At 47.3% G+C, this 57,671-nt stretch carries 51 protein-coding genes and 1 tRNA gene (1 of these 52 running past the window's edge); 23 read left to right on the top strand and 29 right to left on the bottom strand.

The genetic code is table 11. The annotated features are described in order from the left end of the window. The 4 genes from K6V26_RS25830 to K6V26_RS25815 form a co-directional block, all read left to right on the top strand. A protein-coding gene (locus tag K6V26_RS25830) for an ABC transporter ATP-binding protein (protein ID WP_009859868.1) crosses the window boundary here: on the top strand, positions 1–451 show its 3' portion. Its footprint begins 290 nt before the window's first position; 451 of the gene's 741 nt are visible here — the last part of the coding sequence; the start codon falls outside the window, past its left edge; it ends in the stop codon at positions 449–451. A gap of 103 nt (positions 452–554) precedes the next feature. Further along, the gene (locus K6V26_RS25825) at positions 555–1,775 is read left to right on the top strand and encodes an ABC transporter permease (protein ID WP_009859869.1); all 1,221 of its coding nucleotides are present in this window, start codon (positions 555–557) and stop codon (positions 1,773–1,775) included. A gap of 19 nt (positions 1,776–1,794) precedes the next feature. Beyond that, a complete protein-coding gene (locus K6V26_RS25820) occupies positions 1,795–2,892 on the top strand; it encodes a sensor histidine kinase (protein ID WP_224264222.1) in 1,098 nt (365 codons plus the stop codon). A gap of 9 nt (positions 2,893–2,901) precedes the next feature. Next, positions 2,902–3,654: a LytR/AlgR family response regulator transcription factor gene (locus K6V26_RS25815; protein WP_129696808.1), complete on the top strand. Its 753-nt coding sequence runs from the start codon at positions 2,902–2,904 to the stop codon at positions 3,652–3,654. Here the strand turns inward: K6V26_RS25815 and dacB are convergent. Beyond that, a complete protein-coding gene (gene dacB, locus K6V26_RS25810) occupies positions 3,651–5,126 on the bottom strand; it encodes a D-alanyl-D-alanine carboxypeptidase/D-alanyl-D-alanine endopeptidase (RefSeq protein WP_048317937.1) in 1,476 nt (491 codons plus the stop codon). The two genes, K6V26_RS25815 and dacB, sit on opposite strands and share 4 nt — an antisense overlap. 57 nt (positions 5,127–5,183) lie before the next feature. Here dacB and K6V26_RS25805 point away from each other — a divergent pair, with 57 nt between their 5' ends. Both K6V26_RS25805 and K6V26_RS25800 read left to right on the top strand, forming a co-directional pair. Beyond that, on the top strand, positions 5,184–6,320 hold the full coding sequence (locus K6V26_RS25805; RefSeq protein WP_009859873.1) for an AI-2E family transporter: 1,137 nt from the start codon (positions 5,184–5,186) through the stop codon (positions 6,318–6,320). A 109-nt stretch (positions 6,321–6,429) separates the two neighbouring features. Further along, positions 6,430–6,505, top strand: a tRNA-Lys gene (locus K6V26_RS25800). A 33-nt stretch (positions 6,506–6,538) separates the two neighbouring features. Here K6V26_RS25800 and K6V26_RS25795 read toward each other — a convergent pair. From K6V26_RS25795 to K6V26_RS25755, 9 genes are all read right to left on the bottom strand, one after another. Continuing rightward, positions 6,539–6,793 (bottom strand): hypothetical protein, encoded by a 255-nt coding sequence (locus K6V26_RS25795; RefSeq protein WP_044215092.1) that lies wholly within the window; start codon positions 6,791–6,793, stop codon positions 6,539–6,541. Further along, positions 6,783–8,063, bottom strand: a complete 1,281-nt coding sequence (locus K6V26_RS25790) for an ATP-binding protein (protein WP_046146151.1) — start codon at positions 8,061–8,063, stop codon at positions 6,783–6,785. Before K6V26_RS25790 ends, K6V26_RS25795 begins: the two co-directional genes overlap by 11 nt. A 145-nt stretch (positions 8,064–8,208) precedes the next feature. After that, positions 8,209–8,859 carry a hypothetical protein gene (locus tag K6V26_RS25785; RefSeq protein WP_224264221.1) on the bottom strand — a complete coding sequence of 217 codons (651 nt, stop codon included), beginning with the start codon at positions 8,857–8,859 and terminating at the stop codon, positions 8,209–8,211. Positions 8,860–8,903: 44 nt separating this feature from the next. After that, positions 8,904–9,293: a DUF7833 domain-containing protein gene (locus K6V26_RS25780; RefSeq protein ID WP_224264220.1), complete on the bottom strand. Its 390-nt coding sequence runs from the start codon at positions 9,291–9,293 to the stop codon at positions 8,904–8,906. 67 nt (positions 9,294–9,360) lie between these two features. Continuing rightward, positions 9,361–9,813, bottom strand: coding sequence for a DUF4373 domain-containing protein (locus K6V26_RS25775; protein WP_224264219.1), 453 nt, complete (start codon positions 9,811–9,813; stop codon positions 9,361–9,363). Beyond that, positions 9,786–10,073, bottom strand: a complete 288-nt coding sequence (locus K6V26_RS25770) for a hypothetical protein (protein WP_224264218.1) — start codon at positions 10,071–10,073, stop codon at positions 9,786–9,788. The genes K6V26_RS25775 and K6V26_RS25770 overlap by 28 nt, the downstream gene beginning before the upstream one ends. Before the next feature lie 31 nt (positions 10,074–10,104). Then, positions 10,105–10,365, bottom strand: a complete 261-nt coding sequence (locus K6V26_RS25765) for a hypothetical protein (RefSeq protein WP_010800774.1) — start codon at positions 10,363–10,365, stop codon at positions 10,105–10,107. Then, complete coding sequence (locus K6V26_RS25760) at positions 10,365–10,850, bottom strand: hypothetical protein (RefSeq protein ID WP_048318201.1); 486 nt, start codon at positions 10,848–10,850, stop codon at positions 10,365–10,367. Before K6V26_RS25760 ends, K6V26_RS25765 begins: the two co-directional genes overlap by 1 nt. A 40-nt stretch (positions 10,851–10,890) precedes the next feature. Beyond that, a complete protein-coding gene (locus K6V26_RS25755; protein WP_224264217.1) occupies positions 10,891–11,589 on the bottom strand; it encodes a hypothetical protein in 699 nt (232 codons plus the stop codon). Between the two features lie 984 nt (positions 11,590–12,573). On the opposite strand from K6V26_RS25755, the gene K6V26_RS25750 reads away from it, so the two are divergent. From K6V26_RS25750 to K6V26_RS25725, 6 genes are all read left to right on the top strand, one after another. Next, on the top strand, positions 12,574–13,038 hold the full coding sequence (locus tag K6V26_RS25750) for a hypothetical protein (RefSeq protein WP_224264216.1): 465 nt from the start codon (positions 12,574–12,576) through the stop codon (positions 13,036–13,038). Positions 13,039–13,161: 123 nt separating this feature from the next. Next, on the top strand, positions 13,162–13,617 hold the full coding sequence (locus K6V26_RS25745; protein WP_224264215.1) for an HU family DNA-binding protein: 456 nt from the start codon (positions 13,162–13,164) through the stop codon (positions 13,615–13,617). A gap of 122 nt (positions 13,618–13,739) precedes the next feature. After that, positions 13,740–13,949 (top strand): DUF4248 domain-containing protein, encoded by a 210-nt coding sequence (locus K6V26_RS25740; protein WP_044215091.1) that lies wholly within the window; start codon positions 13,740–13,742, stop codon positions 13,947–13,949. A 9-nt stretch (positions 13,950–13,958) separates the two neighbouring features. Beyond that, positions 13,959–14,150, top strand: coding sequence for a hypothetical protein (locus K6V26_RS25735; RefSeq protein WP_028726678.1), 192 nt, complete (start codon positions 13,959–13,961; stop codon positions 14,148–14,150). Then, positions 14,147–14,548: a D-Ala-D-Ala carboxypeptidase family metallohydrolase gene (locus K6V26_RS25730; RefSeq protein WP_224264214.1), complete on the top strand. Its 402-nt coding sequence runs from the start codon at positions 14,147–14,149 to the stop codon at positions 14,546–14,548. Before K6V26_RS25735 ends, K6V26_RS25730 begins: the two co-directional genes overlap by 4 nt. A 27-nt stretch (positions 14,549–14,575) precedes the next feature. Further along, positions 14,576–15,034 (top strand): hypothetical protein, encoded by a 459-nt coding sequence (locus K6V26_RS25725; RefSeq protein ID WP_224264213.1) that lies wholly within the window; start codon positions 14,576–14,578, stop codon positions 15,032–15,034. Positions 15,035–15,087: 53 nt separating this feature from the next. Here K6V26_RS25725 and K6V26_RS25720 read toward each other — a convergent pair whose 3' ends face one another. Next, positions 15,088–15,408, bottom strand: coding sequence for a DMT family transporter (locus K6V26_RS25720; protein ID WP_224264212.1), 321 nt, complete (start codon positions 15,406–15,408; stop codon positions 15,088–15,090). A 151-nt stretch (positions 15,409–15,559) separates the two neighbouring features. Between K6V26_RS25720 and K6V26_RS25715 the strand changes: the two genes are divergently transcribed. From K6V26_RS25715 to sov, 7 genes are all read left to right on the top strand, one after another. After that, entirely contained in the window at positions 15,560–16,132 is a 573-nt protein-coding gene (locus tag K6V26_RS25715) for a Crp/Fnr family transcriptional regulator (protein ID WP_046146144.1), read from the top strand. Positions 16,133–16,204: 72 nt separating this feature from the next. Then, positions 16,205–18,109: a 1-deoxy-D-xylulose-5-phosphate synthase gene (gene dxs / locus K6V26_RS25710; RefSeq protein WP_224264211.1), complete on the top strand. Its 1,905-nt coding sequence runs from the start codon at positions 16,205–16,207 to the stop codon at positions 18,107–18,109. A gap of 57 nt (positions 18,110–18,166) precedes the next feature. Then, on the top strand, positions 18,167–19,504 hold the full coding sequence (gene trkA / locus K6V26_RS25705) for a Trk system potassium transporter TrkA (protein ID WP_009859895.1): 1,338 nt from the start codon (positions 18,167–18,169) through the stop codon (positions 19,502–19,504). Positions 19,505–19,515: 11 nt separating this feature from the next. After that, complete coding sequence (locus K6V26_RS25700; RefSeq protein ID WP_044215090.1) at positions 19,516–20,973, top strand: TrkH family potassium uptake protein; 1,458 nt, start codon at positions 19,516–19,518, stop codon at positions 20,971–20,973. 12 nt (positions 20,974–20,985) lie between these two features. Continuing rightward, positions 20,986–21,873 (top strand): SMP-30/gluconolactonase/LRE family protein, encoded by an 888-nt coding sequence (locus tag K6V26_RS25695; RefSeq protein WP_224264210.1) that lies wholly within the window; start codon positions 20,986–20,988, stop codon positions 21,871–21,873. 93 nt (positions 21,874–21,966) lie between these two features. After that, positions 21,967–22,557 carry a Holliday junction branch migration protein RuvA gene (gene ruvA / locus K6V26_RS25690; protein ID WP_009859898.1) on the top strand — a complete coding sequence of 197 codons (591 nt, stop codon included), beginning with the start codon at positions 21,967–21,969 and terminating at the stop codon, positions 22,555–22,557. Between the two features lie 60 nt (positions 22,558–22,617). Further along, complete coding sequence (gene sov, locus K6V26_RS25685; protein ID WP_224264209.1) at positions 22,618–30,117, top strand: T9SS outer membrane translocon Sov/SprA; 7,500 nt, start codon at positions 22,618–22,620, stop codon at positions 30,115–30,117. Positions 30,118–30,170: 53 nt separating this feature from the next. Here the strand turns inward: sov and K6V26_RS25680 are convergent, their stop codons facing one another. Next, positions 30,171–30,869, bottom strand: a complete 699-nt coding sequence (locus K6V26_RS25680) for a M48 family metallopeptidase (protein WP_009859900.1) — start codon at positions 30,867–30,869, stop codon at positions 30,171–30,173. A 112-nt stretch (positions 30,870–30,981) separates the two neighbouring features. On the opposite strand from K6V26_RS25680, the gene gpmI reads away from it, so the two are divergent. After that, the gene (gene gpmI, locus K6V26_RS25675; RefSeq protein ID WP_122326859.1) at positions 30,982–32,505 is read left to right on the top strand and encodes a 2,3-bisphosphoglycerate-independent phosphoglycerate mutase; all 1,524 of its coding nucleotides are present in this window, start codon (positions 30,982–30,984) and stop codon (positions 32,503–32,505) included. 121 nt (positions 32,506–32,626) lie between these two features. After that, positions 32,627–33,220: a DUF3109 family protein gene (locus K6V26_RS25670; protein WP_044215136.1), complete on the top strand. Its 594-nt coding sequence runs from the start codon at positions 32,627–32,629 to the stop codon at positions 33,218–33,220. Positions 33,221–33,304: 84 nt separating this feature from the next. Here the strand turns inward: K6V26_RS25670 and K6V26_RS25665 are convergent, their stop codons facing one another. Further along, the gene (locus K6V26_RS25665; RefSeq protein WP_048316051.1) at positions 33,305–34,270 is read right to left on the bottom strand and encodes a GNAT family N-acetyltransferase; all 966 of its coding nucleotides are present in this window, start codon (positions 34,268–34,270) and stop codon (positions 33,305–33,307) included. 12 nt (positions 34,271–34,282) lie between these two features. Beyond that, positions 34,283–35,110: a 1-acyl-sn-glycerol-3-phosphate acyltransferase gene (locus tag K6V26_RS25660; RefSeq protein WP_224264208.1), complete on the bottom strand. Its 828-nt coding sequence runs from the start codon at positions 35,108–35,110 to the stop codon at positions 34,283–34,285. A gap of 453 nt (positions 35,111–35,563) precedes the next feature. Between K6V26_RS25660 and K6V26_RS25655 the strand changes: the two genes are divergently transcribed. After that, on the top strand, positions 35,564–37,117 hold the full coding sequence (locus K6V26_RS25655) for a sensor histidine kinase (RefSeq protein ID WP_009859905.1): 1,554 nt from the start codon (positions 35,564–35,566) through the stop codon (positions 37,115–37,117). Between the two features lie 2 nt (positions 37,118–37,119). Next, the gene (rprY, locus tag K6V26_RS25650; RefSeq protein ID WP_005861388.1) at positions 37,120–37,851 is read left to right on the top strand and encodes a response regulator transcription factor RprY; all 732 of its coding nucleotides are present in this window, start codon (positions 37,120–37,122) and stop codon (positions 37,849–37,851) included. Positions 37,852–37,986: 135 nt separating this feature from the next. Here rprY and K6V26_RS25645 read toward each other — a convergent pair whose 3' ends face one another. From K6V26_RS25645 to K6V26_RS25575, 15 genes are all read right to left on the bottom strand, one after another. Next, positions 37,987–39,408 carry a carbon starvation CstA family protein gene (locus K6V26_RS25645; protein WP_224264207.1) on the bottom strand — a complete coding sequence of 474 codons (1,422 nt, stop codon included), beginning with the start codon at positions 39,406–39,408 and terminating at the stop codon, positions 37,987–37,989. 217 nt (positions 39,409–39,625) lie between these two features. Then, on the bottom strand, positions 39,626–40,078 hold the full coding sequence (locus K6V26_RS25640; RefSeq protein ID WP_009859907.1) for a GatB/YqeY domain-containing protein: 453 nt from the start codon (positions 40,076–40,078) through the stop codon (positions 39,626–39,628). A gap of 21 nt (positions 40,079–40,099) precedes the next feature. After that, complete coding sequence (gene ftsZ / locus K6V26_RS25635; RefSeq protein WP_129696842.1) at positions 40,100–41,467, bottom strand: cell division protein FtsZ; 1,368 nt, start codon at positions 41,465–41,467, stop codon at positions 40,100–40,102. Positions 41,468–41,497: 30 nt separating this feature from the next. Beyond that, positions 41,498–42,841, bottom strand: a complete 1,344-nt coding sequence (gene ftsA / locus K6V26_RS25630; RefSeq protein ID WP_010800794.1) for a cell division protein FtsA — start codon at positions 42,839–42,841, stop codon at positions 41,498–41,500. Positions 42,842–42,846: 5 nt separating this feature from the next. Continuing rightward, entirely contained in the window at positions 42,847–43,575 is a 729-nt protein-coding gene (locus K6V26_RS25625; RefSeq protein WP_009859910.1) for a cell division protein FtsQ/DivIB, read from the bottom strand. Then, positions 43,572–44,957 carry a UDP-N-acetylmuramate--L-alanine ligase gene (murC, locus tag K6V26_RS25620; protein WP_224264206.1) on the bottom strand — a complete coding sequence of 462 codons (1,386 nt, stop codon included), beginning with the start codon at positions 44,955–44,957 and terminating at the stop codon, positions 43,572–43,574. Before murC ends, K6V26_RS25625 begins: the two co-directional genes overlap by 4 nt. 13 nt (positions 44,958–44,970) lie before the next feature. Beyond that, on the bottom strand, positions 44,971–46,077 hold the full coding sequence (murG, locus tag K6V26_RS25615; RefSeq protein ID WP_046146137.1) for an undecaprenyldiphospho-muramoylpentapeptide beta-N-acetylglucosaminyltransferase: 1,107 nt from the start codon (positions 46,075–46,077) through the stop codon (positions 44,971–44,973). Then, positions 46,074–47,378: an FtsW/RodA/SpoVE family cell cycle protein gene (locus tag K6V26_RS25610; protein ID WP_009859913.1), complete on the bottom strand. Its 1,305-nt coding sequence runs from the start codon at positions 47,376–47,378 to the stop codon at positions 46,074–46,076. The genes murG and K6V26_RS25610 overlap by 4 nt, the downstream gene beginning before the upstream one ends. A 170-nt stretch (positions 47,379–47,548) precedes the next feature. Next, the gene (gene murD / locus K6V26_RS25605) at positions 47,549–48,883 is read right to left on the bottom strand and encodes a UDP-N-acetylmuramoyl-L-alanine--D-glutamate ligase (RefSeq protein WP_224264205.1); all 1,335 of its coding nucleotides are present in this window, start codon (positions 48,881–48,883) and stop codon (positions 47,549–47,551) included. Between the two features lie 15 nt (positions 48,884–48,898). Then, positions 48,899–50,158, bottom strand: coding sequence for a phospho-N-acetylmuramoyl-pentapeptide-transferase (gene mraY / locus K6V26_RS25600; RefSeq protein WP_044215089.1), 1,260 nt, complete (start codon positions 50,156–50,158; stop codon positions 48,899–48,901). A 76-nt stretch (positions 50,159–50,234) separates the two neighbouring features. Further along, a complete protein-coding gene (locus tag K6V26_RS25595) occupies positions 50,235–51,707 on the bottom strand; it encodes a UDP-N-acetylmuramoyl-L-alanyl-D-glutamate--2,6-diaminopimelate ligase (protein WP_010800798.1) in 1,473 nt (490 codons plus the stop codon). A 43-nt stretch (positions 51,708–51,750) separates the two neighbouring features. After that, positions 51,751–53,919 carry a penicillin-binding protein gene (locus K6V26_RS25590; protein ID WP_195585830.1) on the bottom strand — a complete coding sequence of 723 codons (2,169 nt, stop codon included), beginning with the start codon at positions 53,917–53,919 and terminating at the stop codon, positions 51,751–51,753. A gap of 2 nt (positions 53,920–53,921) precedes the next feature. After that, entirely contained in the window at positions 53,922–54,275 is a 354-nt protein-coding gene (locus K6V26_RS25585) for an FtsL-like putative cell division protein (protein WP_009859918.1), read from the bottom strand. Between the two features lie 58 nt (positions 54,276–54,333). Beyond that, positions 54,334–55,266, bottom strand: a complete 933-nt coding sequence (rsmH, locus tag K6V26_RS25580; protein ID WP_048316071.1) for a 16S rRNA (cytosine(1402)-N(4))-methyltransferase RsmH — start codon at positions 55,264–55,266, stop codon at positions 54,334–54,336. 388 nt (positions 55,267–55,654) lie between these two features. Continuing rightward, complete coding sequence (locus tag K6V26_RS25575; protein WP_224264204.1) at positions 55,655–57,655, bottom strand: glucosidase family protein; 2,001 nt, start codon at positions 57,653–57,655, stop codon at positions 55,655–55,657. Between the last annotated feature and the right edge of the window lie 16 nt (positions 57,656–57,671).

Raw genomic sequence — 57,671 nt, 5'->3', positions numbered from 1 at the left:
GCTGCCCAAAACGACAGCCGTTGAAAACGTGGAACTCCCCCTGATGTACAATCCCTCTTTCAGTGCCGCCGCCCGCCACGAGAAAGCCGTAGAGGCACTGGTGGCCGTAGGGCTGGGCGACCGCCTGATGCACAAGAGTAACCAGATGTCCGGCGGACAGATGCAGCGCGTCGCCATCGCCCGTGCCCTGGTGAACGACCCGGCAGTTATCCTCGCCGACGAAGCGACGGGAAACCTGGACACACGCACCTCGTTCGAGATACTGGTACTTTTCCAGAAGCTCCATGCCGAAGGACGTACTATCATCTTCGTAACACACAATCCGGAGATCGCCCAATACAGCAGCCGTAACATCACCCTGCGCGACGGGCATGTCACTGCGGATACAGTGAACAACAACATACAAAATGCGGCAGAGGCATTAGCCAAATTGCCGAAAAATGACGATTAATAATTATTCAATGTGCCCATATGCCAATGTGCCAATAAAAGAAAGACAACACATTGCCCTCATTGGCATATTAGCATATTGACACATTAGCACATTATTTACAATGAACGGAACAAACCTCATAAAAATAGCCCTCCGTGCCCTTGCCAACAACAAGTTGCGCGGATTCCTGACGATGCTCGGCATCATCATCGGCGTAGCCTCCGTAATTACGATGCTGGCCATCGGGCAAGGTTCCAAACGGAGCATACAGGCCCAAATCAGCGAGATGGGTTCCAATATGATTATGATACATCCCGGCGCAGACGTCCGCGGCGGTGTCCGTCAGGATGCCTCCGCCATGGAGACGCTGAAGCTGGAAGACTACCAGAATATCGTCGACGAGACCCGCTATGTCTCTGCCGTTTCACCGTCGGTCAACAGCAGCGGACAAGCCATCTACGGCGCCAACAACGCCCCGACCACCGTCTACGGTATCAGCCCGGACTATCTGGAAATCCGCCGTTACAAGGTAGGCGACGGTGACATGTTCACCGAACAGGACATCCAGACCGCCGCCAAAGTCTGCGTAGTCGGCAAGACGGTCGTCGACAACCTTTTCACGGGTGGCGAGAATCCCGTGGGAAAAGTCATTCGTTTTCAAAAACTGCCTTTCCGCATCGTTGGTGTGCTGGAGAGCAAAGGATACAACAGCATGGGAATGGACCAGGACGACCTAATCTTAGCTCCATACACAACTATTCAGAAAAAGGTCCTGGCCATCACCCATCTGCAAGGCATCACCTGTTCGGCCCTCAAAGAGGAATATACCGACCAGGCCATCGACGAGATAACTGAAATACTGCGCCGCAACCATAAGTTGAAGGAAAGTGACGATGATGATTTTACCATCCGTAGTCAGCAGGAGTTGAGCACGATGTTGACAAGTACTACGGACATGATGACCGTGCTGTTGGCGGCTGTGGCCGGTATTTCGCTACTCGTTGGAGGTATCGGGATTATGAATATCATGTACGTCAGCGTCACGGAGCGTACCCGCGAAATCGGTCTGCGTATGAGTATCGGCGCCAAGGGCATCGACATTCTGGCACAGTTTCTGATTGAATCCATCCTGATCAGTGTGACCGGAGGATTAATCGGCGTAGTGCTCGGTGTAGGCGCGGCCCTGGTGGTGAACGCGGTGGCACACTTCCCGATTTACATACAACCGTGGAGCGTAGTGCTTTCGTTCGCCGTCTGTACCGTCACCGGTGTCTTCTTCGGATGGTATCCGGCCAAGAAAGCAGCCCAACTCGACCCGATCGAAGCCATTCGTTACGAATAAATTAATATCTTTGTAGCAGATGAAAACAGAAGGAACAACACAGACACACATCTCTCCCCCTTTCAAAGGGATGGGCGGCATTATCCATATTGCCGCCTGGGGAATCCTGTTCGGACTGCCTTTTTTCTTTACAGGCAGGGAGTCGCAGGTATTGACCGTCACAAGTTATTTACGTTCCGTCATCGTCCCGTTATCGTTCATGATGGTTTTCTACGTAAACTATTTCCTGCTGGTCAACCGCTATCTGTTTTCACGTCACGGATGGAAATTCTTTCTGAGCAACGTGGCCCTGATTGCCTCGGCAATCATCCTGGTGCACCTGCTGATGCAGTTATTGCCGCCACCGGAGATTCCTCATCCGCATCGTTCGGAGAGGGAATTGAAAGATGTCATCGGCTTCTTTACAGTCAACGCCATGCTTTATGCGTTGGTGGCTGGCCTGAGTGTTGCCATCAAGATGACCAGCGGCTGGTACCAGATAGAATCCATGCGGCGCGAACTGGAGAAGAGCCGTGCCGAAGCCGAATTGCAGAACTTGAAAAGCCAGTTGAACCCGCATTTTCTGTTCAATACGCTCAACAACATTTACAGCTTGATTGCTTTCAGCCCCGAACGGGCACAGGAAGCCGTCCACGACCTGAGCCGCCTGCTGCGTTACGTACTCTACGACAGCAGCCAGCCGCAGGTGTTACTGGAAAAAGAGCTGGATTTCATCCGCAACTATGTGGAACTGATGCGTATCCGCTTGCCGGAACATGTGGAACTGAAAACGGAAATAGCTGCCACCAAACCCGACGCGCTGATTGCTCCCCTGCTGTTTATCTCGCTTATCGAGAATGCCTTCAAACACGGAGTCAGCAACAGCAAGCCATCGTTCATCGACCTGGATATCCACCAGAAAGGCGACAGGGTTGTCTGCTACCTGAAAAACAGCTATTTCCCGAAAGATGCGGAACAGGACAAGAGCGGCTCGGGAATCGGAATCAAGAACCTGCGGAAACGCCTGGAACTAATCTATCCGAACCGGCATATCTTCTCATACGGTGTAGAGGGTGACAACTACTACAGCATGTTGGAGCTGCAAATAAGCGGCGAAGAACCGAAAAGTGAAAAATGAAATTAGGCTATGATTCTGAAGTGTGCAATCATCGACGACGAACCACTGGCTATCAGCCTGCTGGAAAGTTATGTAAACAAGACGCCTTTCCTGGAACTGGCGGGAAAATACAATAGCGCCGTCAACGCGCTTCCCGCCCTCAGCAAAGAGCCGGTCGACCTGCTTTTCCTCGATATCCAGATGCCGGAGCTCAACGGGATGGAGTTTTCCCGCATCCTGAAGACCGATACGCGCATCATCTTTACGACCGCTTTCAGCCAGTATGCGCTCGACAGCTATAAGGTCAACGCACTCGATTATCTGCTGAAACCGATTAGCTACGCCGACTTCCTGAAATCGGCCAATAAGGCACTGCAATGGTACGAACTGCTGCGCGAGGGCGCAAGTACGGGCGGTTCGCGAACCGCCCCTTCCCAGGCAGTTTCCCCTTCCGTCGAAAGCATTTTCATCAAGACGGAATATAAACTGGTACAGGTCGAACTCCGTAAAATACTCTATATCGAAGGTCTGAAAGATTATGTCAAGATATTCGTTGAGGGCGAAGCCCACCCCATCCTTTCGCTGATGAGTATGAAAAGCCTGGAAGACATGCTGCCGGCGAACCGCTTCATCCGCGTGCACCGCTCCTTTATCGTCCAGCCGGAAAAGATCAAAGTAATCGAACGCAACCGGATTGTGTTCGGCAAAGAATACATCCCCATCTCCGACAACTACAAGCAGAAGTTCATGGAGTTTCTGGCACAGAGGGCACTGCTGCCTTAGAAAAGTTGCAGTAGCAACTTTTCCAACCCTTTCGTCATCTCGCTCATGCTACAGGCATAGTTATTGGAGAAAACGGCAACGGCATACCGCTTGCCGTCTTTTGTTATATAGCCGGCATAACTTCGCACACCGGTGATTCCGCCACTTTTCAGACGAGCCTTTCCCTGCAAACCGGAACCTTTCAGGAAATTTCGCACCGAACCTTCGATACCGGCCTGCGGCAAGGATTCGATAAAGGCTTCGGCATAATCGGATTTCGTCGCCATATAAACCAGCAAATCGGCTATAAACTCCGCAGAAACCTTATCCGCAGGAGCCAACCCGCTGCCATCGTGCATCCGCAAAGGGAAAACATCCAGCCCCTTCCTGTCCCAATGGGCGGCAACCACCCGGACACCCCGGCCGAAAGAAGAAATAACCTCGTTCTTCCGCGGAGTATATTGCAGACCGACCGTCTTGACCAACGCATCGGCAAACAAATTATGGCTCACATGGTTCGTCACCCCCGCAATCTCCTTCAACGTTGGGGAATAGGTGGTCACAATCGTTTTCCTCTCCACCGTCTTCCATCGCCCCGCTTCCGATTCAATCCGGTAACAGGTCGGCTCCTTCCCCACCGCAATGCCTTCGCGTTCCAGGCATCCGGTCAGATACTCCGCCAGAAACAATGCCGGATCAGGAATATCTCCTTTCAACACATAGCGTTCGCGATTGACAGGAACGACACCGTATAAATAGCGTTCGCCGGCAAGCGGGGCACCGATAATATAGGCACTGTCCGACGAGACAGGCGCCGCTTTCAGATAATTGGTGAAACGGACACCCTGCAGTTCAGGTTCAGTGCCGATCACCACCGGACGGCTGCCCGCAGCACCCGACTTCAGATACAACTTATACATATTGTCGAACACGGAAACCCCGTAGCTGCCCGGCGCATAATAATTTCCCATATCTTCCCGCAGCCATTTGATGGAAGCACCTTCCGTATCAAAGATTCGCTCGTCCGACACCACCGCCCCGGCAATCTTCCGAATACCGGCCTTCTTCAAAGCTGCAATCCATTCCGGTACGAATTTGTTTTTCGCAAGCGTATACGCATTCCTGTCCGGAGCGAAATGAGCCGAACCCAGCGACGGGTCGCCACTGCCTTTGATATACAGGTTACCGTTCAGCACACCCTCTTTTATAGAACCGTCATACTCCAGCGAAGTCGGAAAACGGTAATCGTCCCCCAAAATCTCCAGAGCCGTAGCCGTAGCGACAGTTTTCAACACGGAAGCAGGCGAAACCTCCCGGTCCCCATCATAATTATAGACGGTTTTCCCATCCTGAAGGTCCTTCACCACGATGGAGAAAGTAGCCCCTTTCATATAAGGAGCATTCAGTAACTGTTTGACAGGCTGCGGAGTTTGTGCCTGTGGCTGTAAAAAACAGCCGAGCAGCAGGGCGGCACATAATATTTTCTTTATCATCTTATTATACTATTCTACTTTATTCTATCTTTGTTCAGCAAAGATAAAAATTATAATATGAACTCATTGTTTGAAAGACCTTTTACATTCGACCGGGTGACACGTATCGTATTCAGCATCGTCATCATCGGCGTATTGCTTTACCTGATTACCGTATTGCGTAACGCCTTGCTCCCCTTCCTGATTGCCTGGCTGCTCGCCTATATGATGCAACCTTTCGTCAAGTTCTTCCAGTATAAGCTGAAGCTGAAAAGCCGTATCCTGGCCATCGTCGCAGTCATCATCTCCGCATCGCTGATTATCGGGATTGCCGCCGCACTGGTCGTTCCGTCTGTCGCCCAGGAAGCCGAGCGGACCCTGAACCTGATGCGCACGCATAATCCGGGAGAAGGTCATGTTCCGCTTATACCAGCTTCATGGATCGAATATCTCGAAAACAATGTAGACATAAACCAGCTGATGGAACTCCTCAGCCGGGAGAACATACAGAATGCAATCAAGCAGCTCGCCCCGAAGGTCTGGAACATCCTGTCGAACACATTCTCCATCCTTTTCAGCATAACGATTATATTCGTGATTCTGTTGTATTTCATTTTCATCCTGCTCGACTATGAAAAGATAGCCAACGGCTGGATAAACCTGATTCCGGCACGCATCCGTCCTTTCGCCAAAGGGCTGGCCGACGATGTGGAGCAGAGCATGAACCGCTATTTCCGCGGGCAGTCATTGATTGCGCTATGCGTCGGAGTTTTACTTTCGATAGGCTTCAAAATCGTCGGTTTCCCGCTGGCCGTGACGCTCGGGTTATTTATCGGCGTGCTGAACCTGATTCCGTACCTGCAAGCGATCGGCCTTATCCCGATGGTCATCCTCAGCCTGCTAAAGTCGGCAGAGACCGGACAGAATTTCTGGATTATCTTCGGTTCGGGATTATTAATACTCGGAATCGTACAATGTATCCAGGATTTATACCTTACGCCGCGTATCATGGGAAAAGCAATGGGACTGAATCCGGCCATCATCCTTCTTTCGCTCTCCATCTGGGGAACTTTGTTAGGTTTTATCGGCTTAATCATCGCATTACCGCTCACGACGCTCTGTCTGTCTTATTATAAGCGTTTTATCTTGCTGGAAGAGGACATTATCGCTCCTCCCCCTGCTGATATTCAACCGGAGAAAAAGAAAGAAAAGTAATTTTTTTCAAAAAAAATTCCTCCAGCTATTGCAAATTCAAAAATAAACCCTACCTTTGCACCCGCAATACAGAAGTAAAGCACACCGCAATACAGAGTATGCACAGGATGATTCGCTAGCTCAGCAGGTAGAGCACATCCCTTTTAAGGATGGGGTCCTGGGTTCGAACCCCAGGCGGATCACCAAGAAACAAAAGAAAATCAACAAATCCCTGATAATTAGATATTATCAGGGATTTCTTTTTTTCTCCCAAATAGTAAAAGGGGTACTTTAAAGCATATTCTCGGTGGATAAATCGTGGGACTAAAATCAAACCTATGGATAGTATCAGCATCAAGCCCCATTTCACTATATACTTGAATTATTTCTTTTAAATATCCAGCTTCATTTGCTCTTGCCCTGCAAACTATTTCATAAGCCACATCCTTATGGTGACGATATAATTCATCTAATGCAAATGCTTCATGCTCCAAGAGTAGAAATAGGTACAACCAACACGTTATCTTTTCTTCTATATGCGAATGTTCCAGTGGCCGTAAGTACCATGAGAAAAGAAGGATGCTTCATACGATTAACATCTATTTTAGACGCTAGTCGCAACAAACTATTTGCGCCATCTTCTATGAGTTTCTCTCCTCCTAATTTTATTTCAATCAATGCATAATCTCCATTTGGTAAATGAACAACAGCATCACATTCCAGTCCATTCTTGTCCCGGTAATGATATACATCACCCGCCAATGATTGGGCATAAACCCTTAAATCACGAACACATAATGTTTCAAATAATAAACCGAATGCTTTGAGATCGTTCATTAAATCTCCAGGACCTATTCCCATTGCGGCTGTTGCTATTGATGGATCAACAAAATATCTGGTATCCGCAGTACGTATAGCTGTTTTAGATTTCAAATTTGGATTCCATGCAGGCATATCCTCTACTACAAACATTGAACGTAATGCATCAAGATAGTTCCTAACCGTTTTATCTTCCACAACATTGGGATCGCCACCGTTCATGTCTTCAACAATTTGCCTGATGGATGTTTGTGTACCTTGAAATCTTGCATATGAACGCATAAGTCGTTTTGCTCTTTCAACACTTCGATCCACCCCATCCACTTGACGAATGTCCACATTCACTACGGCATCATAATAATCTTTAGCAGGGTTCAATGCGACATCTTCAGGTAATTCTGAAACTACCGGCCAACCACCACGGCAAATTAAAAACGCGATTCTTCGTAAATCAGATTTTGCCTCACATCCAATAGACATTCTGGGATTACTGAATAATTTTGACAAACTAATATCCCCAGTAGAATCTCCAGATTCAAATAATGCCATCGGACGCATCCGTAACCAAGCAAAACGCCCGGTTCCTGAATGACTTATTTTTTCTCTATTTGCAGGTTTGGCTGAACCTGTCAATATAAACTGACCCATTCCATTTCTATGATCCACTGTATAACGTATAGCATCCCATATTATAGGTGCAAGTTGCCATTCATCAATCAAACGAGGTGTTTCTCCATTAAGTATTATATCAGGATTATCCTCTGCAAATATCATGTATTGTGAACGCCTGCGAGGGTCATCCATAAAAACAGCACTATTGCTATGGTGCTCCGCAGTTGTGGACTTACCACACCATTTTGCGCCCTCCAAAACAATTGCACCTATACTTTTTAATCGTGTGGAGAGTTCTATATCTATAATACGTGGACGATATTTATTAGCCATAAATAGTTGAATTTATGATGCAAAGATAACTCAATTTGCCAGGATTACCAAATATGGCGATCTGAAATTGCTCAAATCGGCGCATTTCAACTACCCAATTTGGCGGTTTTACACTACCCAATTTGGCCACATTGGATAACCAAAATCACCCCGCTTTCAACACCTCCCGACCCGCCTCTATCGCTTTATCAAAAAATCTTTTCAACAAAATCCCCATCGCCTGCTGCTTAACCATCGCCAGCCGCATATCCTCGTCTATGACCATATTCCCGGCAGGCCGGTAACCGGCCGCTTGCCGCATGGCAGTCCGTTTCGCCTCCGGACTGTCGCGGATAATTCCCCGTGCTTGCAGGGAGAGATACACCCGCGCCGGATAAAGCCGCTCGATCGGACAGCCTGCCCGGTATTGCTCAAACACCCGGCGCAAGAATGCCCGTTCGCGCTCCTCCTTGTAAGCCTCGGAGACGGGCGGAAGGGCGGACAGCGATTTCGCTTGCTCGCGCTCCACAACAGCCCGGTATCGCAAATCGCTGGTTTGATAACATTTCAGCCAGCGCGTAATCGTGCGCAGGTTCAATCCCATGAAATCCCCGTATTCACCTTTGGCCCCCAGTTCAAAACAAAGGGCGACCTCCTGCAAGGTCAGGCTCGGATATGACTCCTGAAGGTCGGCTGCCAGTTTAGCGATCAAAATACCCAGATCACGGTCGTTAGGAGGCGAAAAACCCAGCAAGACATAGGTCTGGAATAATATTTGATTTACCGCCGGAAGAATTTCCTCCGGCCGGTACGTCATCAGGCGGCGGTCGGCAATAGCATGTTGCAGTCTGATTTCCAAACTCATACAGCTTGCGAATTATAGATTTTCATGGCTATTTCCGTCGCACGTTTCCCTGTTTCCATCAATTCCTCTACTTTCGAAGAACGTTCCGGCCGACCGGATGAATAGACCACTTTAGGAATATGCTGCTGCACGCCGCCGGAAAGTTCTTCCGTTTTCAAATTGAAATTATGGTATCGCCACCAGCCGATGAAACTCTGGCTGTAATCTTTTTTCGTCCGGATCGTATCCATGCTGAATTTCAAGCGCAGGAAATCATCGAATACGGCCATGGCTCCCCGCACATATTGCAGGACGGCTGTGCCTTTTCCGGAATAACGCACGATGGTGGCCTGCCAGTCTTCGTCTGCCAGCAAAGCATCTTTCCATTGCTCACGCTCTTCATCCAAATTCTGCGGTTCTTCTTTCGGCTCCTCGCACGCGTGTTGTTGCTGTTGTTGTAAGTTTACTTTACTTTCATTTACTTTGTGTACTTAAACCCTGTTTTGAGGGAGTTTCCGACACGGAAACCGGGGTTTCGGGAGCGGAAACAAAACCACATTTGTATTCAACAACTTGATTATCAGCACGTTTCTTGGTCGCTAAAGAAAAACGTTCCTGAATGCTTTTAGAGGTCAAAATTCGGTTTTCCATAAAGAGTTCGTTATTGAACAAGCCTATTTTAACACACGCCAGAAGAATTTCCAACACCTTATTTTCAGCGATACCTAATTTCTCGCCCTGGTCGAACAGATAATCGTCGGTCGCTTCTATGTAATAACCGTTCGAATAGATATCACACAAAAGAGAAATATAAAGTAAAAAAGCATCTGCGCCAAATTGTCTTTTAATTCGCCGCACTTTGATATCATTAAGAATGGTTGTGTCCAAAGGGAAATAATCTAATCCTTTTCTTGATGGCCTTGGCATAATTTATTTTGATTGATAGCTCTTATCATTAATCGTAACGTTTTCAGCATCAGCAGTTCTCCCGGCAGTACGCGTATCACGCACCAGCCTGAGACCGCCGCCTCATTATATTTCTCCATATCACGCAGATAGCCTTCGGGGCGGATATGGCGGCCACCGTTGAAGGCGCCGCCCTCCACCTCGACAGCCACACGGCGGGAAGGGATGGCGAAGTCGAACCGCCAGTCCCGCCCGGGATGGAAACGGTATTCCGCCACCACCTTCTCGCCCGTATGCTTCAGGATCAACGCGCTAAGCGGCGAATAACCCGGTGTCGTCATAGAGAAAGTTTTCGGCCTCTTTCGAGGTGTTGCATTGTTCGACCAGGCAGGTGTTGTGCCGGTTGTCGAACGCCATCCATTTTTTCAGAAACGGGTCGTAAAAATACCCGTATTCCTCGCCACACGAATAGGTGTAACCGCGCGAACCTTTTTCGCCCGTAATCAGGCGCATCAGGCAGGCTGCCGCCTGGTCTCCCAGGAGGCAACCGATGGTAAGGGTATGCTTTTTCATCAGGCGGCAGCTTGAAGGGTTTGTAAATCATCGTTGTCAAGTCGAATGAAGGCATCATGCTCCAAACGTTTGCCGGTTTCGATATAAGCCAGCGCTTCACGTTCGCAGCTTGACAGGTCTTCGAGCAGCAGGTCGATAGAAGCATATTCGTCGCGGCCGATATGAAAGCGCGACACCACATTTCCGCAAAACTCTTCGGAGGTTCCCACACGGGCATAGATGGTCAGCAATTGCGCATCGCCGCAGTTCTGACGTTGATAACCGGTGATCTGGAAATTGTCATCCACCGCCACCAATCCGGTAAAATTGACTACATGATACGCCATGCGCTGCAACGCTTCAGAGAGACTGGGATGCACCGGAGCCTTGTTTTCATATGTAATCACATGGTTATCGCCTGTACTTTCGTCTAACACTTCATAGCGGGCTTTGAAAAAACTGTCTTTGACAGAGATGAAGGAAAAAGTCTTTTCTGTTTTATTCATTACTTTATTAAAATGGTATCGTTTAGATTCATTTCTAAATTTACGCCGCCCGCACCCCTTTCGGTTCCTCGCGGTATTCTACGTAAACGCTTTTCACTCTCACCCCTTTGCGCGCCTGTTTTTTGGCATACGACAGCATCGGGCGGAAGATACGTTCCAGATCATCATCCGAGAGGTTGCGACCAAGTTCCTGCCACCAGAAACGCAACAGGTCGATATAACCTTCGGGATCGGTCACGACAGGGATAAGATCGGTAGCCACCGCAGTCAATTGAAGGGCAGCCTGCCCAGCCAGCAGTCGCGAATCGGCCTTCTGCAAGGCTTGCGACTTTTGTTCATCGGAGAGGTCATCACGCCCGGCAATACGCTTTTCGGTGCGGTTGCGGTTCTTTTGCAATTGCAGGGCACGGTTTTCTGCTTCGTTCATCTGCTTCTTCATATAAGCAAACAGGATACAGGAGGCTTCGTAGGCAGGACTGCCTTTTTCTGCCGGATCGATACTTTTTTCAAAAGCGACAAATTGCTTCTGCCACTTGACCAGCTCGGTCGTGAAAGGTTTACGGATACAGTTCATTCGCCCGACTTCGCATGCACATTCAGCAATGTAGGCTCTGATTTCGCCCGCAAAGAATTCGTTCATTCCTTCGCGCCCGATCTGTTCCAACAGCCCGCGCCCTTTTCCGGCATACAAGACACTGCTTTCCGCATTCATTTGGAGAGTCGATACGCAATTTTCCATAGGTAGGCAGGCTTTTAAAACGCCTTTTTCACTTTTAGTCATTGTTTACTTTAAAATTAAAATAATTAAATTACAATAGTTAAGATTTAACCAGGTGTTGATTGATTAAACCGATGCAAAAGTAAGGGTTTAAATTTACATGAACAAGTAATAATCAATATTTATATGCGATTTTATGAAAATATTTTTATTCGTCGAATATTTACTAATATTAACTATTGCATCTATATTAAATACATATATTTTCACTAAATTCCAACGGCGAAAAATAGGCCATCGCCAAAATACTTATTGTAAATTTCCCCATTCCGGCGAAAGCTGTTGTTTTTTATAGGAAAACGCCCTTCCGGGAGAAAAAATAATTTCTTTCGGAAGAAAATCAAATTTCATCCGGGAGAAATTGAAAACGGACTCGGATGGAGTGAAACAGGGAAGGGAAGATAATGTAAAATTCGAGACTGGCTTTCAGAAATAAGGTGTCAGATTGAAAAAAGTCTAGATAAACAAGGTTTGTTTATAAATAAAGGTTATATTTGCAATGTCGTATGAAGGTCAGTCACAGCGGTGACGGATTTACGATGATATAAATTATAAGTTAAGCATTTTAAGATATTATTCTGGGCACACGAAATTTCCCAGTTTTTAGTCATACCGAGAATAATAGCAACAAAATGCCCATGCTGGTTGTATATACTTATGTGTATAAATATTGGCGTGGGCTGTTGTCTATTATCGGGGATGAGGTAAGGGAAATACCGGTGTGTCCATAATAGCGGCAGTCACACGCTTTTTTTATGCCCTAAACTGCCGTCTTTCAATCTTATAATCTTACACAAAAGATCATTGTTTTTGACTTTATCGAACTCACTATACTTAAAAGAGGGGGTATAAATCTCAGGTGATAGCCTGATAAATTTATATGTCGGTTAAGTAAGAACTGCCCGTCCGTGAGGATAGGCAGTTCATTTTAAATATAATAACGTTATGACACAACACAGTAAAAACAAAACACCGGAAGACGAGTTGCGAGCACAACTCTCCGCGCAGACAGAATTAGTAAATCAGTTGACCGTAAAAAATATGGCCCTGGAGTATGATAACAATCGGTTACGGTCGTTACTTTATGAGTCATGGCGTAACAAAGGTAATATTCCTCCGGAAGAAGTTGACAGGTATGAACTTACCCCGATGCTTCTGGAAGACATGATGAAAATACTCCTGCAACCCGTTTACAAGTTTGATTTTAACAACCGTGTCCTGTTCGGTTTATGTGCCGTAGATATACGTACGCTCAAAGAACTGTTGGTTGAAATCAAAATATTCAAGATGCATCATTTGAAGTGCCTCAGAGGTTTCGGCACAAAATCATTCGAAAACGTCTACGACGTCCTCCATCAAAACGGCATCCTCGACGAAAACAACGATAGTTATTTGTTCGAATTTATCTGAAAAAACGACTTATCTACACCTATCTGCACACAACTCAACTCCGCCCATCCGACCGGTCGTAACTTTGCATTGTCAATCAGACGAAACATCAAAGTATCAACCTTAAAAACAATTAATTAAACGATGGCCCAGGGCTACAAATTAGTAACAAGAAAAGTGACCGACCTGAAAGGCGGTGCAGCACAGGAAAAAATTTATGCGATACCGGACTACAACGGGCATACCGACATGGATACATTGTGTGTCATGATCGGAGCGCGATCTACCGTTTCCAGCGCCGACATAAAAGCGGTATTGGATAACCTTAATTTCATCCTCGACATGGAGCTGCGTGCAGGACGTATCGTCCAGTTAGGCGAGTTCGGTAATTTCCGCCTCTCGTTGTCCAGCAACGGCGCAAGCGACAAGAAATCGTTCACCCAGGCCGACGTGAAAGGGGCACGTGTGATCTTCACACCCGGCGCCTCCCTGCGTAATACCAAAAAGCTGGTCGCCTTCACCTCTACCGAAAAGAAGGAAGACGAAGGCAGCGGCTCCGAAGGGGGCGGTGGAGGCAGCGACAGACCAGAAATCGAGTAGGCAACAGAATAGGTGACAGGTGACAGTTACGCTTCGCACTCTGAAAAAGACGGCTAAAGGCCGAAAATATCAGTCAACTGTCACTTGTCAACTGTCAACTTTTTCGTATCTTTGTTATCACGATGAAACCAACAACGCTTTCTATTAAAGAACTGAGTGCGATGTATTTTCCGCACAGCAGCATCCGTAGCGCCGGCGTACAACTGAAACGCTGGCTCGTGTATAACAAACCGCTCATGCAGGCCCTCACAGATGCGGGCTATTACAACGGACAAAAGATTTTAACTCCTAAACAGGTGACGCTCGTCTTTGATTTTCTGGGCGAACCCTGACTTTCCCGAGTGAAGAAACAAAGTGTACAATTATGGATTGCCGTGCTGCTGACCGCAGCCGGCATCCTCCTTTTATTTTTCGGCTTCTGGACGGCTCCGCTGGGAGAGATTCATAACAGTGTGCTGGTGGCCTTCGGTGAGACTGCAACGTTTGCCGGAGCGCTGTTCGGAGTCGATTATAAATACAAACAAAATCAATGAACCTTAGTAGAAATTTCACCTTCGAAGAATTTACTTACAGCCGGATTGCCGTCGAAAACGGTCTTGAAAACGTACCCGGCCCTCTGGCTTTCCAATCATTAAAAAACCTCGCGACCTATCTGCTCCAACCGCTTCGCAACCGCTACGGCAGTGCAATCGCCGTCACAAGCGGCTACCGCAACGAAACGGTCAACCTGCTGGTCGGCGGAGTCAAAAATTCGCAACATACGAAAGGCGAAGCGGCCGACTGCTACATCGCCGAAGGGCCGGAAAAGCTGCTGGAAATATTGAAAGCCTCCGGTCTCGATTTCGACCAGGCAATCCTCTACCGACGCAAAAGGTTCCTCCATCTGTCTTATCGCGAAGGATTTAACCGCCGGCAGGTACTTTACAGATAAAAATGCATAAACAATTTTATTACCTCCATGAAATTCAGCCTATTCATTCTCATCATCTTATTTTTCACAAATTGTTCGAGCCGCAAACACACCGCTTCCTTTTACCAGCAGACCGACAGCCTGCTGCAAACCAGCCGCCTGACAGTTCAAACGGCCCGAATCCCCGAAAGCCGTGCCGACCTTTCCATTCCGGTCACAGCCCTCAAAGAGTTGCCAGCCGGCGCCGCCTTTATCCAAAAAAGCGGACAGGCAACCGCTGAAATCCGTTTCCTGTATGACACATTATTCGTCTCCGCCACCTGCGATAGTCTGCAAACGCTCGTCTGGCAATATGAGGAACAATTGGAGAGGCAGTCGAAACAAACAAAAGAGATCAGAAAAGAGGCAGAGAGGAAATCAGACTTACCCAAATACCTGACTACATTATTTTCCCTCATAATCGCATTAATCATACTCTACAGATTTTCTCCCCACAAATCTGTCTGACTAGTCATATCAGAGGTCATACTCGCCTTCACCGAACCGCAAAATTCAGAAAATCAAACCATCTTCAACCCTATGATGGAGACGATTAAAGTCGTAATAAAAAATAACCGTCCCAAAGTAGCCGGTTCATGGAAAAAAAGAACCCCGACCAACACCGTACCGACAGCTCCGATACCGGTCCATACCGGATAAGCTGTACCTATCGGTAAAGTCTGTGTCGCTTTTGCCAAAAGATACATACTCAGAGTTACGGAGACTACAAATCCTATTCCCCACAGATAATATTCATTCCCTACCGTCTCCTTGGTCTTACCCAGACAAAAGGCAAAACAGACCTCCAATAATCCCGCAACAATCAATATAATCCAACTCATAAACTCCGACATTTAAAATTTGGCTGCAAAGTTAAGCTGCCCCCTCTCACCGGCTCTTTACATTTGATAAGAAATAACGGCAGAAGGTTGCAAACAAATTCCTTTTTCAAAGGTAACTTTTAGTACTTTTGTAAAAACAATTGGATACCCGATGGATATACACGAGATCATAAACAAAATATACCCGATGCCGGAATCTTCTGTAGACAAGCTGAAGAGGCTCTTGTCAAAGGTTACATATCCTAAAGGCCACCTCATATTGGAAACGGGCAAAACCGAGACAAATCTGTTTTTTATCGAGAAAGGGATTGCAAGAGCTTATATCCCTGTCGACGGCAAAGAAGTAACCTTTTGGATCGGCAGGGAAGGCAGCACCATCGTTTCATTGAAAAGCTACGTGAACAACCAGCAAGGATATGAAACTGTCGAACTGATGGAAAACTCGGTGCTGTATATGCTGAAACGCAAAGAACTCTATGAGTTATTCGAAGAAGATATACATATCGCCAACTGGGGACGCAAATTTGCAGAAACAGAATTCCTGCAAACAGAGGAAAGGCTTATCTCCCTCCTGTTTACAACCGCATCCGAACGTTATAGGGAACTGCTGAAAGACAATCCGGATTTACTGCAAAGAATGCCGCTGGAATGCCTCGCCTCCTATCTGGGAATCACCCCGGTAAGCCTTAGCCGGATAAGGGCGAAGCTAAAACGGGAGTATTAAAATAGAAAATGCGCTGCCAAAACTATTTTATGTGCCGTTAATTCTTTACATTTGCCACAAAAATTAGCGGACATGATAGATTGCAAGGATGAACATATATTAAACGTCATTAATTATCCCGAGGATTTACGCAAGTTGCCTCAGGAGAAATTGGGCGAGGTATGTGAAGAGTTGCGGCAATACATAATAGATATACTTTCTGAAAATCCCGGCCATCTGGGAGCCAGCCTCGGTACTGTCGAACTGACCGTCGCCCTGCATTATGTCTTCAATACGCCCTACGACCGGATCGTTTGGGACGTCGGACATCAGGCTTACGGGCACAAAATCCTGACCGGACGCAGGGAGGCTTTCCATACGCTCCGGAAATTCAAAGGAATCAGCGGTTTCCCCAACCCGGGAGAAAGTGAGTATGACGCTTTCATTGCCGGACATGCCTCCAACTCCATTTCGGCAGCCATGGGTATGTCGGTCGCCTCGGAGCTGAAGGAGGAACACGACCGCCACGTAATAGCCGTGATCGGCGACGGGGCAATGACCGGAGGACTGGCCTTCGAAGGGCTGAACAATGCCTCTGCCAACCCCAACAACCTGCTGATTATCCTCAACGACAACGATATGGCTATCGACAACTGCGTCGGAGGATTGAGCCAGTATCTGGTTGACATCACGACCAGCCAGGCTTACAACAAAATGCGTTACGACGTGTACCGCGGCCTGCGGAAGATGAAGCTCATCAACAATGACCGCCGGGGGAATATCCTGCGCTTCAACAACAGCCTGAAAGCACTGCTCACCCAGCAACATAATCTGTTTGAAGGTTTCAGCATCCGTTACTTCGGCCCCGTAGATGGGCACGATGTGAACTACATGATAAAGCTGCTGAACGATATAAAAGACTTGCAAGGCCCCAAGCTGCTGCATATCAAGACAAAGAAAGGAAAAGGGTTCAAGCCTGCCGAGGAATCGGCTACCGAATGGCATGCACCGGGCAAATTCAACAAGGAAACAGGCCAGCGCATCATCGTGCACAACCTGGATGAGCCGCAATTGTATCAGGACGTCTTCGGACATACGCTGGTGGAACTGGCGGAAAAGGATGAGCGGATCGTGGGTATCACTCCCGCCATGCCGACCGGAAGCTCCATGATCTATATGATGAAGGCATTCCCTCAACGGGCCTTCGATGTCGGGATAGCCGAAGGTCACTCGGTGACTTTCTCCGCCGGACTGGCGAAAGAAGGGATGATCCCGTTCTGCAATGTCTACTCCTCTTTCATGCAGCGGGCATACGATAACCTGATACACGACGTCGCCCTGCAAAAACTGCATATGGTGATCTGCCTGGACCGTGCCGGACTGGTCGGCGAAGACGGCGCCACGCATCACGGGGTGTTCGACCTGGCTTACCTCCGTCCGATACCCAACCTGACGATCGCCTCGCCACTCAACGAGTTGGATTTGCGAAACCTGATGTACACGGGCTACAAGGAGGCTACGGGCACGTTCGTAATCCGTTACCCGCGGGGAAAAGGCGAGAAAAAGGACTGGCGTAACGAAATGCATGTCCTGCCCATCGGAAAAGGAAAGAAATTGAGCGAAGGAGACGATATAGCTGTTTTATCTATCGGACCGATTGGAAACGAAGTGATAAAAGCAATTGAAGAAGTAGCCGGTGAAGGAATATCGGTTGCACATTATGACATGATTTACCTGAAGCCGATCGATGAAGAATTACTGGACGAAATAGGCAAAAAGTTCAAACGCGTCATTACCGTAGAGAACGGTGTAGTAAAAGGCGGACTGGGTAGTGCGGTTCTTGAATTTATGGCAGACAACGGATATACTCCGCGGGTGAAACGCATCGGTATATCCGACACATTCATTGAACACGGGTCGATCCCCGAGTTGTACAAATTGTGCGGCCTGGATGCCGGCAGCATAGCCGGAGAAATCCGAAAGATGATGAACGATTAATTATTAATGACGATTTGCCGGACGATGCGGCAGGTGGAATGAGTAACAATTGATAAAATGAAGATTATTATTGCCGGGGCAGGCGAAGTGGGTACGCATCTTGCAAAGATGTTATCGCAGGAAAAACAGGATATCATCCTGATGGACCCGAGTGAGGAACGGTTGAACATCACCAACACCAATATGGAGATACTTCCTATGGTTGGTAATCCGACTTCGATCCGCGACCTGGAAGAAGCCGGCATAAAGAAAACAGACCTGTTCGTCAGCGTTACTCCGGAAGAGACAACGAATATTGCGGCAAGTATCCTGGCCTCCAAGCTGGGAGCACGCAAAACTCTGGCACGTATCAACAACTACGAATATCTGTTGCCTAAAAACAAAGAACTGTTCGAAAAGCTGGGCATCCACTCGATGATCTATCCGGAAATGTTGGCAGCCAAAGAGATCGTCAACGCGATACGCCGCCCGTGGACACGCCAGTACTGGGAACTGTTCGGAGGAGCCCTGATCCTGATCGGGGTGAAGGTTCGCGAAAACTCCCGCCTGGTGAACAAACAACTGGCCGAACTGCTGAACGAACAGAAGCTGTACCATATCGTTGCCATCAAACGGCAATATGAAACGATTATCCCCCGCGGTACCGACCTTGTCCTGCCCGGCGATATCGTTTTCTTTACGACGACCAAAGAACATATCAAAGACGTGCAGATGCATGCCGGCAAAAAAGACCCGGAAGTAAAGAAAATCTTTATCATGGGAGGCAGTCGCATCGCTATCCGCACCAGCCAGTATCTGCCGAATAATATCCGCGTAAAGATACTGGAAACAAACAAAGAGAAAAGTCACCGCATAGCCGAGGTAGTGCCGAGCAATGTCCTGATCATCAACGGAGACGGACGCGACACGGAGCTACTGATGCAGGAAGGGATCAAAGACGCACAGGCGTTTGTCGCTTTGACAGACAATTCGAGTACGAATATCCTGGCTTGCCTGGCTGCCAAACGTTTCGGCGTATTCAAAACAGTCGCCAAGATCGAGAATATCGACTATATCCCGCTGGCCGAGAATATGGATATCGGTTCGGTAATCAACAAGAAGCTGATTGCCGCCAGTCATATCTATCAGTTCCTGCTGGATGCCGACGTGTCGAACGTGAAGTTCCTGACCTTTGCCAATGCCGACGTGGCCGAGTTGGTGGCACGCCCCGATTCGAAGATCACCCGCAAACAGGTGAAAGACCTGCACCTGCCGAAAGACCTGACGCTGGGCGGACTAATACGCGACGGAGAACCGATGATGATTAAGGGTGACACACAGATACAGGCATACGACCACGTGGTGGTATTCTGCCTGGAGACTGCCATGCGTAAACTGGAAGATTATTTTAATTAGTATGTTTTAGTATGTTACTGAATATACGTTTCATAATAAAAATGCTGGGGATGATGTGCATCCTCGAAACACTGTTTATGCTGATGGCAACAGTGGTCGCTTTCCTGTACAAAGGAGGCGATTTCTACCCGTTGCTTATCTCCAGCGGAATCCTGTTCGGGGTCGGCATATCGCTCTATGCCATCGGTTTCCGTGCAAACGAATACACAGCCGGCCGACGGGAAGGGATGCTGACGGTTACGCTTACCTGGTTGCTGCTCTCGTTGCTGGGAATGTTGCCTTTCTACCTGGGAGGATATATCGACAATATAACGGATGCTTTCTTTGAAACCATGTCGGGGTTCACGACCACCGGATCGACCATTCTCACCGATATAGAAGCTCTGCCTAAAGGCGTCCTGTTCTGGCGAAGCCTCACCCAATGGCAGGGAGGTATCGGTATGATCGTATTTACCGTAGCGTTGATGCCTATCCTGGGAGGCGGAGCGACACAGATGTTTAATGCCGAAACGCCGGGGATCACACACGAGCGGTTCCGTCCGCGTGTAACACAGGTCGCCAAACGCCTGTGGGGTGTTTACGTGTTCCTTACCGTCCTGCTGATCGGGTTGTTATGGATAGGCCCGATGAATTTATATGACGCGGTAAACCATGCCTTGACTGCGATTTCTACCGGCGGTTATTCCACCAAGAACGCCAGTATCGCTTATTGGCATTCGGCTTATATAGAATATGTTATCACGATATTTATGTTTATCGGGGCAACTAATATCACCCTGATCTATTTCTGCCTGAACGGGAATATAAAGAAGTTGTTTTTCGATGAAGAGTTTCGCTGGTTCTTCTGGTTTGTCCTGATCATGACGGGAATAACAACCGGCTGGATCATGTATCACGGATTCTTTACAGACTTCCCGACAGCTTTCCGGCAGGCAGCATTCCAGGTGGTTACGCTGGTTTCGACCTGCGGCTTCGCGACAGAGAATTATATTCCCTGGGGACCTTTCTTCTGGATGATCGCCCTGATACTGATGTTCATCTGCGGTTGCGCTGGCTCGACCTGCGGAGGGCTGAAGATGGGACGTTTCGTGATCCTTTCCAAAAACCTGTTCAACGAATTCAAGAAACAAACCCATCCGCATGCCATTATCCCGGTAAGGATGGATTCACATATCGTATCCGGCGAGGTCGTACACCGCGTACTGGCTTTCGCTTTTGCCTATATGTCACTGATCGTACTCAGCTGTGCCGTGCTGATGCTCGACGGGTTGGGCTTTGAAGAGTCGATCGGTGCTGCCGTCTCAGCCATCAGCAATGTCGGGCCGGGACTGGGCAAACTGGGGCCGGTAGACAACTTCTCGGAAGTTCCGGTGGTATCCAAATGGTTCCTTTCCTTACTGATGATGACAGGACGTTTGGAGATATTTACTGTATTGACATTACTTGTTCCGGGATTCTGGAAACAATAAAATAGATTTGATATGAAAACACGTACAATGTTCCTTACAATCATGAGTTGCCTGTTCGCAGGACTGGCAGCCGGCGCACAAACCTCCGCACAGCGGGAAACAGCCGATTTACTGCCGGAAGGTACTTTCACCAACGGAATAGAAGGTCCGGCCACCGACAAAGCCGGCAATCTGTATGCCGTTAACTACGGAAAAGAAGGAACGATAGGCATTGTACGTCCGGACGGCTCGCACGAATGTTTCGTGACGCTCCCCGAAGGTTCGACAGGCAACGGCATCCGCTTCAACAAGGCTGGAGACATGCTGGTTGCCGATTACACCGGTCATAACATCCTGAAAGTCGACATGCAGACCAAAGCGATCAGCACGTATGCACATGAGTCCCGGATGAACCAGCCCAACGACATCGCCCTCGCCCCGGGCGGCAATCTCTATGCCAGCGATCCGGACTGGCCGAACCAGAAAGGGCAACTCTGGCTGATCACTCCCGACGGTAAAGTGACTCTGCTGGAAAGCGATATGGGGACGACCAACGGTATCGATGTCAGCCCGGACGGTAAAAAACTTTATGTTAACGAGTCTGCACAACTCAAAGTATGGATCTATGATATCAAGCCGGACGGGACACTCAAAAACAAACGGCTTTTCCACACCTTCGAAGGCTTCGGCATGGACGGAATCCGTTGCGATGTGAAAGGCAACCTGTATCTCTGCCGCTACGACAAAGGAACGGTAGCCGTTATAAATCCGAAGGGCAAGCTGATCCGCGAAATACAACTGAAAGGCAAAAAGCCCTCCAACATCACATTCGGAGGTCCTGACAACCGCCGCTGCTATGTCACCCTGCAAGATCGCGGCTGCTTCGAAACCTTCACTGCCGAACATCCGGGAAGAGAATAATTATTCACCTATTTGAATATTTCTTTAGGTCTGATATACGCTTTTGCTTAATTTTGCGTTATAATAGGTACGAATAACTAGAAGAGACGCAAAATGATAGAATATATTAAGGGGGATATCGTAGAACTGACTCCCACACAGATGATCATCGAATGTGCAGGGATTGGCTACGAACTTAACATATCTCTGACCACATACAGCGCATTCAGCGGTAAACCAACCGGGAAAATTTACGTATATGAAGTAATACGTGAAGATGCCCACCTGCTGTTCGGTTTCGCCCAAAAGGTTGAACGCGAGTTGTTTTTATTACTGACATCGGTATCCGGTGTCGGTCCTAATACGGCACGTATGATCCTGTCATCTCTTCCTCCTTCCGAACTGATCCAGGTTATCGCCAACAAAAACGAAACGGCGCTGACCTCGGTAAAAGGCATCGGACAGAAAACAGCCCAGCGCATCCTGGTCGACCTGAAAAACAAGGTGAAAGCCGGCGATTCGATGGTTGGGACGGGAACGGCTGCCACGGCAGGAAACGGTGCGGTGGCCGAAGAAGCGGTGGCCGCCCTGGTTATGTTGGGATTCCAAAAGGCTGCTTCACAAAAGGCAGTCAGTTCAATACTGAAAACCTCGCCGATGCTGGCTGTGGAACAAGTGATAAAAAGTGCACTCAGAATGCTTTAATAGTTGACAGGTAGGGGCTGTTCGCGAACCGCCCTTACAAGTGACAGTTGACAGTTTAAAATGAAAAAGAAGACTCTTAAATATCTTATCTGGGTTACAATACTGCTATTCGGGATCGGCATGCTCTCGCTGAATGCCAATTACCTGACTTATACGGCGTCCTTGCCGGATATCCAGTTGCTTGAAGGACAAGATGACATGCCCGACGGGAAGGATACTGTCCCGGCAACCCGCTATCCGGTATCCAAAACCGTGCCGGAGGGTGATGAAACCTATAAAGACCTCTTGAAAAAATCCCCGGTAGATTTACGCGATCCGGAAAACGTGAAAACCTTCGTTGAATACGATATCAGGACCGGACGATATGTTGTCCGCTCCCGTTTAGGGGAGAAAGACCTGATCACTCCGATCGACCTGAGTCCGGAAGAATATCAGAAATACAGCATGCAGGAATCGCTCCGTTCTTACTACCGCCAGAAAAACGAAGAAGAGTTTCAGAAGGAAGCAGACAAGAAGTTTAACCTGGCAGATATGCAGTTCGGTATCGGTGCGGCAGAACGTATATTCGGTCCCGGAGGTGTACGTGTAAAGACACAAGGGTCGGCCGAAGTCACATTAGGCTTGAAGCGGAACAGCACGAAAGACCCTTCACTCCCCGAACGCGCCCGCAGCAATACCATTTTCAACTTCGACGAAAGTGTGCAGTTGAATGTACAGGCCTCCGTCGGTTCGAAAGTGAATTTCGACATGAACTACAATACGGAAACCTCTTTCGACTTCGATTCCAAAAAGCTGAAACTGGCTTATACGGGCGAAGAGGATGAGATCATCAAATCACTGGAAGCCGGTAACGTGTCGATGACGACAAGCAACTCGCTGATCAACGGCGGAGCTGCCTTGTTCGGTATGAAAGCAGACCTTCAGTTCGGTAAACTGAGGGTGAACGCGTTGTTCGCACAGCAGAACTCGGAATCAAAAACGGTAAACTCCAAAGGTGGCGTACAGACCAAGGATTTTGAACTGAAGATCGACGAGTATGATGCGAACCGTCACTTCTTCCTGGCGCACTACTTCCGGAACAGATACAACGACGCTGTCAGCCAATTGCCTCAGATAAAAGCAACTCTGAATATTACCCGACTGGAAGTTTGGGTGACCAACACAAGAGGTAACTACGACCAGGCTCGTAACATCGTCGCTTTTACCGACATCGGTGAAAACGACGCAGCCTATATGGCAAATCCCGGTGCATTCCCGATTAAGGACGGATCATATCCTGCCAATAATGCGAATGACCTATACAACCAAATGACCACCACCTATTCCGGCGCCCGCCAAATCAGCGATGTAGAAAGCGTATTAACCGGATTCACCGGAGGTTCCGAATATGAAGCCATAGAGAATGCCCGCTTGCTGGATCCGAACTCCGAATATATCTACGACAAACAACTGGGATATCTGTCCTTGAATATGAGTTTACAGGAAGGACAGATGCTGGCCGTGGCCTTTGAATATGAATATTCCGATGCCAGTGGAAAACGGACAGGAAGAGTCGGCGAGTTTTCCGACAGCAATCCGACAAATCCCAGCAACTGCCTGTATGTGAAGTTACTGAGAGGCACGAATATGTCTCCCCCCATGAAATATTGGGATTTGATGATGAAGAATATCTATTCCCTGGGTGCTTACTCTGTCCAGAAAGAAAAGTTCCGTCTGGATGTCATGTACCAAAGCGATACGACCGGTACTTATATAAACTATCTGCCGGAAGCACGTACCGACACGTTGTCCAGACAAATCTGGATACGCCTGATGGGAGCAGACCGCCTGAACGCTCAGAACGAATCGCATCCGGACGGATATTTCGACTTTGTGGAAGGATACACCGTACAAGCGTCCACCGGTAGGGTGATTTTCCCGACCATCGAACCTTTCGGTTCCAGCCTGAAAGAGAAACTGGAAAAAGTTGTCAGCCCGGCAATTGCCGATAAATATGTATTTCAGGAATTATACGATACGACCCAGACAGCCGCCCGTCAGATCGCTGAAAAAAACAAATTCATCATGCGGGGAGAATATAAGGCCTCTTCCGCATCCGAAATACAATTGGGAGCCAGCAACGTGGCACGCGGTTCGGTACGCGTAACGGCAGCAGGTGCCACACTGACGGAAAATGTGGACTATACGGTCGATTATACGTCGGGAACCGTTACTATCCTGAATGAAAGTATCATTGCTGCCGGAACTCCTGTCAGCGTTTCGCTGGAAAACCAGACGGCCTACAATATGCAGCGAAAAACAATGATGGGACTGGACCTCAACTACCAGTTCAATCCCGACTTCTCGCTGGGGGCCACCATTATGCACATGTCAGAAATGCCGTTGACTACTAAAACGGTATTTGGCGACGAATCCATCAAAAACACCTTGTGGGGATTCAACATCGCCTACAAATCGGAAAGCCAATGGCTGACAAACACATTTGACAAACTGCCGTTGCTGAACCTGACAAAACCCAGCCAGATAGCATTCACCGGAGAATTTGCCCATCTGATAGCCGGCCATTATGAGAACAAATATAGCGGAGGCTACTCTTATCTGGACGATTTCGAATCGACACAAAGCGGCTTCGACCTGCTGAACCCGTATCCGTGGAAACTCGCCAGCGTGCCTTGGGATAATAGCGCTAATGCCCTTTTCCCAGAAGCAAGCAAAACAAACGATATAGAATATGGTAAAAACCGTGCACTGCTGGCATGGTATTATGTGGACGGGTTATTCAACCGTAAAAATTCCAGTCAGGCTCCGACGCATATCCGTAATGATAAAGAACAATTATCCAACCATTACGTCCGCGCCATTTATGTAGACGAATTGTTCCCGGACAGAGACCAGGGTTACAATGAAACAAGTACGATCCAGGCGCTCAACCTAGCTTATTACCCGAATGAACGTGGTCCGTACAACCTGGATGCCGACTTTGTCAATCCTGACGGAACATTACAAAAGCCGGAAAATCGCTGGGGCGGTATCATGCGTAAGATCGACCAAAGCGACTTCGAAACAGCCAATATCGAATACATCGAATTCTGGATGCTCGACCCTTATCTCTATGAAGAACAAGAAGGTATTACGGCTAAAGGCGGTGACCTGTATTTCAACCTGGGCGAAATATCGGAAGACGTCCTGAAAGACGGAAAGAAATTCTATGAAAACGGATTACCTATCGATGGTGACAGAAGCAGGGTAGATTCCACTGTCTGGGGACTTGTTCCGAAGCAGCAGAGCACAGTCTATGCCTTCGACAATACGTCAGGCGCACGTGCAAGACAGGACGTCGGACTCAACGGTTTGTCGGCAGAGGAAGAACGGGATTATCCGGCATACAAGGAGTTTATTGAAAAACTTATGACAAAGTTATCGCCGGAGTTAATAGATGCAATGTTACAAGATGAATACTCTCCTCTGCGGAATCCGGGTACTGACAAATACCGTTATTTCCGTGGTACGGAATTAGACAGAGACACTGTCAGTATCTTAAACCGTTACAAACGTTACAATGGTACTGAAGGCAACTCCGCCGAAAGCGGAACTTCAGGAGAACGTTACGACACATCCGCCTCCAAAAATCCGGATGTGGAAGACCTGAATCAGGATAACACCATGAACAAGAACGAAAAGTATTTCGAATATAAAGTATCTATTCGTCCGGAAGACCTGAAAGTAGGGAAGAACTTCATTGTGGATATGAAAACGACCTATCCCAAATTACCAAATGGGGATAACGAAAATAACAACAGAAACAATCCGGCCAAATGGTACCTATTCAAAATCCCTGTTAAGCAATACAACCGTACTGTCGGAGCTATCAGCGACTTCAAGAGCATTCGCTTTATGCGTATGTATATGACGCAATTCTCTAAACCGACCGTACTGCGTTTCGGAACATTCGAACTGGTACGCGGTGAATGGCGTTCATACGAGCAGGATCTGTCCGACCCGAAAGTTCCGCCATTATTCAATGGTACACTCGAAGTATCTTCTGTAAATATAGAAGAAAACAGCCGACGGACTCCTATTCCTTACATGACACCTCCGGGAGTAAGCCGTGTTGCTGACCCTAGCCAGCCTCAACTGACTCGTCAGAACGAACAGGCATTATCCATGAAGGTCAGTGACCTGGCTGCCAAGGACGCACGTGCCGTTTACAAGAATACTTATTACGATCTGCGTCAATACAAACGGTTACAACTGTTTACCCACGCAGAAGCATTGCCTGAAGATGCGGATAATTACACATCCCTTGCCAATGGAGATTTGTCTGTATTCATTCGCTTAGGTTCCGACTATAAAAATAATTACTACGAATATGAAGTTCCGCTGAAAGTTACCCCGGTAAAAGGATCTTATGAGGCCGTAGAAATCTGGCCGGCGGAAAACATGCTTGACTTCCGTCTTGAAGTATTGACCAACCTTAAACTAAGCCGCAACAAGAAGAAACGGGCAGGAGACAAAGGTATTACATTCAATACCGTCTATTCAGAAATGGACGAGAATGGCAACACGATCAGCATCGTAGGTAACCCGAGCCTCTCGGAGGTAAAAACGATCATGATCGGTGTCCGTAACCGACAAAATGTAGTTAAAAGCGGTGAAGTCTGGATAAATGAACTCCGTCTGAGCGAGTTTAACGAAGAAGGCGGTTGGGCGGCCAACGCCAACCTGAACGTGGCTGTCTCCGACTTGGGTACGGTCAATGTGGGCGGACGTATCGAAACAGCTGGTTTCGGTGCCCTCGACCAGTCACTGGCAGAACGCCGCATCGACGACTTCACACAATACAACGTGGCTACGACCATCGAATGGGGTAAATTCTTCCCGGAAAAAGCGAAGGTCAGCATCCCGATGTATTATGCCTACTCCAAGGATCAGACAAAAGCAAAATATAACCCGCTCGATCAGGATATTAAACTGAGTGACGCCCTGGACGCTGTCGACACGAAAGCCGAAAAAGACTCTATCAAGAGTATGGCTGTCGACCAGACCGTCATCAAGAGTATCTCATTCAATAACGTAAGAGCGGATATCCGTAGCAAGACCCCGATGCCTTACGACCCGGCAAACTTCTCGATCGGCTATTCATTCAGCCAGACGAAAACGCAGAATCCGGAAACGGAATATGAAACGACCAAGGATTACCGCGGTAACTTCGCCTACAACTACACACCGTATGCGAAACCGTTCCGCCCGTTCCAGAAGCTGAAGAAAAACAACGGTTACACCCGTTACATCAAGCAGTTCAGCCTGAACTACCTGCCGTCGAACATCAGTTTCCAGACTGCCATGATGCGTAACTATAACGAAATGCAACTGCGCGACCTCGAAAACACCGGCTACAAACCGGAAGTGACCTTCAGCTCCGAGTTCTACTGGGACCGTGCTTTCAGCCTGCGCTGGGACTTCACAAACAGCCTGAACATGACCTTTACCTCCGGAACAAATGCCCGGATCGAAGAGCCGTATGTACAGGTGAACAAAGAACTCGCCCCTGACCAATACCAGGTCTGGAAAGATTCCGTAAAACAAAGCATCGCCGACCTGGGTACGCCTTTGAAATACGACCAGACATTCAACGTGACCTGGAATATGCCGTTACAGTATATCCCGGTATTGGATTGGGTAAACAGTTCCGTCACTTACAACGCGCAATACAACTGGGACCGTGGAGCCATTACCAACACCGAATATGAGCTCGGTAACACGATTACCAACCAGCGCCAGATCGACTGGCAGGGTAGCCTGAACTTGCAATCGCTTTACAACAAGAACAAGTTCCTGAAGAAAGTGAACCAGAAGTTCTCGGCCACCCGTACCACGACCAAAAAGAAAGAACAGAAAGAGATCAAACTGGAAAGAGATATCCAACTGAATATGGACAGCGGAACAGTCGTACAGCACGGTATGTTCACCAAGAAGGTGCGCATCACCGCCCGCGGAGCCGACGGCAAAGTCTATGCCATCAAATACAAACCGATCAACTTTGCACAGGTAATGATCCTGAACCAGGATACGGCTCATTTGAAACTAACTATCAAGCCGGGTCCGAAAGCGACGGAAGACTTCCTGTACAAAACGGCAGAATATGGCAGCCGCTTCCTGATGATGATACGCCGTATCAATATCCAGTATGCGACGACCGACGGTATGTCGGTTCCGGGATTCTCCCCAATGATCGGTGATATCTTCGGACAGGGCCGCTCGCCTTTCGGCCTGACACCGGGACTTGGCTTTGCTTTCGGAGCCGTAAACCGTGACTTCCTCTACGACGCCAAAGACCGTGGCTGGCTGGTTGAAAACACCAGCAACGTCAATCCGGCCGTCATGAGCAGTGCCAAAAACCTGAATATCCGGGCGAACCTGGAGCCTATCACCGGACTGAAGATCGACCTGAATGCCAACCGCGTCGATACCCGCAACACCGATATACAATATATGTATCCCGGTATGCCGGAACTGGCCGGAGGAAACTTTACGATGACGACTGTCGCATTGGGTAGTTTCTTCAAAGGCGTCGGCAATGCAAGTAATAACTATGCATCGGAAACATTCAATAAGTTTATCGAATACCGTGAGACTATTGCGAACCGCCTCGAAAGCCGCTATACAGGAACAACCTATCCGAATTCCGGTTTCCTGGGACAATCTCAATACGGAGGTAAAGAATATAATAAAGAACATGGCGGCGGAGTCAGCCATAACTCGGCCGATGTACTGATCCCGGCCTTCCTGGCCGCTTATACAGGGAAAGATCCTAATAAGATTTCATCCTCCCCGTTCCCGGCTATCCGCAGCATGCTGCCGAACTGGCGTATCACCTACGACGGACTGATCCGCATTCCGGCCATAAAGAAACATTTCAAGTCGGTCATGCTGACCCATCAGTATCGCTGTACTTACAATGTCGGTGCCTACGAAACTTATTCGACCTGGGTGGATGCCGGACTGGGTGACAACCTCGGATTTACACAGAATGCTTCCGAAGCTCCTATCCCGTCTTCACCTTACTCCATCTCTTCCGTCAGCCTGACGGAGAGTTTCAGCCCGTTGCTGGGAGTGGATGCGACCATGTTGAACAATATCACGATCCGTGCCGATTACACGACAACGCGTAATCTGAACCTGAATATCTCGTCTTACCAGATTGTGGAAGCACTATCTAATAAGTACACCATAGGACTGGGATATAAGTTCGCCGAGTTCAACAAGATATTGAAGATGAAGAAAACGCGTGATTTCAGCAATGACCTGACCGTGCGTCTGGACTTCTCATACAACAAGATGCAGTCATTGATCCGTAAGATCGAGGATAGCTTCACACAGGCAACCAGCGGTAACATTGCCAAAACGATCCAGTTCTCAGCCGATTACGGATTGAGCCGTGCACTGACACTGCGTGCTTTCTATGACTTGCAGATCAATGAGCCGCTGATCTCGAATGCATCTTATCCGACATCCAACTCCAACTACGGTGTTGCATTACGGTTCTCACTGGCACAGTAAACGCAATACAACACCGGTGCCTCCCGGCGCATAAAGCGTGAAGGAGGAAGATGCTACAATATGGAGTATTTCTTCAACTCCTGACGGAGCATTAACGCCCTGTTTTCCGTTATCTCATTCAGGAGTTTCCAGAAACGGTCGCTGTGGTTCATCTCCACCGTATGGCAAAGTTCGTGAAGCAGGACGTAATCGATCAGATGCCAGGGAAGCAACATGAGCGAAAGAGAGAGATTGATACTTTTACGCGTACTGCAACTTCCCCAGCGGGTTTTGCTGTTCATGATCCGTACGCTCGTGAAAGTCAATTTATACCGGTCTGCCAACGTCTTCAGACGGTCCGGCAACAGACGTTTTGCCTCATGCCGCAATGCCTTCTCCAGAAAACCTTTCAATATGAGCTGAACCTCGTCCGATTCAAACCGGGTTTCCAGCGGACAGGCGATATGCAGGATACTGTTGTCCAATTTCATATAAAAATTGGCACGTTCCGTCCGGAAAATATGTAGCAGGAAAGTAGTTGTTTCCAATCTGGCAGTTTCATTCAGCAACGGACGTGCCGGATGCTTTTTCAGAGCGTTCAGAAGTTTTTGCCGGTTCTCTTCAATAAAGGACAACATTCTCCCCTCATCACCCCCGACCGGCATAGTGGCAGTGATCATTCCCTTTGATATTTTCAGCGTATAACGGGTAGCTCGCGGGGCAGTACGGAGAAGGATGGTTCCCAGATCGTTGTCGTATATCTTCTTTTCCATATCTACCTGCAAAAGTAATACTTTAAAGGCAAATAATATTACATCAGAAATGCTTATCTTTGCGCCCGGTATTAGATATTTAATAAGTATAAACAATATAAACAAGGCAATCATGAGCAAGAAAGCACTTTTACTAATCTGCGATGGCTGGGGAATCGGCGACCGTGGTAAAGATGATGTAATCTACAACACTCCCACTCCTTACTGGGACGAACTGTTGAAAACATACCCAAACTCTCAGTTGCAGGCTTCCGGCGAAAATGTTGGTTTACCTGACGGACAGATGGGTAACTCGGAAGTTGGCCACCTTAATATCGGTGCCGGCCGCATCGTTTACCAGGACCTGGTGAAGATCAATATCGCATGCCGCCAGAACACAATCCTCGATAATCCGGAAATCAAACGTGCTTACAGCTACGCCAAAGAAAACGGCAAACAGATCCATTTCATGGGACTGGTTTCCGACGGTGGTGTACACAGCTCATTGGAACACCTGTTCAAGCTGGCGGATATCGCCAAAGAATACGGAATCGACAAAGCATATGTTCATTGCTTTATGGACGGTCGCGACACGGACCCGAGAAGCGGTAAAGGCTTTATCGAACAGCTGGAAAACCACCTGCAAACAACAGGCGGAAAGATCGCTTCCATCATCGGCCGTTACTATGCAATGGACCGTGACAAACGTTGGGAACGCGTAAAAGAGGCTTACGACCTGATCGTGAACGGCACGGGTAAACCTTGCGAAGACATGGTTCAGGCAATGGAAGAGTCATACGCAGAAGGTGTAACAGACGAATTTATCAAACCGATCGTACACGTAGAAAACGGTAAGCCGGTAGCGACTATCGAAGAAGGCGACGTTGTGATTTTCTTCAACTACCGTAACGACCGTGCCAAAGAACTGACAGTCGTCCTGACTCAACAGGATATGCCGGAAGCCGGAATGAAGACTATTCCGAACTTGCAGTATTTCTGTATGACTCCGTACGATGCTAGTTTCGAAGGCGTTCATATCCTGTTCGACAAGGACAATGTAGAAAATACACTGGGCGAATTTCTGGCATCAGTCGGTAAAACACAGCTGCACATTGCCGAAACAGAAAAATATGCACACGTTACTTTCTTCTTCAACGGCGGACGCGAAACTCCGTTCGAAGGTGAAGACCGTATCCTGGTTCCGTCTCCGAAAGTGGCCACTTACGACCTGAAACCGGAAATGAGTGCTTTCGAAGTAAAGGACAAACTGGTTGAAGCCATCTACACAAAGAAATATGACTATATCGTTTGTAACTATGCAAATGGCGACATGGTAGGTCACACCGGTATTTACTCAGCCATCGAAAAGGCTGTTGTTACTATCGACGCTTGCCTGAACGACACAGTCGAAGCAGCTAAGGCTAATGGCTACGAAGTAATCATCATTGCCGACCACGGTAATGCCGACCATGCTTTGAACGAAGACGGCACACCCAACACTGCTCACTCTTTGAATCCTGTTCCATTCGTTTATGTAACAGAAAACAAAGACGCTAAAGTTGAAGACGGTATCCTGGCAGACGTTGCTCCTTCAATCCTTCATATCATGGGTCTGAAGCAACCGAAAGAAATGACAGGAAAATCATTGATCAAATAATTATTGTACCAATAGTAACTTTTCCCCTCTTGAGAGGGGGCAGGGGGTGTGTAAACTTCAATAACAAACCCTCATGTCCTCCCTGAAGAGGGGTATTTATTACCTCTTCCCTGATAACAAAATGATCCAAATAGACGACACCCTGGTCAGCCTGGACCTGATCGAGGCAAATTTCATCTGCGACCTTGCCCAGTGCAAAGGCATTTGCTGTGTGGAAGGTGATTCCGGTGCCCCGCTTGAGAAAAGCGAGATTGCCAAACTGGAGAAAGCGCTTCCGGTCGTATGGAACGACCTGTCACCCGAAGCCCAGGCAATTATCAACAAACAAGGCGTAGCCTATATCGACTGCGAAGGTGATATCGTCACCTCCATCGTTGACAACAAAGATTGTGTATTTACCTGTTATGACAGCGACGGTACTTGTAAATGTGCTATCGAGAAAGCCTACCGTGAAGGGAAACTGTCCTTTTACAAGCCGGTATCCTGCCATCTCTATCCTGTCCGTGTAACCCAATACAAAGACTTCCGGGCTGTCAACTACGACCGTTGGAAAATATGTAAAGCGGCAGAAATATTAGGACAAAAAGAGAAACTACCCTTATATAAGTTCCTGAAAGAACCGCTTATCCGCAAGTTCGGCGAGAAATGGTATGAAAGCCTGGTCGAAGTAGCTGAGGAGTGGAGAAAACAAAAGGAACAGGAAAAATTGGGTTAGTGCCAATATAGATGTGCCTGATAAACATTCACGAGGGCGTCAAAAACATTTATGAGGCCCTCGTGAACAGAAATCATCCCTAGGTTATTCCGCTTTTCTTATCAGATCAGCCGTCTGGCCTTCCTCTTTCAGATAAGTTTCTATATGACGTTTTTTCTTGTCTTCCAGAATCTCATTGATCGCAATCAGGATACCGGTCTCTTCCACATCCCCAAATTCATGGTTGATAGCCGTCCCGAACACGCGCATCTTCGGTGAAAGGCTCATATAGGCATTCACCAGCGGCGGCACATTGATACCGAATTTACGTACTTCCTGATTCAATACCTTATAATTGTCCTTGAAGTTATCATAACGGAACAACTCCTTCATCTTCTCTATGTCCGTATCGGTTTCCAACGGATAGACCGGAGTCACCAGCTTATCCGCATCCGGAAAGTGCATCCCCAGAAAATAAAGAATCATATTACGTGCTTCCGTATTATACGTATTATACATCGTCACCTTCCCGAAATAATATTGCAAACTCGGATCGACTACCGACAAAGCTCCCAATCCATCCCACAAATTATCCAACACAAACAATCCTTTTGCGCCAGCACGTGTAGACTGATATTCCAAAGTAACGAAAGAACGGCCCAACTCGACCGTATAAGGGAGGAACTCTTTATTAAACTTTTCCGAGAAATTAAACAGATGCGAAGTAGCCAGCATCGGCTTCCCGTTCTCATCGAACTTGACATCCGAACCGCACAGAAAACGGTAACCGCCCAGGATCTGCTCATCTTCCGGACTCCAGACAATCAACTGCCGATAAGCGTCCTCCATCGTATCGAACTCGTCGATATCTACCGGGAACCCCGTTCCCCCACCATAATAACGAAATGCGATTTCCCGCAGACGCCCGATCTCCTGCATCACATGGGGAGCGTCGTGGGCTGTAACAATATATATTTCATTGTTTGACTTATTCGTGCTGCGGAGTTTCTTTTCTTTCGTCAACTCCGACTCCAGAAGAGCACGATCAATCGGCTTAATAATGTCTTGCATATATTATAGAGTCTATGTTTTCCTGAGATTATAAGCAAGTTCCTTCACCCACTCAGCCCATTCGGCCGGCTTCTTGCTGCTATCGAAAGTCTGCCACGGGACAGGCTTGCCAAAATGGATACGGAACGTTTTATGCTTAGACCGGAACATCTCATCCGGCAAATAAATCATTTCATAGTTCATCTTTATACCCAACCTCTTGCGCAGATTTGCCAACCGATAGAAGAAATTAGAGTTTCTTCCTTCGAAATATACTGGAACGACATCCCGCTGATGTTCGACTGCCTTCTGGATAAACGATTTCTTCCAGTCGGTATCCTGTATCTGTCCGTTTATCTTGCGCGAACAAAGTCCTGCGGGGAACGTCACGATCTGATTTTCGGAAGCATAAGCCTCGTCGATCAGCCGGGCATTGTTTTTACCCTGCGCACCATGTTTGTTGATAGGGACAAAGATGGACCTTAGATTTGACAAGTAGAGAAGCAGGTCATTGACCAGGTAACGGATCTTTCCGTCATAATGCCGTCCGATCACTGCCGAGAGGCAGATACCGTCAAGCCCTCCCAACGGATGGTTGGAAGCAAAAATATAGCGGCCTTCCGCCGGGATGTTCTCTTCGTTCACCAGTTCCAGGGTCAGGTCAAAATAACCGATCAGTTCCTGCATAAAATCAACCCCATCCTTATCATGATAACGGGTTAGGATATCATTCAGTTCGTCCTGATGAATGGTACGAATCAGATAATTGACAATAAAACCGGGTATTTTACCGGCCACGGAGGGCGTTTTCTGCTGTAATACCTGTTTTACATCAATTTGTGTAATACCTTCTTGTGCCATCTTGCATAACTCTTGTCAGCAGCAAAGATATAGCTAATAATTAAATTTGAATGCATTCGGCAAAAGTTTTTAAGAAGTTTCAAGTACTTAAGCCATATGTTCTTTACTGCCGGATAAAATAAAACAGCACCTGTATCCGTTATACATTATACTATCTGACGCGTATGCACGAACATGGAGATGCGAATTCTTCCATCAGAATTCATATTTTTTGCATAAGTTGAAACAAAATAATCAATAATTATGTTTTTATAAACAGAAATGAAGATGCATATATATACACAGACAGATGTTAATTAGCATAAACGGTTGTTTTAAAAGACAATAAGAAGAAAACCGGAGTATTCGGTAAACCTTTTTTAATATAAACAACCCACTATTTTTACCTTTTTTGTGTAAATATTAAACTAAAATGAGCGTTATTTGTTCTGTTAAAAAGAGAAAGTATTTAGAATGAGGAAATCTACGATTTGGTTACTCGCAGTTGTGATGGCATTTGCTTTTGCTGGTTTGCTTTTCCTACAGGTTAAGTACGTGAGCATCATACTCAAAAAAAGCAGCGAGCAATTCAATGAAACAGTCAAAAGAAGCCTGCACCAGGTCTCAAAAAACCTGGAGTTGGATGAAACGCAGAGATATCTGGAAGAAGATCTTAAGCGTGACGAGAGTTATTATCTGCAAAATAACCAGGATCCCCAAGAGATTGCTCAGACAATCACCCAGCAGAAACTACAAATAAAGGATGCCAACGGTAATATACTGCAAATAGATCAGCTACACAGTTTCAGTCAGAAATTCGAACCGCTGTCATCGCTGGACAAAAAACAAACGTCCAATAATATTATCAGTACGTCCCAGGATCTGCAAAAAACGCTTATGCGCCGTCTTAAATATCAGAATGCTTTGATGCAGGAAGTTTTGGTGAATATATTAAATACGGCAAACCTTAAACCGATTCAGGAGCGTGTCGATTTTAAGAAGTTGAACAATTACTTAAAATCAGAATTTATTAACAATGGTTTGAACCTGCCGTTCATATTTTTTGTTATAAACAAAGACGGGAAAACCGTGTACCAGAGTGGGGAAATAAAGAAGGAACCTATTGCGTCTGATATAATTACGTACGTATTGTTCCCGAACGATCCACCCTCAAAGCTGAATTATCTGAAAGTATACTTCCCTACAAAAGGTGACTATATTTCAAGTTCTGTAACATTTATTGTACCGTCTGTTCTTTTCTCGCTGATACTGTTGGTAACATTTATCTTTACCATATATATTGTATTCCGCCAGAAGAGACTGTCAGAAATGAAGAACGACTTTATCAACAATATGACGCACGAGCTGAAAACTCCGGTTTCCACTATCTCGCTGGCGGCACAGATGTTGAAAGACTCGGATATAACGAAAAGCCCCGATGTATTCAAACATATATCAGGCGTGATAAATGATGAAACGAAGCGATTAGGCTTCCTGGTTGAAAAAGTGCTTCAAATGTCGTTGTTCGAACGGCAGAAAGCAGCATTCAAACTGAAAGAAGTAGATGCAAACGACCTGGTGATCAGCGTAGCAAACACCTTCGTCCTGAAAGTAGAAAAGTATGATGGCTCACTCGACATTGACTTGCAGGCAACCGATTCGTCCATCTACGTAGATGAAATGCATATCACCAATGTATTGTTTAACCTGATGGACAACGCAGTGAAATACCGCCGTCCGGAAGTGCCGCTTACATTGATGGTAAGAACCTGGAACGACAACAACGGAAAGCTGCTGATCTCCGTTGAAGACAATGGTATAGGAATCAAGAAAGAATACCTTAAGAAAGTATTCGACCGCTTCTTCCGCGTACCGACAGGGAATGTACACGACGTAAAAGGTTTCGGTTTGGGACTGGCTTACGTCCGTAAGATTATCGAGGACCATAAAGGTACGATCCGTGCTGAAATGGGACCCGGAAATGTAGGAACAAAATTTATTATTACTTTACCTCTTATAAAAAGTTAGTTATGGAAGAAAAACTGAAAATCTTCTTTTGTGAAGACGACGAAAACCTGGGTATGCTATTAAGAGAATACTTACAGGCAAAAGGTTATGTAACAGATCTTTTCTCTGATGGAGAAGCTGGTTACAAAGGTTTCACCAAAGGCAAATATGATCTTTGCGTATTAGACGTGATGATGCCGAAAAAAGACGGTTTCACTCTTGCACAGGAGATCCGTTCTATAAATCCTGATATTCCAATTATTTTCCTTACTGCAAAGACGATGAAGGAAGATATTCTGGAAGGATTCAAGATCGGTGCAGACGACTATCTGACAAAACCGTTCAGCATGGAAGAACTCTTGCTTCGTATCGAAGCAATCCTTCGCCGTGTGAAAGGCAAGAAGATGAAAGACATTCCTTTCTACAAGCTGGGTAATTTCTTATTCGATACGCAGAAACAAACACTGGCTATCGGTGACAAAGTGACTAAGCTGACTACTAAAGAATGCGAACTGCTGAGCCTGTTATGTGCTCATGCTAATGAAATTCTGGAACGTAATTATGCACTGAAAACTATTTGGGTAGACGATAACTACTTCAATGCCCGTAGTATGGATGTGTATATCACTAAACTTCGTAAACTGTTGAAAGATGATCCCGGAATCGAAATCATCAACATCCACGGTAAGGGTTACAAACTGATCACTCCTTCAGGAGAAGAACAGGCCCGCGAAGAAGGTATCCAGGTACTTTAATGAACATATCCCGGAGAATAGCCGCCAAAAGCGGATTCTTCGGAAGATAAAATAAGAAAGGCATTGCTGCTCGAAAGAGTTAGCAATGCCTTTTTTATGTTGATTGAATACTTGCTCCGGAAGCAACAGTCCGAGTTAATAATCTACTGTTTTATTTTTCTTTTTCCACCAAAGGAATGTCACCAGAGTTATAACGGTGATGATACAGCCGATAGTTTGTGAAACAGTAACATCCATTCCCAGACCTTCAGGGGCAACAAAGATATAAGTCGAACAAACGGCTGTCATAAACAGGGCCGGAATCAGGGTGACGATGTACAGTTTTTTGGAACGTGTCAGGAAGACTGTCAGTGCCCAAAGAGTAAATACAGCCAACGTCTGGTTTGTCCAGGCAAAATAACGCCAGATCATATCGAAACCGTCCTTATCTTTCAGGCTATAGAGCAATATGCCGATCGCCACAATAAACAAAGGTATACAAATCACCAGACGGCTTACCATGCTTTTCTGTTCCTTATGCAGGAAGTCGGCTACAATCAAACGGGCCGAACGGAATGCCGTATCACCGGAAGTGATCGGAGCGGCAATAACTCCCAGGACAGCCAGGATACCTCCGACCGTACCGAGCCATTCTTTAGTGATGCTATCTACAATTACAGCAGCATTACTTTCTCCCATCCCGTTATTATGATAGAAATAAGTTGCAGCAGCAGCCCAGATCAGGGCAACAATACCTTCCGTAATCATCGCGCCAAAGAAGACGGGACGTCCCATCTTTTCGCTCTTGATGCAACGAGCCATCAACGGACTTTGTGTCGCATGGAACCCGGAAATAGCCCCGCAGGCAATACTTACAAACATGATCGGGAAAATAGGTAGATTCTCCGGATGCTTATTGGCTAACCCGTCCGTCAACTCAGGCAGGGGAGGATGATTCACAAACAACATCACCAGAATGCCGACTGCCATAAACAGCAGGGCTGCGGCAAACAACGGATAAATCTTTCCGATGATTTTATCAACCGGTAACAAAGTAGCCAAGATATAATAGATAAATACCACGAATATCCAGAATGTAGCATCAAGATACTCCGGTGTCAGCTTCGCCAGTAAACCGGCCGGACCGGCTACAAAAACGGCACCGACCAATATCATCAAGACCACAGTAAAGCCGCGCATGAATTGTTTGAAGTTATTTCCGAGATAACGTCCGATAATCTCCGGGAGACTTTCCCCGTTATGACGCAATGAAAGCATTCCCGCCAGGTAGTCATGGACAGCTCCGGCAAAGATCGTCCCCAGGACTATCCACAGGAAAGAAGCCGTACCGAACTTTGCGCCCATAATAGCACCGAAGATCGGACCAAGGCCGGCAATGTTCAGAAACTGAATCATAAAAACTTTCCAGGAAGACATCGGAATGTAATCGACTCCGTCCTGATGGGTGTAAGCTGGGGTTGTACGGGAAGGGTCCACCCCGAAGATACGTTCTATAAAAGAACCGTAGATAAAATAGCCGGCAATAAGAGTTGCCAGGCAGCAGATAAAGGTTATCATTATAAAGAGTTATTAGAATGTTGGTCTATTCAGAAAAGGATATTTATCGATACACAAACGGGATATCCTGATGGTTTAGTTAGTATAAGATATGAACTACCTTGTCCCCGTGCTTGACACGGGGTCGCAGAAGGACCGGCAGTATATAGGATACGGTTTGTGCCTTTGCGATCCCGTGTCAAGCACGGGAACGGGATAGCTCAATTCTTTCTAAATATCAGCTATTCAGCAAACGTTTTACCGTTTCAGAGATAGCACGTCCTTCCGCTTTACCGGCAAGGGCTTTAGAAGCTACGCCCATAACCTTGCCCATGTCTTTCGGGCCGGCAGCACCTACCTGGGCAATGATGGCCTTTACCTCAACTTCCAGTTCTTCGGCTGTCATTTGCTTCGGAAGGTAAGTTTCAAGCACTTTTACCTGCGCCAGTTCGGCTTCAGCCAGATCGGCACGACCTTGCTGAGTATAAATTTCAGCTGAGTCTTTGCCCTGTTTTACCAGCTTCTGAATAATCTTCAACGCATCGGCATCCGTCAGGGTATCGTTGGCACCCGGAGCTGTCTTAGCTTCCAGGAAGAACTTCTTTACATTTCTCAATGTTTCGAGGGCAACTTTGTCTTTTGCCTTCATTGCGTTTTTAATGTCTTCGCTGACTTTTTCAAACAAATCCATATCTAATTTCTTTTTTAAGAATTATCGGAAACTTATCACCTGCTTACCGCCCGTATCGGGTTTCTTCCCTTCGTTACGCGGCGCCGAAGGAGTCGTTGTCGCAGAAGATGAAACCGGGATCTCGGCACCCATCACTTTGGAACGGGCACGGGCAATCACTTTCGGGTCACGGTTATAGGTAGGATTATCTTCGATCAGGGCGATTAGGGCATCGTCGTCCAGTTCATCCTGATTCAACACGACCGCTTTCGCACGGGCTGCCACACGGCGCATACGCTGGCCGGAAGCTCCGTAATATTTGTCGATCAGGTCTTTTTCGGCACGTTCCTTGTTCAGGCGTTCTTCTTCCAGGCGCAGTTCCTCTTCGGTCATGCGGCCTTGCTCGATCTGACGCTTTTCGGCGATCTGAGGAATGTCTTCCATACCGAAACCGGTGGCAAGGATAGTCATTTTAACCTTTGTCCCCAACGTATTGTCGATTGCCGTACCCCAAATCACTTCGATGTCACGTCCGAAGCGTGACATAAAATCGTGTACGTCATTCATTTCTTCCATACGCAACTCAGCCTCTTCGCCAAACGATACGTTGAACAATATCTTTTTAGCATTAAACACGTCGTTGTTGTTCAGCAGCGGAGAGTTCAGAGCATCTTCTATTGCCTGGCGCACACGACCTTCCCCTTCACCGAAACCGTTACTCATAAGAGCTACGCCACCATCTTTCATAGTGGTATTGACATCGGCAAAGTCGAGGTTGATAATACCCGGAAGAGTGATGATCTCGGCAATGCTCTTAGCGGCAATGGTCAAGGTATCATCGGCTTTTCCGAAAGCATTCGTCATGGTCAGGTCGGAATATATTTCACGAAGACGTTCGTTGTTGATAACCAGCAAAGCATCTACGTTCTTACTGATCTCTTCCACCCCGTTCAACGCTTGGATGATTTTGCGTTCACCTTCAAAGACGAAGGGGATTGTAACGATACCGACCGTCAGTATTCCCATATCCTTGGCAAAACGAGCGATTACCGGAGCGGCTCCCGTTCCCGTACCACCACCCATACCGGCAGTGATAAAGACCATCTTGGTACCGTCGCTCAGCATCTTGCGGATATCTTCCATACTTTCCTCGGCAGCCATCATGGCCCGTTCGGGTTTGTTTCCGGCTCCCAGTCCCTGGGTGATGTTACGCCCCAGAGGCACTTTGACCGGCACGTCCGAGCGGTTCAGTGCCTGGTTGTCGGTGTTACACAGAACGAATGTAACATCATGTATACCTTCTTTGTACATGTGGGTAACAGCGTTACCACCACCGCCTCCAACACCAATTACTTTGATGATCTTAGGAGTATCTGTCGGATAATTGAAACTTAATATTGTGTCGTCCATTGTCTTCCGGTTTTATTACATTCGCTGTTGTTACTTTATATCGTCTTCGTCATCAAACAAACCCTTACCAAACGTGTCTATACTTTTAGTGAGGCGTCCGAACAAGCCGGGACCTTTCTTCTTCTCCGGTTTCTTCTTAGGTGGCTCAGGAGTCTTTTTAGGTTCTTCCTCAACCGGCTCTTCTTTCTTCTCCGGTATAGGATCTATCTTAGGCGGTATATAAAGGGCACAGTTTATTGCTCCTCTTGCCAGCAAACCAACAGCAACAGCATATTCGGGATTGTTGGCAATCATTTCCCCGCTTTCCACGATACCCTTACGCACGGCAGAGTAGCGCACGTCCATCTTCAGACGTTCGCGGATCACCTCCGGCAGGTTCTTCAGAGCGGCACCACCACCGGTGATGATGATACCCGCACCAAGCGAGTTTATCAGGCCGGTTGCTTCAAGGCGGGCATATACATTTTCGAGAATCTCCTTCATACGCGCCTCGATCACATTATTGAGGTCGGCGAGTTTGATCTCGCGCAATCCCATACCATCGGCAGAACTTACCTGAATGCTCAAGTCATTATCTTTCTCCATCTGGGCACTGCCGTAGGTCAGCTTTACACGTTCTGCTTCGGCTTCTACCAGATGGAGACTGGTGATATCGCGGGTAATCAAATGGCCTCCGAAAGGAATGACGGAGAGGTTCACCAGCTGTCCGGCTTTATAGACCGTCAGCGTAGTCACTCCGGCACCGAAACCGATCAGGGCACAGCCCAGGTCCTTTTCATTGTCGGTCAGCACCACATCGGCCAGGGCCAGCGGCGAAACGACAATGTCAGCAATTTCTATTCTGGCACGGTCGGCAATACTGTTGATTACATAACGTTTCAACGAAGGCCGTCCGACAATCAGCTTATAGCGAGCTTCAATCCGGGTACAGGGAATGCCAACCGGATTAGGTTCAGGTTTATCATCTAAAAAATAGGTAGGAGAAACGGCAGCCAGCACATCCAGCATATCCGGATGATAATTGCGGCATTCCTCATACAGGCCGCTGATGACCTCTTCCGTCACCACCCCGTCGGTACCCAATATCCGGGGAACGGTATGGTCGATAGAGCGCAGCGACTGCCCGCCGATGCCGACATAAACCTTTCCGATGCGGGCACCGCCAAGTTTATTTTCCAGCTTCAGGATGAGTCGTTTGATCTTATTTGCTGTTTCTTCCACATTATATACACATCCTCTTCGTATACAGGTAGCGGAGTTCTCAACTTCGTAGGCAATAATCGAGAGAGCTCCCGTCGGGCTCTTCGTTCCTACCATACCGACCATGTGAGAAGAGCCAAGGTCGATGGCTGCTATAAAGTCTGTGTATGCCATATCATCTATCTTTTAGTACAAACAATCTGATCTTTGTATTTTAAATTTATTATACTGTATTTCTCCCAACCGACTTTCGGTATGACCTTGTCATAGAAGAGCCGGAGGTTATCCAGCTTTTCCTGGAAATCGTCGAAAGTACCCAGTACAATACGGTGGTTTCCCACCCGGGGAATCAGTTCCACTTCGTTGTCAGGATGAACATAAATCTGTTCTATCTGATTATTCCAGAACTCATTCTCCTGCAAAAATAATGCAAATTTGTATAAGTCGGTTACCGCCAGCTCTTTTTCGACATATCCACTTACCAAAGGGACATCGGCGACGTAACGGAAACTGACCGGCATCGTAGTGCCGAGGTTATCCACGTAGAAGTTTCCCCGGGAGCTAATCACACGCAAGATAGGTATTTTTTGCTCAACTTCCAGCTTTATGATCCCCGAAGGTGTCTTATAGGCTTCGATACGGGCAATCATTTCGTTCTTTTTGAGTTCGGTTTCTATCCTGTCGGTGTTGATAGCATCCATAGGCTTCTTGATCGGGTTCAGATCAGCCTTTTTAAGGATCGTCACCAGATCGCTTTCGCTTACAAAATGTTTGTCGAGACTGTCTTTCACCACGACCTGAAGGTCCTGGCATACCTTATCCTGCCTCATTTCACGGAAGAAGAAGGATACAAACACGATGTAACAAAACAACAGTGTAGCGACTACTATGGAAACTATACGAATCACAATTTCTTATCCAATATTTGTTTAACAGGTTCGATCAGCCGGTCTATATCGCCGGCTCCAACCATCAATACAACTTCAAACGTATCTGCCTCCTTCTCCACCAGGTCGAGCAGTTCGCTTTTACGAATCAGCTTCTTGGCTGGGATGGTGACAGCATCGAATATGATTTCCGAAGTCACCCCCGGAATAGGCTCTTCACGTGCAGGATAAATATCCAGCAGGATCAGTTCGTCCAACAACGACAGGCTGGCGGCAAAGTCGGGAGCAAAGTCGCGTGTCCGGGTATACAGATGCGGTTGGAAGATGCCCGTTACCTTGCGTCCGGCATAAAGTTCCTTCACAGATTGGATACTGGCAGCCAGTTCAGCCGGATGATGGGCATAATCGTCGATCAGGACGATAGCATCTTTCTTCAGATGGAAGTCGAAACGGCGTTTCGGACCAGCAAAGGATGCCATGCCTTTTCTTATTTCTTCCGGAGTCACGCCGTTCAGCCAGGCAAGGGCAATAGCGGCAACCCCATTCTCTATATTTACTTTTACAGGAACACCCAACTGAATGTTGGCAATACGGATATCCGGGCCAACGAAGTCGAAGTGGATCTCACCGTTTCCGATATGGATGTTTTCAGCATAAAAATCGGCTTCTTCTGCTCCGGTATAAGTATAGAGTTTCACACCCTCTTTCAGCCGGGGCGTTACGTTGATGCCTTTCTTCATGAGCAGGCAACCGTCGGGACGGATCAGCGAGGTGAAATGTTCGAAACTTTCACGATAGGCTTCCTCTGTGCCGTAGATATCCAGATGGTCCGGGTCGGCGGCAGTGATGACAGCCATATAAGGTGTCAGCCAGTGAAAAGAGCGGTCGAACTCGTCTGCCTCGATCACGGTCAGGTCACTTTTATCGGACAACATCAGGTTACTGTCATAGTTCTTCAGGATACCTCCCAGGAAAGCATTGCAATCGACATGTGATTGTTTCAGCAGGTGGGCAAGCATGGAAGAGGTCGTTGTCTTACCATGTGTTCCGGCAATGCAAAGGCCACGCGAACAGTTGGTGATTTCGCCTAAGACACGGGCACGTTTCATGATCTCAAAACCATTCTGACAAAACCAGGCCAACTCCGTATGCGTCTCGGGAACGGCGGGCGTATAGACAACCAAAGTCTTAGCCGGGTCTTTAAAAGCATCCGGTATCAGGGAGATATTATCTTCGTAATGAATAACGGCACCTTCACGGTTCAACTGTGTGGTCAGGTCGGACGGAGTCTTATCATATCCGGCTACTTGTTTTCCTTTTGAAAGGAAGTAACGGATCAGGGCACTCATCCCGATTCCTCCGGCTCCAACAAAATAAACAGCCGTTATCGTATTTATATTCATATTGTTTTCTTTATTACTTCTCTATTATCTTTACTATCTCATCGACAATACGGTCTGCACTCTGATGCTGGGCCAACTGTTCGATATTACTACTCAACTGAGCCAGACGTTTGTCATCGTGGATAACCTCCAGGGCTTTCGTTACCAGTTGCTGTTCAGCATCTTTATCTGAAACCATGATCGCTGCATCTTTGTTTACCAAAGCCATGGCATTCTTTGTCTGATGATCTTCCGCCACGTTAGGGGAAGGAACCAGGATGACAGGTTTCTTCAATAGGCAAAGTTCAGAAATAGAACTTGCTCCGGCACGGGAGATGATCAGGTCGGCAGCCGAATAGGCATAATCCATACGGGTGATAAAGTCGGAGCACCAGATGGGCATGCCGCGATAGGCTTTCAGATGCTTGGTGGCTTCGCTGTAATAATAACGCCCAGTCTGCCAGATCACCTGCACATCGGAAGCGAACAGTTTATCCAGGTCGCCCTGTATGCTGCGGTTGATCGTGCGGGCTCCCAGGCTACCGCCGACTACCAGTATCGTTTTCTTTTCCGGAGAAAGGCCGAAGAAAGCCAGCGCTTCCTCTTTCCTGTCGGTCGCTTCTTCCAGATCCTTGCGGACAGGGTTTCCGGTAATCACAATCTTGTCGGCCGGAAAGAACTTCTCCATACCGTCGTAGGCGACACATATCTTCGATGTTTTCTTTGCCAGCAATTTATTGGTTACTCCGGCATAAGAGTTCTGCTCCTGTATCAGGGTCGGGATGCCCAGCGAAGCCGCCATCCACAACGTCGGGCCACTGGCATAGCCGCCCACTCCCACTGCAATGTCCGGACGAAACTCGCGGATCGTCTTCTTCGCCAGTCCGAGGCTTTTACGCAGACGGTTGAGCACTTTTATATTGTTGAGCAGGTGGGCACGGTCGAAACCACTCACCGGTAAACCTACTATTTCATAGCCGGCAGCCGGAACCTTTTCCATTTCCATCCGGTCTTCCGCACCTACAAATAAGATTTCCGCATCAGGAAAACGTTTCCTGAAGGTATTGGCAATGGAGATAGCCGGGAAGATGTGTCCTCCGGTTCCGCCACCACTTATTATTATACGGTACTGTTCCTTCATTCTCTTGATTTTGTCTCTGTTACTACTTCTTCTGTTTCAGGCTGTGTGTCGGGCACCCAATTGGAGATTTCTTCCTCCGTGATGGCTGGGACTGCACCGGCGCCTTCGGTTTCATCTTCTTCCGGAAGTTCATCTTCCTCATTACCCATATTGGCTCCGAAACGGCTTACACTCAGGATGATCCCGAAATAAATACAGGATATCACCGTCGAAGTACCACCACGGCTGACCAACGGCATCGGCTGACCGGTTACCGGTATCAGATTGACGGCCACCGCCATATTGGCAAGCGCCTGCACGACGATCAACAGGCCGCACCCGAGCACCAGGTATTTGGGAAAGGCTTTCTCGCACTTTCGCGCAATCATCCCGACTCGCACCAATAACATGATATAAAGCATCAGCACGAATACGCCGCCTACCACACCCAATTCTTCAATAATGATCGCATAAATAAAGTCGGAATAGGCCTGCGGAAGAAAATCTCTCTGCTGACCATGACCGGGCAACTGTCCGAACACTCCTCCGCGTGCAATCGCGATCTTCGCATGGGAGACCTGGTAATTATCGTCTGTGATCTTATATACTCCGTTCTCGTCGGTATCCGATTCATGCCCGTCGAAGAAACGCTCCAAACGTCCCTGCCAGGTACTGAAACGGTCCGGCAAATATTGGGTCACCCCTGCCGGCGTAAACCGCAGCAAAACAATAAACAAGATAAGTGCCAATATCAGGACACCCGCCAGCTTCCCCAACTTCATCAATGGCAACTGGCCGATGAACATCATCAGGAAACAGACCCCGAACAGCATAAACGCCGTCGAAAAGTTTTCCGGAAGAATCAACACACAGGTCACTCCCACCCCGATCAGTATGTATTTGAATATCTGGTCGTCGGTAAAACGACTTCGCTTACTGAGCAGGAAGGCGATAAACACAATGGAGGCCAACTTGGCAAACTCCGAAGGCTGGAACTGTATACCGAATATCTCCAGCCAGCGGTGCGCGTCGTTGGCATTGATCCCAACAAAAGGCGTGACAAGCAACATCAGCACCGAGACGGGCAGCAACAATATAAACGCCGGAAAGAACCGGCACGGGACATTGTGCAACAGCAAAACCAGCACAAACCCGCCCAGCAGGAAAGTGGCATGACGAACGATCGGCGCCCAATGATTCGCGTTCTTGTAGGCGATCGTACTCGTGGCACTGAACACCTCAACAACCGAAATCAGGCACAGGAACATGAAGATGATCCATATCACCCGGTCGCCCTTAAATAATTTACTTGCCAGATCCATTCTATACTTGTCTTTTATTCAAATTAAAACTACGGCAATCTCCGGATTCCCGATATTTATATTTCCGATGACCGGAAGAGTACTGTTCCGACCATCGGATTAACATTGTTCCACCCATCGGAAGAGCACTGTTCCGACCATCGGAAAAGCGTTATTCCGACAACCGGAAATTAAAGACTGCGTACGCAAGCCTTGAACTGGTCGCCGCGGTCTTCGTAACTCTTGAAGAGGTCGAAGCTGGCGCAGCACGGGGATAACAAGACCGTATCTCCCTTTTCTGCCAGTTTATACGCTTTGTTTACCGCTTCTTCCATTGAGCGGACATCTTCTATCTGCGCTACTTTCCCATCGAAAAAGGCATGTAGCTTGGCATTGTCGACACCCAGAAAGATCAAGGCACGTACTTTCTGTTTCACAAGTTCTTCAATCTCGGAGTAGTCGTTACCCTTATCCGTCCCGCCCAGTATCAGTACCAGCTTGGTAGTCATACTTTGCAAGGCATACCAGCAAGAGTTTACGTTTGTTGCTTTCGAATCGTTGATATAATCTACTCCGCGTACACGGGCAACCTTCTCCAGGCGGTGTTCCACCCCGGTAAAGTCACTCAGTGAAGCCCGTATATTCTCATCGTGGATATCGACCACCTTGGAGGCGATACCCGAAGCCAACGAATTGTACAGGTTATGTGTACCCGTTAATGCTAATAAGTCCTGATCCATTGTAAATGTTCCGTTTGAGGTTTCAATTACTATTTGCTTATTATCCGTATATCCCTTCACGCCGTCTTCATATGTTTCGGCGAATGGGTAAAGAGTAGCCGCAGGATGGCGCTTGGCAATCTCGCGTGCAATGATCGGGTCGTCGTTCCAGAAAATAAATGCATCTTCAGACGTCTGGTTCTGAATGATGCGGAACTTGGCGTCCACATAATTCTGCATCTCGTAATTATAACGGTCCAGATGATCGGGCGTTATATTCAGTAAGATAGCTATATCCGCTTTGAAGTCGTACATGTTATCCAACTGGAAACTGCTCAGTTCGATGACATAGACCGCATGCGGTTCTTCGGCGACCTGTAAGGCCAGGCTGTTACCGACGTTTCCTGCCAACCCGACGTCCAGTCCGGCTTCTTTCAGGATGTGGTAGGTCAGCATGGTGGTCGTTGTTTTCCCATTGCTACCGGTGATACAGATCATTTTCGAGTCGGTGTATCGTCCGGCAAATTCGATCTCGGAGATGATATGCGTCCCCTGTGCTTTCAGCTTTTGGATGATCGGAGCCTTGTCGGGTATTCCCGGGCTCTTGATGATCTCGTCGGCATTCAGAATGTCGGCTTCGGTATGCCGTCCCTCTTCCCAACGGATTCCGTGGGTGTCCAGCATCTCCTTATACTTGGGTTTGATAGACGAAAAGTCGGAAACGAACACGTCAAATCCTTTCGCTTTCGCCAATACGGCAGCACCTGCACCGCTTTCTCCTCCCCCTAATACAACAATTCTTTCCACGTTTATATATATTTATTATCTCATCTTCAATGTGACGATCGTAATAACCGCCAGAATAATACCAATCAACCAGAAGCGCACCACGATCTTCGATTCGGGCACTACATTGAACGGTTTTTGTATCAACGCCTGTATACCAGCATTCCCAGCTTTCTGGAAATGATGATGTAATGGCGTCATTTTAAATATGCGACGACCTTCGCCATACTTCTTCTTTGTATATTTAAAGTAAGCAACCTGTGCCATCACCGAAATACTTTCAGCAAGAAAAATACCACAAAGAATCGGGATAAGCAACTCTTTACGGATAATTATGGCAAACACAGCTATAATACCTCCCAGCGTCAAACTACCCGTGTCACCCATAAATACCTGTGCCGGATATGAATTATACCACAGGAAACCGACTGTCGCCCCGATAAAGGCTGCCGCAAAGACCACCAGTTCTTCCGCCCCCGGAATAAACATGATATTCAAGAAGGAAGCAAACTCGAAGTGAGACGACATATAAGCCAATATCCCCAGAGCAACCCCAATAATCGCAGAACTTCCGGCAGCCAGTCCGTCCAACCCGTCGGTTAGGTTCGCCCCGTTTGAAACGGCCGTCACCACAAAAATAGTCATCAGCACAAATACCAGCCACGCTGCTTCTTCCTTATAATCGCCCGCCCAGCTAACCAGTTGGGCATAATCAAAGTTGTTATTCTTCAGGAACGGGATCGTTGTCTTGGTCGACTTGGTTTCCACCGTATGATAATGTACTTCTTCAATTACATTATCATGGCGCACTTCCATATTCTCCTTTATCACAACATCCGGACTCATAAACAACACCAGTCCGACAATCAGTCCCAGACCGATCTGTCCGACAATCTTGAACTTGCCGTGCATCCCTTCCTTATTCTTGCGGAAGACCTTGATATAATCGTCAGCAAAACCGAGAGCACCCAGCCAGACGGTCGTCACCATCATCAGGATTACGTAAATATTGTTCAGCTTGGCGCAAAGCAATGTCGGGATCAAAATGGCAATGATAATAATGATACCTCCCATTGTCGGCGTACCTTTCTTACTCATCTGTCCTTCCAGTCCGAGATTACGCACGGTTTCACCGATCTGCAATAATTGCAAACGGTCGATGATACGGCGGCCGATCGCTGTCGAGATGAACAAAGAGAGGATCAACGCCAGTCCGGAACGGAATGATACGTACTTAAACATCCCCGCCCCAGGGAGATCCAGCTGATCCAGATAATTAAAAAGATAATACAACATAAAAACTTCGTTTTCGATTGACAGTTGACAGTTATTTGTGATGAACATTTAACTGTCAACTATCATCTGTCAATTGTCAACTATTAAATATATTTCTTATTACTTCGCGGTCATCAAAATGATGTTTCACACCTTTTACTTCCTGATAATCTTCGTGTCCCTTGCCGGCAACAAGGATCACATCGCCTTTCTTCGCCAACATGGCTGCCGTTTTGATGGCTTGCATGCGGTCGGTGATACAGAGCGTACGTTCCATATCCGCCTTGCTTAGTCCAGCCACCATATCGTTGATGATATCGTCCGGTTCCTCAAAACGAGGATTATCAGAAGTCAGGATGACCTGGTCGCTCAGCTTGGCGGCTTCCTTTGCCATCAACGGGCGTTTGCCTTTGTCACGATTTCCTCCGGCACCCACCACGGTGATGATGCGGCCTCTGCCATTCAGCACCTCATCGATACCGTTCAACACGTTTGTCAAAGCATCCGGCGTATGAGCGTAATCGACAATTGCCGTATAACCCTTCGGAGACTGTATCGTTTCAAAGCGGCCGGAAACCGAATGAAGCGTGCTTAACACAATCAGCGTCTCTTCCGGGTCTTTGCCCAAAGAAACGGCAGCCCCGTAAACAGCCAGCAGGTTGTAAGCATTGAATCGGCCTACAAAGTGGACAACTACCTCACGGCCGTTAATAATCATCTCGGTTCCTTCAAAGTGCGATTCAAGAATCTTTCCTTTGAAGTCAGCCAATGTGCGCAATGAATAGGTCAGCTTCTTTGCTGCCGTATTCTGAAGCATTACCAGGCCTGATTTGTCGTCGGCATTCGTCAGTGCGAAAGCATCAGCAGGCAGGTCATCGAAGAATTTCTTCTTGGCTTTCAGATAATTCTCTACTGTTTTATGATAATCCAGATGGTCACGTGTCAGGTTGGTAAAAATACCACCGTCGAACGAAAGACCACTGATACGTTTCTGGTCGATCGAATGGGAACTGACTTCCATAAAAGCATATTCGCATCCGGCTTCCACCATCCGTGCCATCAGGCTGTGAAGGGTGATCGGGTCGGGTGTCGTATGATCGGTCGGAATCGCTTCGCCGTCAATGTAATTGCATACAGTTGAAAGCAGGCCTACCTTATGTCCCATCTTACGGAACATTTCATATAATAAGGTAGCGATAGTCGTCTTGCCGTTCGTTCCGGTAACGCCCACCAGCGTCAGTTTATCCGAAGGATTGTCATACCAGGTCGAAACCAATTTACCCAATGCATCCGCCGAATCTTTCACCCGGATGAAAATGACATTTCTCCCGGAAGGATTTCCATTTTCTTCCGAAAGGGATGGAATTTCCTCGCAGACTACCGCTACGGCACCTTTGGCAATGGCTCCGTCGATATAAGCGTGACCGTCGACTGCCGTGCCTCTTACCGCCACGAACAAAAAGCCGTCTTCCACCTTACGGGAATCAGACTGGATACCTGCGATTTTTACATCATCTGTTCCTACGACTTCCAGTACATCCAACGTATGAATCAATTTCTTCAGTTCCATATTCTATCTGTTTACGGAGAGGTCCGGAAACCTCCCCTTTCTATTATCTTAATGTTAAGCGAATGGACTGTCCTTTGGCAATTCGTGTGCCTGCTCCCATCGACTGGGCGGAAACACGTCCCATTCCATCCAATACAACACGCAAACCGGCACTTTCAAGCAGGAAAACCGCATCTTTAGCGCCCATTCCAATCACATTCGGCACCAGGCCTTCACGGATTGTCAGGTCACGCAGATGAAGTTCTTCTTCGCCTTCTTCACGCTTTGCGACAACCCATTTTGTCTCCAGGCTGTCTGTATTTGCACTGACATCGAGTTTATCCAATACATTTTCCAGTGCCTCCAGATTCCCGTTCTTTGCTGCCGGCAATATCACAGCTAATGAATCGCGCTCCATATCACGTACATCAAACGACATATGGCTGGCATATACTTTCTCGGCAATGGCTTTTACCACGCCCCCAGACATCGTTCCACCGGACGGATAACCGATACGCGGACGGCGGATAACGACAATACAGGAATATTTCGGCTCGTCGGCCGGGAAATATCCGCAAAAAGCAACCTGGTGCCCGCTTGTACGGTAAACACCGCCCGAAGCAATCTGCGCCGTACCTGTTTTTCCGGCTATACGGATGATATCCGAATGAACGGCTTTACCGGTTCCTTTCTCTACTACGCCCAGCAACATATCTTTGATAATCTCCAGTGTTTTGTCTGAACAGATAGACGATTTCAACACCTCTGTTGAGAAACTCTGCACCGTCTTTCCGTTGTGCATAATCTCTTTAGTAAACATCGGGCGCACCATCTTTCCGCCGTTTGCAATGGCATTGAAGAATGTCAGCGTATAGATAGGCGGTATCTGCGTTTCATATCCGAAAGACATCCAGGGCAATGTTGTCTTCGACCAGTACAAGGCGGTATCGTTCGGCATACGAATCTTGGCACGTCCGGCTCCCGGGATTTCCAGGTTCAGCGGAATAGTCAAGCCCAACTTATACAAACCTTCCACATATTTGGTCGGGTTCTTTTCGTACCCTTTCAGAATAATCTTTGCCACACCGATATTCGAAGAATACCAAATAGCCTGTTCTGCCGAGATACGACCGTAACCGCCTTTATTCATATTATGGTCGGTCATACGGGCACCTTTATACATATAAATACCTTTGCCCACATCCACCGTATCGCTTGGCTGGCAGATTCCGTCTTCCAAAGCGACCATCATAGAGGCGACTTTGAAGGTCGAACCCGGCTCTATCTCATCCGCTACTGCATGGTTCTTGGTTTCAGCATAAGCGCCTTCACGGATACGGCCCATATTGGTGATCGCTTTCACCTCGCCTGTCGCCACTTCCATGACAACGGCAGTTCCGGATTCAGCGTCGATCTTCTTCAACATATCGACCAATGACTTCTCGGTTATATCCTGGATATTGATATCAATCGTAGTCCGGATATCCATGCCATCGACCGGCTCTATCTCAACAACATTCGTCCATCCGCCACCAACACGACGAACCGAACTCACTCCGGGTTCACCCCGAAGCAAAGAGTCGTACTGCAACTCCAACCCGTTCTTTCCTTTGGTCACCCCTCCGGCTTCAATCTCACCGTAAATATCTCCGATAGTACGGGATGCCAATGTCCCAAAGGGTTTCTGGCGTTGCACCATTTCCTTCGTATAGAATCCACTCTTATAACGGCTCAAACGGAGAAACGGGAATTTCTTCATCTCTTTCAGGTCGGTATAAGAAGCACGCCCCTCATAAACGGGATACTGACGGCTTTTGCTATTCAGTCCGCGAAGCAGATGCGCCTTATAACCGGCCGGCGTACGATTCTTAAATTTACGTGACAGATAAACGGCTAGCGAATCCACCCCGTTCACCTTCGAATTCCGGAACGTATCGACAGAAAATCCGTCGGCACGAAAGTCGATATAGGTATAATAACGAGGCACACTGGTTGCCATCAGCTTTCCATTGGAAGAATAGATGTTTCCACGTCCGGGTAATATCAGACGGTTCGGGCGTTTCTGGCTTTCGGCCACCTTCTCCCATTTCTCCTTCTCCACAAAAGCTGTATCAAACGTGCGAAACAATATGCCCACTGCTATAAGCCCCAATAATAGCACGACAAGAAAGTAACAGAATAATATACGGTTACTTTTCGGGGCGATTTCTATTGGTTCATTCTCTTCTGCCATATTTATTTGTATAATTCATACGGCGGAGTTTTGGCTCCTTCCAGTTCAATACCTTGTTCTTCAATCAATAATTCTACTTGCGACTGACGGCTGTTGCCCGTCAGTTCCGATGAAATAGACAATGCCTCGAAACGAATGTCGCGCAAACGTTGTTGCAGGCGGTCGATCTCCCTTAGTTTCTGCATGCAGGTGTAGCGGTTGCCGATGAAGAAAAATATCATTATCACAACAAGCACAATCATTCTTGTGTGTTTAACGATAAAATCCTCGTTCAGGATACCACCGCCCAGCACATACAAAAGAGAAAGACGTTTCTCTTTTTTCTTTGACTTTTTACGTTGTTGTTTTTCCTCCATAACTCCCTTTTTAATTGAAAATTATACGAACGCGAACCTAATTTTCAATTTGTAATTTTCAATTCTCTTTTTTTCCTTTCTTCTCCGCTATTCTTAATTTGGCGCTTCTCGAACGGGGATTTCTTTCAATCTCCTCGTCGGAAGGCACAATTACTTTATTATTTACCATACGAAATGGCGTTTGTACATTTCCGAAAAAGTCTTGTTCGCTTTTTCCTTCAAAATTTCCTGTTTTCAGGAAGTTCTTTACCAGCCTGTCTTCCAGAGAATGGTAAGTGATTACAACCAAACGTCCGCCGGGCTTTAAGACCTGGAGGGTTTGTTGCAGCATTTCTTTCAGGGCACGCATTTCGTCGTTCACTTCGATACGAAGGGCCTGGAATGCCTGTGCCAGGAACTTTTTCTCTTTGTCTTTTCCGGTAAAGGGTTTAACCAGTTCCAGAAAGTCTCCGATTGTTTCTATCTTTTTGTTTTCACGTGTCCGGACAATCAATGAGGCTAGCCTGCGGGCAACTTTCAGTTCGCCGTAAAGGTAAAAGACGTCGGCCAATGCTTCTTCCGTATAGTTGTTTACGATATCGGCAGCCGTCTGGCCGGCACGGGTGTTCATACGCATATCCAGCGCTCCGTCGAAACGGAAAGAGAAACCACGGTCTTTATCATCGAAATGATGGGAGGAAACGCCCAGGTCGGCCAATAGCCCGTCCACTTCGCCGTCTACGCCATGATAACGCATAAAATTATACAAATAACGGAAATTACTGCGAACAAACACAAAACGGGAGTCATCAGGAATATTATGTTCGGCGTCGGCATCCTGGTCAAATCCGTAAAGTTCGCCATCGCTATCCATCCGTTTCAGGATTTCGCGTGAATGTCCGCCACCTCCGAAGGTCACATCCACGTAGATACCCCCTTCTTGAATATTCAGGCCTTTCACGCTTTCATCGAGCATCACCGGTACATGATAGCAAGTCTCTTTCTCTTCCATTTTCTGTTTTACACGTTAAACTTTCCCTTAAACAAAAGCACCCTACTTCGTTGGCAACGGGCACTTTACTATATTTGTGGGTAAAATTAAACATTTATCAAATTACCTTCCAAGAAATATATGAGAAAAGTACAAAAAAGTTATCAACAGGTAAGGGAGACCTACTTTTCTCTTGATAGAAAAGTAGACAAAAGATTAAGGCTGCACCCAAACAATAGTGTGGTTCTACAATGGAACAAACAGGGAGATAAATACAATTTCCTCCCAAGAAACCGGAGTTTCCTCGGGAGGAAATCAGAGTTCCCTGCCCAGGGAATTGTAGTTTCCCAGGCAGGGAACACCAGTTTCCAAAGCAGGGAACTACGAGAAAACTGTAATAGATTAGTAATCAGTCTAGTTTAACAGAAACGATTTCTCCTTCTTTTATGGCTTTATGTAATAGTGTCTTCCCCTCGGATTTGACAGTAACTAACTGTTTTCCATTCTCACGGAGCACTTCGATATCGAATGTTGTATTAAATGCTTTTATTTTACGCAGGTTCATACTGTTCCATTCCGACGGCAAACGGGGAGTAAAAGTGAAGGATTTCAGTCCTGTCGGACGAATACCGAACATTCCTTCCGTGATGATACGCCCATATAATCCGCTTTCTGCAGAAAGATGGCGCTGACTTCCTTCCGGCCAGGCTTCGATAGCATAAGGCACGTGATCACCTAACAGGCGTTGATTGGAATAGAATTTCAAATATTCTGTTGCCTTCTCGGTTGCCCCGCAGGCATATACGCCTCTTAAAGCATAAAGGGTGGAACGGTCCCAGAATGTTTCACTTCCTGCCTGGGTTAACAAACCGTTTTCCGTCCACAGACGGGGAGAGAACAGGGCATTGATCGTACCTTCTTTGCGGTCAAAGATTCCAACAGTCAGAGGAATACAAATCCAGGAGCGAAGGATATCGTTTCCTTCATAATATTGATACGTGTCAAAGCCTTCGACTTTGGCTCCGAAATAGTTTTCCATATTTTCCCGAAGGTCTCTTGCCTGTTTTTCATAAGCACTCAATACAGAAAAAGGCTTCTTCAAATCTTTTCCCAGATAGACAGCCGAGCTCAACGCATCGTAATACAATGAAGAGGTACAAAGATTGGCTTTTCCGGCAGGAAAACGTCCTTCCAGTTCATCTGAATCAGAGGCGACCACACCTTTATCATTCAGGTTACGATGGCAATACTCCAGACACCATTCAATCAGAGGCCACAACTCTTCGGCTTCCGCCTTGTCACCTCTTGCCAGGGCATAACGGGAAGCTCCGTAAGCGACCATTGCCGCATCGCCACGGTCACCGGCCCCACCCCAAACATCAATACCTTCTGCGATGATTGAACTCGGTATCTTTTCATACTCCGGATTCATGAAACGGGCAAAATGTTTAAACGAATTAAGGGCCGAGCCATTTCCGGCTCCATATCCGAGATAAGGGAAGAAGGGATTGATATATTCGGCCTGGTCGTTTGCCCAGATAGCGGCATAATATGACTCACCGCCAGGACCGTGCATCAATCCGCCTTTGGTATCGTAAATACTTTCAGCACCACGTATTTTGGCAAAGGCAAACATGGTATTGACAACTGGGTCCGGTGTTTCGAGAATCAGGTTATTCCAAAAGCCTGCAATCAGTTCCTTCCGCTCCTGAAGTTCCTTTTCCACATCAGGTTTCAATTCTGCTTCACCGTTTTTATAGCCGGTGATAGCAGCATAAAAAACAAGTTCTTCTTTCGGCTGAAGCTGCTTGGTCGCTGCCCCGATAATTTCCGAGACTAATTTATAACTGCCGTCCACTCCTTTTTCCGGGTCTGTGTTAATCACGGCACGCGATTCGGGCACTTCCACCGTAAGAGGCGAACTACCTGTATTCCGAAGGATATACTTTTCATAAACGGCCGGTTTCGCCACCGCCGGGAAAATGATGCGTGTCAGTTCAGCCTTTGCATTACGCGATAATCCGATGGCACTTTCTACAGTCATTTTCCCATCCAGCGTAATCTTATTCACCTTTTCTCCGGATAACGATTGTCCGTTCACCGCCACCATGTCCGTTGCATTCCAGGCAAAACGACGCATCAGGCTGGCATGCGTATTGTTCGGGATAGTGCGCAACATGGGCCAAACCATACTTTTATTCAGTTCAAAAGAGCCGTCCGCATTCACCCCGTAACGGAGCACAGTCGAAACTTTCAGCCCGCTCATCTCAATATGGTCATAATGAGGGATACGGTCTTTGACATTCCAGGAGATACTGCTGTCGGGGTTGATCGACCAACGGTTTTGAGCGGAAAGAGTTCCGCCACAAACAAGAGTCCAGAATAAAAACACAAATAAAAACTTCTTCATGATACTTTATTATATA

The organism is Parabacteroides goldsteinii (assembly GCF_020091425.1).
In the GTDB taxonomy this organism is placed as follows: Bacteria; Bacteroidota; Bacteroidia; order Bacteroidales; family Tannerellaceae; genus Parabacteroides; species Parabacteroides goldsteinii.
Note: the sequence above shows the minus strand (reverse complement) of the source record. Positions and strands in the feature narration are given on the sequence as shown.

Excerpts from the sequence above, each read along its gene's own strand:
- dacB (WP_048317937.1), bottom strand. The coding sequence starts at position 5,126 with ATGATAAAGAAAATATTATGTGCCGCCCTGCTGCTCGGCTGTTTTTTA.
- K6V26_RS25765 (WP_010800774.1), bottom strand. The coding sequence starts at position 10,365 with ATGAAAAAGCATACCCTTACCATCGGTTGCCTCCTGGGAGACCAGGCG.
- K6V26_RS25820 (WP_224264222.1), top strand. The coding sequence starts at position 1,795 with ATGAAAACAGAAGGAACAACACAGACACACATCTCTCCCCCTTTCAAA.
- K6V26_RS25755 (WP_224264217.1), bottom strand. The coding sequence starts at position 11,589 with ATGGAAAATTGCGTATCGACTCTCCAAATGAATGCGGAAAGCAGTGTC.
- K6V26_RS25745 (WP_224264215.1), top strand. The coding sequence starts at position 13,162 with ATGGCCCAGGGCTACAAATTAGTAACAAGAAAAGTGACCGACCTGAAA.
- K6V26_RS25825 (WP_009859869.1), top strand. The coding sequence starts at position 555 with ATGAACGGAACAAACCTCATAAAAATAGCCCTCCGTGCCCTTGCCAAC.
- rsmH (WP_048316071.1), bottom strand. The coding sequence starts at position 55,266 with ATGGAAGAGAAAGAGACTTGCTATCATGTACCGGTGATGCTCGATGAA.
- K6V26_RS25750 (WP_224264216.1), top strand. The coding sequence starts at position 12,574 with ATGACACAACACAGTAAAAACAAAACACCGGAAGACGAGTTGCGAGCA.
- mraY (WP_044215089.1), bottom strand. The coding sequence starts at position 50,158 with ATGTTGTATTATCTTTTTAATTATCTGGATCAGCTGGATCTCCCTGGG.
- K6V26_RS25665 (WP_048316051.1), bottom strand. The coding sequence starts at position 34,270 with ATGCAAGACATTATTAAGCCGATTGATCGTGCTCTTCTGGAGTCGGAG.
- K6V26_RS25590 (WP_195585830.1), bottom strand. The coding sequence starts at position 53,919 with ATGGCAGAAGAGAATGAACCAATAGAAATCGCCCCGAAAAGTAACCGT.
- K6V26_RS25815 (WP_129696808.1), top strand. The coding sequence starts at position 2,902 with ATGATTCTGAAGTGTGCAATCATCGACGACGAACCACTGGCTATCAGC.
- K6V26_RS25595 (WP_010800798.1), bottom strand. The coding sequence starts at position 51,707 with ATGGAACTGAAGAAATTGATTCATACGTTGGATGTACTGGAAGTCGTA.
- K6V26_RS25655 (WP_009859905.1), top strand. The coding sequence starts at position 35,564 with ATGAGGAAATCTACGATTTGGTTACTCGCAGTTGTGATGGCATTTGCT.
- K6V26_RS25730 (WP_224264214.1), top strand. The coding sequence starts at position 14,147 with ATGAACCTTAGTAGAAATTTCACCTTCGAAGAATTTACTTACAGCCGG.
- K6V26_RS25585 (WP_009859918.1), bottom strand. The coding sequence starts at position 54,275 with ATGGAGGAAAAACAACAACGTAAAAAGTCAAAGAAAAAAGAGAAACGT.
- trkA (WP_009859895.1), top strand. The coding sequence starts at position 18,167 with ATGAAGATTATTATTGCCGGGGCAGGCGAAGTGGGTACGCATCTTGCA.
- murC (WP_224264206.1), bottom strand. The coding sequence starts at position 44,957 with ATGAATATAAATACGATAACGGCTGTTTATTTTGTTGGAGCCGGAGGA.
- ruvA (WP_009859898.1), top strand. The coding sequence starts at position 21,967 with ATGATAGAATATATTAAGGGGGATATCGTAGAACTGACTCCCACACAG.
- K6V26_RS25790 (WP_046146151.1), bottom strand. The coding sequence starts at position 8,063 with ATGGCTAATAAATATCGTCCACGTATTATAGATATAGAACTCTCCACA.
- K6V26_RS25660 (WP_224264208.1), bottom strand. The coding sequence starts at position 35,110 with ATGGCACAAGAAGGTATTACACAAATTGATGTAAAACAGGTATTACAG.
- rprY (WP_005861388.1), top strand. The coding sequence starts at position 37,120 with ATGGAAGAAAAACTGAAAATCTTCTTTTGTGAAGACGACGAAAACCTG.
- K6V26_RS25720 (WP_224264212.1), bottom strand. The coding sequence starts at position 15,408 with ATGAGTTGGATTATATTGATTGTTGCGGGATTATTGGAGGTCTGTTTT.
- ftsA (WP_010800794.1), bottom strand. The coding sequence starts at position 42,841 with ATGGCATACACAGACTTTATAGCAGCCATCGACCTTGGCTCTTCTCAC.
- K6V26_RS25725 (WP_224264213.1), top strand. The coding sequence starts at position 14,576 with ATGAAATTCAGCCTATTCATTCTCATCATCTTATTTTTCACAAATTGT.
- ftsZ (WP_129696842.1), bottom strand. The coding sequence starts at position 41,467 with ATGGACGACACAATATTAAGTTTCAATTATCCGACAGATACTCCTAAG.
- K6V26_RS25760 (WP_048318201.1), bottom strand. The coding sequence starts at position 10,850 with ATGAATAAAACAGAAAAGACTTTTTCCTTCATCTCTGTCAAAGACAGT.
- K6V26_RS25645 (WP_224264207.1), bottom strand. The coding sequence starts at position 39,408 with ATGATAACCTTTATCTGCTGCCTGGCAACTCTTATTGCCGGCTATTTT.
- dxs (WP_224264211.1), top strand. The coding sequence starts at position 16,205 with ATGATAGATTGCAAGGATGAACATATATTAAACGTCATTAATTATCCC.
- K6V26_RS25610 (WP_009859913.1), bottom strand. The coding sequence starts at position 47,378 with ATGGATCTGGCAAGTAAATTATTTAAGGGCGACCGGGTGATATGGATC.
- murG (WP_046146137.1), bottom strand. The coding sequence starts at position 46,077 with ATGAAGGAACAGTACCGTATAATAATAAGTGGTGGCGGAACCGGAGGA.
- K6V26_RS25805 (WP_009859873.1), top strand. The coding sequence starts at position 5,184 with ATGAACTCATTGTTTGAAAGACCTTTTACATTCGACCGGGTGACACGT.
- K6V26_RS25700 (WP_044215090.1), top strand. The coding sequence starts at position 19,516 with ATGTTACTGAATATACGTTTCATAATAAAAATGCTGGGGATGATGTGC.
- K6V26_RS25715 (WP_046146144.1), top strand. The coding sequence starts at position 15,560 with ATGGATATACACGAGATCATAAACAAAATATACCCGATGCCGGAATCT.
- K6V26_RS25775 (WP_224264219.1), bottom strand. The coding sequence starts at position 9,813 with ATGCCAAGGCCATCAAGAAAAGGATTAGATTATTTCCCTTTGGACACA.
- sov (WP_224264209.1), top strand. The coding sequence starts at position 22,618 with ATGAAAAAGAAGACTCTTAAATATCTTATCTGGGTTACAATACTGCTA.
- K6V26_RS25680 (WP_009859900.1), bottom strand. The coding sequence starts at position 30,869 with ATGGAAAAGAAGATATACGACAACGATCTGGGAACCATCCTTCTCCGT.
- K6V26_RS25695 (WP_224264210.1), top strand. The coding sequence starts at position 20,986 with ATGAAAACACGTACAATGTTCCTTACAATCATGAGTTGCCTGTTCGCA.
- K6V26_RS25670 (WP_044215136.1), top strand. The coding sequence starts at position 32,627 with ATGATCCAAATAGACGACACCCTGGTCAGCCTGGACCTGATCGAGGCA.
- K6V26_RS25640 (WP_009859907.1), bottom strand. The coding sequence starts at position 40,078 with ATGGATTTGTTTGAAAAAGTCAGCGAAGACATTAAAAACGCAATGAAG.
- K6V26_RS25740 (WP_044215091.1), top strand. The coding sequence starts at position 13,740 with ATGAAACCAACAACGCTTTCTATTAAAGAACTGAGTGCGATGTATTTT.
- gpmI (WP_122326859.1), top strand. The coding sequence starts at position 30,982 with ATGAGCAAGAAAGCACTTTTACTAATCTGCGATGGCTGGGGAATCGGC.
- K6V26_RS25575 (WP_224264204.1), bottom strand. The coding sequence starts at position 57,655 with ATGAAGAAGTTTTTATTTGTGTTTTTATTCTGGACTCTTGTTTGTGGC.
- K6V26_RS25785 (WP_224264221.1), bottom strand. The coding sequence starts at position 8,859 with ATGACGTACCGGCCGGAGGAAATTCTTCCGGCGGTAAATCAAATATTA.